The 49812-nt window shown below is 46.7% G+C and carries 38 protein-coding genes (1 of these 38 cut by a window edge); 29 read left to right on the plus strand and 9 right to left on the minus strand.

From position 1 onward, the window contains the following. Positions 1–1007, plus strand: partial view of a S41 family peptidase gene (locus tag BP97_RS0121910; protein WP_028551030.1) — the 3' portion only. It extends 445 nt beyond the left edge of the window; the window shows 1007 of its 1452 coding nt (coding positions 446–1452); its start codon lies beyond the left edge, outside the window; it ends in the stop codon at positions 1005–1007. Between the two features lie 153 nt (positions 1008–1160). After that, entirely contained in the window at positions 1161–2447 is a 1287-nt protein-coding gene (locus BP97_RS0121915; protein WP_028551031.1) for a PDZ domain-containing protein, read from the plus strand. 76 nt (positions 2448–2523) lie between these two features. Here BP97_RS0121915 and BP97_RS0121920 read toward each other — a convergent pair whose 3' ends face one another. Together BP97_RS0121920 and BP97_RS0121925 are read right to left on the minus strand one after the other, a co-directional pair. Then, entirely contained in the window at positions 2524–3291 is a 768-nt protein-coding gene (locus BP97_RS0121920; protein WP_028551032.1) for a flagellar motor protein MotB, read from the minus strand. Further along, entirely contained in the window at positions 3275–4066 is a 792-nt protein-coding gene (locus BP97_RS0121925) for a flagellar motor protein (RefSeq protein ID WP_028551033.1), read from the minus strand. Before BP97_RS0121925 ends, BP97_RS0121920 begins: the two co-directional genes overlap by 17 nt. Positions 4067–4329: 263 nt before the next feature. Between BP97_RS0121925 and uvrB the strand changes: the two genes are divergently transcribed. Then, complete coding sequence (gene uvrB, locus BP97_RS0121930; RefSeq protein WP_028551034.1) at positions 4330–6327, plus strand: excinuclease ABC subunit UvrB; 1998 nt, start codon at positions 4330–4332, stop codon at positions 6325–6327. Positions 6328–6488: 161 nt separating this feature from the next. Continuing rightward, entirely contained in the window at positions 6489–9371 is a 2883-nt protein-coding gene (gene uvrA / locus BP97_RS0121935; RefSeq protein WP_028551035.1) for an excinuclease ABC subunit UvrA, read from the plus strand. Positions 9372–9469: 98 nt separating this feature from the next. Here uvrA and BP97_RS0121940 read toward each other — a convergent pair whose 3' ends face one another. Next, positions 9470–11080, minus strand: a complete 1611-nt coding sequence (locus tag BP97_RS0121940) for a nitrite/sulfite reductase (RefSeq protein ID WP_028551036.1) — start codon at positions 11078–11080, stop codon at positions 9470–9472. Positions 11081–11383: 303 nt separating this feature from the next. Here BP97_RS0121940 and BP97_RS0121945 point away from each other — a divergent pair, with 303 nt between their 5' ends. Next, positions 11384–11599, plus strand: coding sequence for a hypothetical protein (locus BP97_RS0121945; RefSeq protein ID WP_028551037.1), 216 nt, complete (start codon positions 11384–11386; stop codon positions 11597–11599). Between the two features lie 166 nt (positions 11600–11765). On the opposite strand, the gene BP97_RS0121950 is transcribed toward BP97_RS0121945, so the two are convergent. Further along, entirely contained in the window at positions 11766–12734 is a 969-nt protein-coding gene (locus tag BP97_RS0121950; RefSeq protein ID WP_028551038.1) for a sugar phosphate isomerase/epimerase family protein, read from the minus strand. Between the two features lie 301 nt (positions 12735–13035). On the opposite strand from BP97_RS0121950, the gene BP97_RS37110 reads away from it, so the two are divergent. Together BP97_RS37110 and BP97_RS0121960 are read left to right on the plus strand one after the other, a co-directional pair. Then, entirely contained in the window at positions 13036–13374 is a 339-nt protein-coding gene (locus tag BP97_RS37110) for a hypothetical protein (protein ID WP_064745728.1), read from the plus strand. Further along, a complete protein-coding gene (locus tag BP97_RS0121960) occupies positions 13371–13589 on the plus strand; it encodes a hypothetical protein (protein ID WP_028551039.1) in 219 nt (72 codons plus the stop codon). The genes BP97_RS37110 and BP97_RS0121960 overlap by 4 nt, the downstream gene beginning before the upstream one ends. A gap of 78 nt (positions 13590–13667) precedes the next feature. Here BP97_RS0121960 and BP97_RS0121965 read toward each other — a convergent pair whose 3' ends face one another. The 5 genes from BP97_RS0121965 to BP97_RS0121990 all read right to left on the minus strand — a co-directional run bounded on the left by BP97_RS0121965 (position 13668) and on the right by BP97_RS0121990 (position 20840). Beyond that, complete coding sequence (locus BP97_RS0121965; protein WP_028551040.1) at positions 13668–14819, minus strand: MBOAT family O-acyltransferase; 1152 nt, start codon at positions 14817–14819, stop codon at positions 13668–13670. Between the two features lie 173 nt (positions 14820–14992). Beyond that, positions 14993–15961 (minus strand): hypothetical protein, encoded by a 969-nt coding sequence (locus tag BP97_RS0121975; RefSeq protein ID WP_028551041.1) that lies wholly within the window; start codon positions 15959–15961, stop codon positions 14993–14995. 21 nt (positions 15962–15982) lie between these two features. Then, complete coding sequence (locus tag BP97_RS0121980) at positions 15983–17179, minus strand: class-II aminoacyl-tRNA synthetase family protein (protein WP_028551042.1); 1197 nt, start codon at positions 17177–17179, stop codon at positions 15983–15985. Positions 17180–17185: 6 nt separating this feature from the next. Further along, entirely contained in the window at positions 17186–17437 is a 252-nt protein-coding gene (locus BP97_RS0121985; protein WP_028551043.1) for an acyl carrier protein, read from the minus strand. A 136-nt stretch (positions 17438–17573) separates the two neighbouring features. Next, on the minus strand, positions 17574–20840 hold the full coding sequence (locus BP97_RS0121990; RefSeq protein WP_028551044.1) for an FG-GAP repeat domain-containing protein: 3267 nt from the start codon (positions 20838–20840) through the stop codon (positions 17574–17576). A gap of 200 nt (positions 20841–21040) precedes the next feature. Here BP97_RS0121990 and BP97_RS0121995 point away from each other — a divergent pair, with 200 nt between their 5' ends. From BP97_RS0121995 to BP97_RS0122100, 22 genes are all read left to right on the plus strand, one after another. Then, positions 21041–21742 carry a hypothetical protein gene (locus BP97_RS0121995; RefSeq protein WP_231506363.1) on the plus strand — a complete coding sequence of 234 codons (702 nt, stop codon included), beginning with the start codon at positions 21041–21043 and terminating at the stop codon, positions 21740–21742. 186 nt (positions 21743–21928) lie between these two features. Further along, a complete protein-coding gene (locus tag BP97_RS0122000) occupies positions 21929–24424 on the plus strand; it encodes a U32 family peptidase (protein ID WP_028551046.1) in 2496 nt (831 codons plus the stop codon). 180 nt (positions 24425–24604) lie between these two features. Further along, a complete protein-coding gene (locus BP97_RS0122005; RefSeq protein ID WP_028551047.1) occupies positions 24605–24940 on the plus strand; it encodes a PadR family transcriptional regulator in 336 nt (111 codons plus the stop codon). Continuing rightward, entirely contained in the window at positions 24937–26256 is a 1320-nt protein-coding gene (locus tag BP97_RS0122010) for an FtsW/RodA/SpoVE family cell cycle protein (protein ID WP_028551048.1), read from the plus strand. Before BP97_RS0122005 ends, BP97_RS0122010 begins: the two co-directional genes overlap by 4 nt. Before the next feature lie 268 nt (positions 26257–26524). Beyond that, positions 26525–29485, plus strand: coding sequence for an S-layer homology domain-containing protein (locus tag BP97_RS0122015; RefSeq protein WP_028551049.1), 2961 nt, complete (start codon positions 26525–26527; stop codon positions 29483–29485). Positions 29486–29544: 59 nt separating this feature from the next. After that, positions 29545–30207, plus strand: coding sequence for a tetratricopeptide repeat protein (locus BP97_RS0122020; RefSeq protein ID WP_028551050.1), 663 nt, complete (start codon positions 29545–29547; stop codon positions 30205–30207). A 133-nt stretch (positions 30208–30340) separates the two neighbouring features. After that, the gene (locus BP97_RS0122025) at positions 30341–32092 is read left to right on the plus strand and encodes an AfsR/SARP family transcriptional regulator (protein WP_028551051.1); all 1752 of its coding nucleotides are present in this window, start codon (positions 30341–30343) and stop codon (positions 32090–32092) included. Between the two features lie 38 nt (positions 32093–32130). After that, the gene (locus tag BP97_RS0122030) at positions 32131–32490 is read left to right on the plus strand and encodes an STAS domain-containing protein (protein WP_051620862.1); all 360 of its coding nucleotides are present in this window, start codon (positions 32131–32133) and stop codon (positions 32488–32490) included. A gap of 292 nt (positions 32491–32782) precedes the next feature. Then, complete coding sequence (locus BP97_RS0122035) at positions 32783–33877, plus strand: ABC transporter ATP-binding protein (protein ID WP_036746332.1); 1095 nt, start codon at positions 32783–32785, stop codon at positions 33875–33877. Then, a complete protein-coding gene (locus BP97_RS0122040) occupies positions 33870–34583 on the plus strand; it encodes an ABC transporter permease subunit (protein ID WP_028551054.1) in 714 nt (237 codons plus the stop codon). The genes BP97_RS0122035 and BP97_RS0122040 overlap by 8 nt, the downstream gene beginning before the upstream one ends. 42 nt (positions 34584–34625) lie before the next feature. Then, complete coding sequence (locus BP97_RS0122045; protein ID WP_028551055.1) at positions 34626–36017, plus strand: GldG family protein; 1392 nt, start codon at positions 34626–34628, stop codon at positions 36015–36017. Further along, positions 36014–37000 (plus strand): DUF4340 domain-containing protein, encoded by a 987-nt coding sequence (locus tag BP97_RS0122050; protein ID WP_028551056.1) that lies wholly within the window; start codon positions 36014–36016, stop codon positions 36998–37000. Before BP97_RS0122045 ends, BP97_RS0122050 begins: the two co-directional genes overlap by 4 nt. A 147-nt stretch (positions 37001–37147) precedes the next feature. Further along, entirely contained in the window at positions 37148–37390 is a 243-nt protein-coding gene (locus BP97_RS0122055; protein ID WP_028551057.1) for a hypothetical protein, read from the plus strand. A 22-nt stretch (positions 37391–37412) separates the two neighbouring features. Next, complete coding sequence (locus tag BP97_RS0122060) at positions 37413–38417, plus strand: spore coat protein (RefSeq protein WP_028551058.1); 1005 nt, start codon at positions 37413–37415, stop codon at positions 38415–38417. A 164-nt stretch (positions 38418–38581) separates the two neighbouring features. Then, positions 38582–39289 carry a response regulator transcription factor gene (locus BP97_RS0122065; protein WP_028551059.1) on the plus strand — a complete coding sequence of 236 codons (708 nt, stop codon included), beginning with the start codon at positions 38582–38584 and terminating at the stop codon, positions 39287–39289. Next, positions 39286–40362, plus strand: coding sequence for a sensor histidine kinase (locus BP97_RS0122070; protein WP_028551060.1), 1077 nt, complete (start codon positions 39286–39288; stop codon positions 40360–40362). The genes BP97_RS0122065 and BP97_RS0122070 overlap by 4 nt, the downstream gene beginning before the upstream one ends. Positions 40363–40484: 122 nt before the next feature. Then, on the plus strand, positions 40485–41264 hold the full coding sequence (locus tag BP97_RS0122075; RefSeq protein ID WP_028551061.1) for an ABC transporter ATP-binding protein: 780 nt from the start codon (positions 40485–40487) through the stop codon (positions 41262–41264). Beyond that, positions 41239–43176 (plus strand): FtsX-like permease family protein, encoded by a 1938-nt coding sequence (locus BP97_RS0122080; protein WP_028551062.1) that lies wholly within the window; start codon positions 41239–41241, stop codon positions 43174–43176. The genes BP97_RS0122075 and BP97_RS0122080 overlap by 26 nt, the downstream gene beginning before the upstream one ends. 174 nt (positions 43177–43350) lie before the next feature. After that, positions 43351–44055 (plus strand): heptaprenylglyceryl phosphate synthase, encoded by a 705-nt coding sequence (locus BP97_RS0122085; RefSeq protein ID WP_028551063.1) that lies wholly within the window; start codon positions 43351–43353, stop codon positions 44053–44055. A gap of 23 nt (positions 44056–44078) precedes the next feature. Continuing rightward, positions 44079–46418: a DNA helicase PcrA gene (pcrA, locus tag BP97_RS0122090; protein WP_036746334.1), complete on the plus strand. Its 2340-nt coding sequence runs from the start codon at positions 44079–44081 to the stop codon at positions 46416–46418. A 39-nt stretch (positions 46419–46457) separates the two neighbouring features. Beyond that, positions 46458–48473 (plus strand): NAD-dependent DNA ligase LigA, encoded by a 2016-nt coding sequence (ligA, locus tag BP97_RS0122095; RefSeq protein ID WP_028551065.1) that lies wholly within the window; start codon positions 46458–46460, stop codon positions 48471–48473. 72 nt (positions 48474–48545) lie between these two features. Further along, the gene (locus BP97_RS0122100; RefSeq protein ID WP_028551066.1) at positions 48546–49544 is read left to right on the plus strand and encodes a DUF1835 domain-containing protein; all 999 of its coding nucleotides are present in this window, start codon (positions 48546–48548) and stop codon (positions 49542–49544) included. Positions 49545–49812 lie beyond the last annotated feature (268 nt).

Below are 49812 nucleotides of genomic sequence, written 5' to 3' on the forward strand. Positions count from 1 at the left end.
TTGTGTCGGTGAATGGCGAGAAGTTGGACGGGCTGACGCTGAATCAGGCTGTTATGAAAATCCGCGGTCCGAAAGGAACGCAGGCCAAGCTTGAAATTATGCGTCCGGGAACGCAAGAGCCAATCCAAATGATCGTAGTACGTGATGACATTGACGTCGAAACGGTCTATGCCGAGATGCTTCAAGGAAATATCGGGAAGATTGAAATTCGTCAATTTTCAACGAACACTGCTAAACGCTTTAAGGATGAGCTGCAGAACCTGGAATCCAAAGGGATGAAGGGATTAATTATCGACGTTCGCAACGATCCAGGCGGCTTGCTGCAGGCTGTTGTTGAGATTGTAGAGCCTTTTGTAGCTAAAGGAAAGCCGATCGTGAAGATCGAGGATCGTAAAGGCAAACAGGAGGATACTCCATCTCAAGGAACCGGCAAGAATTACCCTGTCTCCGTTCTTATGAACAAAGGTAGTGCAAGTGCTTCTGAAATATTGGCAGGCGCTCTTCACGATTCGGCGGGAAGCAAGCTGGTCGGAGAAACCTCTTTCGGTAAAGGCACAGTACAGGTTCCATTTGAGAAGGAAATGGGCGATGGAAGTAATATTAAAATGACCGTATACAAATGGTTGACTCCAAATGGTACGTGGATCCATAAAAAAGGAATCACGCCGGACATTCCGGTGGAACAACCAGCCTACTTTAAAGTGGCTCCTTTAACTAAAAAGGCTACTTTAAAGCCTGATACAACAGGTGAGGACGTTAAGAACCTGCAAGTTATGTTATCTGGAGTAGGAATGAGTCCGGATCGCACAGATGGTTATTTCAGCGAAAAAACGGCTGCAGCCGTAAAAGCGTTCCAGCGTCTTCATAACCTGCCGGTGACCGGAGAGGTGGACGTTGATACAGCCAATCAGCTGGAGAAAGCTATTCTGAATGAAATCAAAGACCCGAAAAACGATCTACAGCTTAAAGCTGCTGTTCAACAAATTCAATCGGCTATATCTAAATAAGGCTGGGTTGTAAAGAGTATAGAAGGAAAACCAGATATAAGCGTCGAATGGTTAAGAAGGTTGGATTCGTCCAGCTTTCTTTTCTTTTTTATGTGCGAGCCCTCCTGACGTTGGGCGGTAATGCCAAATCCTTGTTTACGAAGGAGAAGCCTAATGGACTTATTAGCGGATATAGCTTATCAGGGGCTACGAGCCCTGCTGCAATTGCTCATGCATCCGTTCTATTATGTAGGGATTCTATTTATAGTTCTTCAATATCGAAGGCAAATTCAGCTTGAACGCAAGCTGTTCCACACCAAGCTGCATTCACTGGTATCCGAAACCTGGCGAACTATGCTTTGGGGATGGATTGGTGGATTGGCAGCATCCGTTCTAATGGCTGTGGTGGGCGCAACGATTCAGCCAGAGGCGGTTGTGCTGCTGTGGATCCTATCGCTGCTTCTCATCTTATTCCGTGTACGCTTTCTTTGCTGGGCTTATGCTGTAGGTGTTATTGGCTTTGTGCAGGTGCTAATATCTTCAATAGATGCATTGGCGAACGCGATGCCGGCATGGCTGCTTAACCCTATACTGAGTCTCAATCTACCCGCGTTGCTTGCGCTTGTAGCTGTGCTTCATCTGGTAGAGGCATTACTGGTCCGAATGCAAGGCGCAAGAACAGCGACTCCAATGTTCTACGAAAGCAAACGCGGCAAAATTGTCGGTGGATATCATATGCAGGGTTTTTGGCCGGTCACCTTGTTCTTGCTTGTACCTCTTCAGGGCGGAAACGTGAATCCTCTGCCTTGGACACCGCTGCTGGGGGGAGATTTATGGAGCGGCGGATGGACCATTGTTGGTTTCCCTGTTATGATCGGCTTTGCTGAACTAACGATGTCCCGACTTCCTCAACAGAAGGCTCGTATGAGTGCACGGTTGTTGGCGATATATGCTTGTGTAGTTTTGTTGTTTGCGATAGCTGCGCATCAATGGCCTGCAATGACTTTGGTAGCCTCCATACTTTGTATTGCGCTGCATGAGGCCTTGCTGTTTTACAGTCGATGGGATGAGGCAAGGCGCAGTCCAATTTTCGTTCACGATCATCGTGGGTTGAAGGTTCTGGCTGTACTGCCAGGGAGTGCTGCGGCTGAGCTAGACATTGTGCCTGGGGAAATCATCCACAAGGTTAATGGAGTTGCTATAAGAACTAAAAGCGAGCTGCATCAAGCGATGCAGATGAACTCAGCCTTCTGCAAGCTGGAAGTGCTGAATTTAGCCGGAGAGAGTAAGTTCTTGAAGCGGGCTATGTTCTCAGGGGAGCATCATCAATTAGGCATTTTGTTAGCTCCCGATCAAGATGCAATGTATTATGCTACCGAGAAGCATACCCATATATTTGCTTATATGCGAAAAAAACTGGTCGGCCTGCTCAGCAAGCCTTCCGGTACTAAACCAATGTAGAGCTAATAATCAAAAAAATAAAAGCTGCCGGAGTGATCTCCGACAGCTTTTTTCTTAAACAATTTTGAGAGTGTGATTAGTTCTTTTCTCTGAGAACAACAATTTCAACCCGACGGTTTTTGGAGCGATTCTCCACAGTGTCGTTCTCAGCGACAGGACGTGTGTCCGCATATCCGGTAGAAATGAATTTTTTAGGATCCAATCCATCGTTGTATACAAAATAACGAAGTACGGATAAGGAACGTTCGTTGGAGAGTCCCCAGTTATCCTTGTACAGCGAACCGGTCGCCAATGGCAGGTTGTCCGTATGCCCCTCAATGCTGATCGTTGTATCCTGTAAAGTAGGGAACAAGCTGGCTAACTGATTCAGAATTGGATAAGCATCTTTCTTAAGCTCAGCCTTTCCAAGATCAAATAGGAACAAATCGTTCAAAGTAACTGCGACCCCTCTAGGAGTATTGGCAGCAAAGACCTGGGCTTGCAGGTTGTTTTGTTGAATATACTGCTGTATTTTTTCGAGCAGGTTCTCCAACTGTTTTTCGCGCTCTTCTCTTTCTTCGCGTTCCTTTTTATCTTTCTCGTTACTCTCGGTTTTCTCGCCTTCCTGTGCTTTAGCAGTACTTACGCGGCCAAGAACACCTTCGCCTTGCGGCATAACAGTATCGGACTTTTTGAATTCAAAGCTGAGCGCAGAGGCCAGCACGGAATACTTTTCATTGTCGATTTTACTCATGGCATACATGATGATAAAGAAAACTAAAAGAAGTGTGATCAAGTCAGAATAAGTAATGAGCCAGCGCTCATGATTCTCATGCGCTGCGTGTTTTTTATTTCTCCTCGCCACCAGTATCACCTTCGCCTTCCGGTTTCTTCTGCTCTTGGTGTAGGAACGATTTTAATTTTTTCTTGATCAATTGTGGATTTTCACCGGCTTGCAGCGCCAGAATTCCTTCCAGCATAAGTTCCATTTCGGAAATTTGCTCTTTACTGCGGACTTTGATTTTTTGGGCCAGCGGCATATAGATAACGTTTGCGGATGCTACACCATACAGGGTAGCCGCGAAAGCAACCGCGATAGCAGGTCCTAACGTGCTTGGCTCAGACAGGTTACCCAATACGTGGATTAGGCCCATTACCGTACCAATGATCCCCATGGTTGGCGCAAAACCGCCGGCGGATTCAAAAATTTTGGCCCAGCCTTCGTGATGATGTTCCAAAGCATCCATTTCGAGCTCTAAAATCTGTCTCGTTAATTCAGGATCGGTACCGTCAACGACCATCATCAGACCATCGCGCAAAAAGTCGTTGGAATGCTCTTGAGCACGTTGCTCTAAAGCGAGCACGCCTTCTCGTCTGGCAACGGTAGCCATATCGACAAGCTCGTCAATAATAGCGCCTGGATCACGCTTTGTTTCTTTAAAAGCCATTTTCAGCGCTTTTGGTGTTTCCTTTAACGTAGACATTGGAAAGCTTACTACAACCGCTCCAATGGTTCCGCCGAAAACGATCAGCATGGCACTGGGGACTATCAAAGCGGAAATGTGTCCGCCATCCCACATATATCCGCCGATTAGGGCACCCACGCCGAATACAATACCTATAATTGTTGTCAAATCCATTTTCGTACCACCCCTAGTTCGAGTAAATGAGAATACTTTTTGTTTTTAAAATCCGTTCCTCTGGCTGAGGCCGCAACGTATAAGTGGAAGACTTATGCGTTTGCAACATAAGCTGAAAAAAGGTATAATATATGGGAACAAATATTCCTATAGAGGAAAAAGTCGAACGGAGTCAACCTGCGTCGATGAGGCGCATAGTATTTATCGGAAACATCCGAGCAAAAGTTTATAGAAAATGATCTTTTTCAATGGGCGGTGACGAAATGAACGAAGTAATGATGAGTGATAAGCGTTTTGAGCTGGTGTCCGAATTTTCTCCCCAAGGGGATCAGCCGAAGGCTATAGAGAAGCTTTTAGAGAGCATCCGTGCAGGGAATAAGCATCAGACGCTGCTTGGTGCGACGGGTACAGGGAAGACATTTACCGCAGCTCAAGTGATCGCACAGTTGAATCGCCCTACACTTTTGATAGCTCATAATAAGACCTTGGCTGCGCAGCTTTGCAGTGAGTTGAAGGAGTTTTTTCCAAACAACGCGGTGGAATATTTCGTCAGTTATTACGACTATTATCAGCCAGAGGCCTACATTCCTTCGTCCGATACGTTTATTGAAAAAGATTCGAGCATAAATGATGAGATTGATAAGCTTCGTCACTCCGCTACCAGCTCGTTGTTTGAGCGTCGAGACGTCATTATCGTAGCGAGTGTGTCTTGTATTTATGGTTTGGGTTCTCCGATGGAGTACCGCAATCTGGTGATGTCGTTGAGAGTTGGAATGGAGCGCTCTCGCAATGAAATATTACATCGGCTGATTGATATCCAATACCAGCGCAACGATATGAACTTTGTACGGGGAACATTCCGCGTGCGGGGAGATGTCGTTGAAATATTCCCGGCTTCACATAGCGAACATGCAGTTCGTGTGGAGCTCTTCGGTGATGAAATCGAACGGATTACCGAGATTGATGTCTTAACGGGTGAAATTCTGGGCGAAAGGGATCATATAGCCATATTCCCAGCGTCTCACTTCGTAACCCATGAGGATACGATGAAAAGAGCTCTGGTGGACATTGAGCGTGAGCTTGAGGAACGGCTGGAGGAGCTTCGCGGAAAGGGCAAGCTTCTGGAGGCGCAACGTCTGGAGCAGCGGACTCGCTACGATATCGAAATGATGCAGGAGATGGGTTTCTGCTCCGGTATCGAGAACTACTCAGGGCCGTTGACATTCCGTGAGCGCGGGGCAACACCTTACACTTTGTTTGACTATTTCCCGGACGATATGCTGATTGTTGTGGATGAGTCGCATGTATCTCTTCCGCAAATCCGAGGAATGTATAACGGGGATAGAGCGCGTAAGGAAGTCCTTGTAGATCATGGGTTCCGTCTTCCTTCTGCGATGGATAACCGGCCGCTACGATTTGAGGAGTTTGAGAAGAAGGTGACACAGGCACTGTATATTTCAGCAACTCCAGGACCGTATGAATTGGAGCACTGCCCGGACATGGTGGAACAAATCATTCGTCCGACTGGCTTGATAGATCCTGAGATCGAGGTTCGTCCTACCAAAGGGCAAATCGACGACCTACTCGGAGAGATACAGGACCGGATTCGTAAGGATGAAAGGGTGCTCGTTACCACACTAACCAAGAAGATGGCCGAGGATTTAACGGATTACTTTAAGGAAATCGGCATCAAGGTGCGTTATTTGCACTCCGATATTAAGACGTTAGAGCGGATGCAAATACTGCGTGAGCTGCGACTCGGCGTATTCCATGTGCTCGTAGGCATCAACCTGCTGAGAGAAGGCCTTGACCTTCCCGAAGTATCGCTGGTAGCGATTCTTGATGCAGATAAGGAAGGCTTCCTCCGTGCGGAGCGTTCTTTGATTCAGACTATCGGACGGGCGGCAAGGAATTCCAACGGCCGAGTTATTATGTATGGCGATAAGATCACGGACTCTATGGACAAAGCGATACGCGAGACGGGTCGCCGGCGTGAAATCCAAATGGCATATAATGAAAAGCATGGGATTACCCCACAGACGATACAGAAGAAAATACGCGACGTTATTGAGGCAGTTAAGGTTGCGGAAACGAAGGCGGATTATTTAACCGACGTGAAGCAGGCGAAAATGTCGAAGAAAGATCGGATGTCGCTAATCGATCGTCTGGAGCAGGAAATGAAGGAAGCGGCCAAAAACTTGCAATTTGAACGTGCCGCTGAGCTTCGTGATGCCGTCATGGAGTTAAAGGCGGAGCTTTAATGGGTATAATGTTGAAATAGATAGCTATATTTTGCTACAAATACTTGAATATAAAGCAAATATATACCAGCAATTCGGATATGGCGGGATCTCCATCAAGTGAGTACGGAAATTACATTTGCTGTCAGCTCCGTTGAAATATGAAGGATGGTGGAACGTAAGTGGCCAGAGACAATATAGTAATCAAGGGTGCAAGAGCCCACAATTTGAAAAATATTGATGTAACGATTCCACGCGACCAGTTTGTCGTATTGACCGGGCTTAGCGGCTCCGGTAAGTCGTCATTGGCGTTCGATACGATTTATGCGGAGGGCCAGCGCAGATATGTAGAGTCCTTATCTGCATACGCGCGGCAGTTCCTCGGACAAATGGATAAGCCTGACGTTGATTCTATTGAAGGATTATCTCCGGCCATATCTATCGATCAAAAAACGACCAGCCGTAACCCTCGTTCAACCGTAGGGACGGTGACGGAAATATACGATTATCTGCGATTGTTATTCGCACGGATCGGTCGTCCCCATTGCCCGGATCATAAAATCGAGATTACATCGCAAACCGTAGAACAAATGGTAGACCGGATTATGGAATACCCGGAGAGAACCCGTCTGCAAATTCTGGCTCCGATTATTTCCGGACGTAAAGGAGAGCATACCAAGCTGCTGGCGGATATCCAGAAGCAGGGCTTTGTGCGCGTCCGTGTTAACGGAGAAGTCATGGACATATCGGATAAAATCGAGCTGGATAAAAACAAAAAGTCCAGCATTGAAGTCGTTGTGGACCGTATCGTTGTAAAAGCCGACGTTCAGGCCCGTTTGGCAGACTCATTGGAGACTGCGCTGAAGCTAGCTAACGGTCGGGTTATCGTAGATGTATTGGAGCAAGAAGAGCTCCTGTTCAGCCAAAATCTGGCTTGTCCCGAATGCGGCTTCAGTATGGAAGAGCTGGCTCCAAGGATGTTCTCCTTCAACAGTCCGTTCGGCGCATGCCCTGATTGTGACGGTTTAGGCAGTAAAATGATTGTAGACCCTGACCTATTAGTACCTAATCCTAAATTGACGATCGAGGAAGGCGCCTTCGAAGCTTGGGCGGGGAGCACCTCGAACTATTACCCTCAATTTCTAGCAGCAGTTTGCGATCATTACAACATTCCTAGGAATGTGCCTGTAGGTGATCTTACGGCGGAGCAAATGAAGAAACTGCTCCATGGTACAGGCGGAGAGAAGGTTCGCTTCCGCTTTGAAAACGATATGGGCCATAAGAAAGAGGCTATGGTCGCTTTTGAGGGGATTATTCCAAACCTGGAGCGCCGCTATCGTGATACGTTCTCGGAAGGAATACGGGAGCATATTGAGACTTATATGAGCTCCAAGCCATGCGGTAAATGTAAAGGTCAGAGATTAAAACCAGAGACATTGGCCGTTACGATTAACGGTAAAAATATTGCTCACGTTACTTCCTTATCCATAGGAGACTCGCAAGAGTGGTTCGAATCTTTGAACTTAAATGATAGAGAGCTTCAGATCGCTCATCTAATATTAAAAGAAATTAATGCGCGGCTGGGCTTCCTAGTCAATGTAGGGCTGGACTATTTGACCATGCACCGTGCGGCAGGAACACTTTCAGGCGGGGAAGCGCAGCGGATTCGGCTAGCTACACAAATTGGCTCTAGCTTGATGGGTGTACTATACATTCTTGACGAGCCTAGTATTGGCCTTCATCAGCGGGATAACGATCGGTTAATCAAGACGCTCGAGCATATGCGTGATCTGGGCAATACATTGATCGTCGTTGAGCATGACGAAGATACGATGATGGCCGCCGATTATATTATTGATATTGGACCGGGTGCGGGCATTCACGGAGGCAATGTAGTGTCCCAGGGAACGCCTAAGGAGATTATGGCCGATCCGGAATCGTTAACAGGCCAGTACTTAAGCGGAAAGAAATTTATTCCTGTCGGGGCAGAGCGGCGTAAACCTAATGGCAAATGGCTCGAAATCAAGGGAGCTAAGGAAAATAACTTGCGCAATGTCAGCGTAAAGATCCCTTTGGGTGTATTTACATGCGTCACTGGCGTATCCGGTTCTGGCAAGAGCACGCTCATTAATGAGCTGCTGTATAAAACATTAGCTAAGGAATTGAACGGGGCTAAGGTACGCCCTGGTGAGTATCGCGAGTTCGTTGGGTTAGAACATATCGATAAAGTGATCGACATTGACCAGTCTCCAATCGGTCGTACCCCGCGCTCCAATCCAGCCACATACACGGGTGTTTTTGATGATATCCGTGATGTGTATTCGGCGACGAATGAAGCAAAGGTGCGCGGCTATAAGAAAGGCCGGTTTAGCTTTAACGTCAAGGGCGGCCGCTGTGAGGCTTGTCGCGGTGACGGCATTATCAAGATTGAGATGCATTTCTTGCCTGATGTGTATGTGCCTTGTGAAGTATGTAAGGGAAAACGATATAACCGGGAGACGCTTGAGGTCCAGTACAAAGGGAAGAACATTTCGGAAGTGCTGGATATGACCTTAGAGGATGCGTGCGAATTTTTTAAAAACATTCCTCGTATTCATCGTAAGCTGCAAACGTTGTTGGATGTCGGCTTAGGCTATATGAATTTGGGCCAACCGGCGACTACACTATCCGGAGGCGAGGCGCAGCGTGTGAAGCTGGCAGCCGAGCTGTATCGTAGAAGCACGGGTAAGACGATTTATATATTGGATGAACCGACGACGGGGCTTCATATCCACGATATCGACCGGCTGTTGAAGGTGCTGCATCGCTTGGTAGAGAGCGGTGAAACTGTTCTTGTCATTGAGCATAACCTGGACGTCATTAAAACCGCTGACTACATGATTGATCTAGGTCCTGAGGGTGGAAGCAAAGGCGGTACAATCGTTGCGACAGGCACACCTGAGGATGTCGTAAAGGTGGATGGCTCTTACACCGGACGTTATTTGAAGCCCATCCTCGAGAGAGATAAGGCAAGGTCGGAGGATTACGCGCAGCGGGCGAAGCAGATAGAAGACGCAGTGGTATAAGTAGCAGATCGCTCAGACTTAATAGGTTTGGGCGATTTTTTTCAATATAAAAAGCTTGGTCCCCCAAAGAGGAGAACCAAGCTTTTATCGTATAACAATTAGGAAGCAAGAATCGAAGTCAGTTTGTCCTGGAAGGCTGGAATGCCTACACGGGTAACAAATTGATGGAAGGTTTCACCATCACTGCGATTTTCTTTGTAATACAATATCAATTGAGCCAGGACGGGTCCTACATTGTCGCCTTTGACGCGACCCTTCAACACTTGGTTGAATTGTGCGCCTGGACCAAGAATACCGCCTACAGCGATATCAAATGCGTCTACCATACCTTCAGGTGTCTTAACGAGCGCACCTTGAAGACCGATGTCAGCGATATGCTTTTGACCACATGCGTTCGGACAGCCGATAAAATGAATCCGAACTTCTTCGTCCAACTCAACGTGGGCATCCAAATATTCAGCAACGAGAACTGCTCTTTTTTTAGTCTCTACAACGGCCAGGTTGCAGAACTCGTTGCCGGTACAGGATACCGTACGGCTCAAGAAATGCTTTGGATTCGGTGTTAAGCGCTCGAAGATTTTCTCCGATAATGCAGCCTCGACTTTCTCTGTCGGGACACCGGAGAGAATGATATTTTGGGATACGGTAGTACGGATTGTTTTGTCGCCGTATTCATCGGCAATACGAGCCAGTTCCGTAAGCTCCACATCATCCAGACGACCTACCGGCACGCTCAGTCCGATATAGTTCAAGCCTTCTTGCTTTTGTGGATGAACGCCATCGAAATAAGCAGCTTTCCAGCCTACAACCTTATCTTCACCAAGAGAAGGCATATCGCCGATAAGTTTAATTAGCTCTTCTTTGAACTTCTCCGGACCCCAGTCAGCCACGAGGAATTTCAGACGGGCATGATGACGCTTTTCGCGGTAACCGTGATCACGATATATGGTGGTTACTCCAGTAGCAACTTTTAAAACGTCTTCGGGTTTTACAAAAAGATCCAGTCTTTTTGCCAAATGAGGTTTGGCTGATAAACCACCGCCAACCCATGCATGGAATCCGACTACTTCTTGACCGTCGATAACCTTGGTAGCAGGAGTAAACGCCAGGCATTGAATTTCTGCGTGACCAGAGTTATAAATATTAGAAGAAATGGACATTTTATATTTACGCGGTAAGTTAGAGAAATCGCGATTCATTAAGAAAAAGTCGTTGACTTCATTAACCAACTGCGTTGTATCCATAAGCTCGTCTTTGTCGATTCCAGCCAAAGGGTTTCCTACAACGGTACGCGGGCAATCCCCGCAAGCCTCGAAAGAATACAGGCCTACCGATTCCAGACGTTTGAAGATATCGGGCAAGTTTTCGACACGAAGCCAGTGGAATTGGATGGCTTGTCTAGTCGTAACGTCTACAAGGCCTCGTCCGTAATCTTTGGCGATGGATGCCATTGCACGGGCTTGATCGGAAGTCATGATGCCGGTATTAATACGGACACGCATCATGAAATAACCGTCTTTCGGTTTTTGCTCATAAACACCCGCCCATTTGAAGCGATTCATATCGTCTTCGGTGATGGCATTGTAGCCTTCGTGAGCGTATTTTTCAATAATGGTACGAATAACGTCGAGGCCGTCTTTTTCAAGCTTTTGCAGTTCAACCTTGCTAAGCTTGGATGGGTCTGCCACCCAGATTGCTTCATAAGCCATGTTGTAATTGCTCCTCCTTTAAAGCGTAAATCCGATTAAATTAGTATGAAAAAGAATACCATAATAGTAACATTTTTACGAAGATACGTAAATCGACAATGGATTGACGGTGCAGGCTTTGCTATATGTAGCCGTGTCTAAGTTAACTCAATGATGTTTTATCTGACTACGGGTAAGTCAAAGAGCTGTAAAATGAGGAAATGTTGACAAACTTGTTACACTTCCTATTTATGGCTTGCACTTCATGACGACTCAAGATAAGATAGAAAATAAGCATTTTTGTACATTGAAGGAGGTCTCTCGATGTTTTTGGCTGAAGAGGCAGCGCAAGCAGCGAGTAAATTTGACAGTTTTGACATATTCGTAATTTTGTTTACGATTGTTATTGCTATCGGCGTAGTACGTTTATTGGGTGCTGTTAAGAAAAATCCTTTTGCCATCGGCTTCGGCTCGATCAGCTTGATCGTGTTTTTGATAATGGACGTCGTTATGGTCATGAACTGGATGGACAAATTGTAATCATCGAACGGAATTGAGCAATAACTTTAACTGCTGCGGCTAATTAAGCGGCGGCTGTAATGCATGTGTAGTTTTATCACAAGCCTATAGGAACGCTCTATAAGGTAAGAAGCCCTGGATCTCATGGAGACCAGGGCTTTTCGTTTAAGATGACAGCGCAGACGGGTTATACCCACCACATTTCACCAAGCGGTTCTTTGATGAGGACTTGCTGCAGGTTTTGTACCGCTTTGGTGAATCCTTCTTCCACGGACATTAAACCATCCTCATGCTCAATGCTGACAACGTAATCGTAGCCAACCAAGCGAAGAGTACTAATGATATCCGCCCACGTTTTAAGATCATGTCCAAAGCCAACACTACGGAACTGCCAAGCGCGATCCAGCATCGCCGTATAAGGCTGCATATCGGTCACACCGTGCTTATTGACGTTGATTGGATCAATGGTCGTATCTTTGGCATGGAAGTGATGGATGGCGCCTGCACGGCCAAGGATTTGAATGGCTTGAACCGGATCGATCCCTTGCCACCACATATGACTCGGGTCCAGATTCGCGCCGATAACGTCTCCTGCCGCTTCACGAAGACGCAGTAGAGTTGCTGGCGTATGAACGGAGAAACCACCGTGCAATTCCAATCCGAATTTCACATTGCGGTCCGAAGCGAATTTACCGGTCTCGGTCCAATAAGGAATGACTTTATTAGTCCACTGCCAATCCAAAATTTCTTGATAATCAGGCGGCCAAGGAGCTACCGGCCAGTTAGGATATTTAGCATTCTCATGATCGCCAGGGCAGCCGGAGAAAGTATTGACGACTGGTACTTCCAGCTTCTCGGCCAACTCAACGGTTTTTAGTATCAATTGCTGATGTTCTTCAGAAATGGCTTTCTGGGGATGAAGCGGATTCGCATGACAGCTCAGAGCGCTGATAAACAAGCCGCGGGATTCAATCGCTTTTTTGAACGCTTTCAATTTGCTATCATCAGCAAGGAGCACATCCGGATCACAATGAGCATTGCCAGGATATCCCCCAGTCCCTAATTCAACCGCGTCCAGTCCTTTAGATGCAATAAAGTCGAGTGCTTCTTCGAAAGGCTTTTGGCCAAAAAGTACCGTAAAAACGCCTAATTTCATTTGACACCTCCGAAAAAATAGAAAATGTACGCGTGTACGCGATTAATTTTGATTATAGCATTGTTTAGCCTCCGCTCCTAGTGCAAGTTAAGGACAAGCCAAGATACGTGGAAATCACAGTAAAAAAATAAACTTCGACAGTTTGTCTCGACAGCGTTCCCATTTCTTTGCATGGCATATCCAGTACAATAATGAAGGCGCCAAAATCCGGAGGAAAAGAGGTGCATAGAGTAGCCGAGGCAGCGGCGGTGTCGGTCGATCGCGGGATGTCAAAACTTTTTGAAGAGAGGGCGGATCAAATATGTATAGCAAAGATACCCAAATCGTTGAAACGGTTTCTGGCCAATGGCTTCGTTTCCCTAATCACTTTAAAAAGTCCACATGCTTGGTCGAATTGTCCAATCAAATTTCGCTTAATATCGATATCAAGTCGGGCAATGTACACATTCATAAGAAGGACCATAACCAAGTGTACCAGCATATCGGCGATGTATTTATTTCGGCGTCAAGCAATAATCAAATTCATTGTCATGTTTCGCAAACACCAAGCAGTGAGAAAATGGAAACTGTATTCTCCGGTCTGCTGCAGACGGGAAATGCTCAAAATGCTGAAACGTTAGAAAAGGAGGAATCAGCTTGAGAATCCGGCTGCAAGATAAGGACATTCCGGTTACTTTCGTCTCAAGCGACCACAAAATGATTCCGCAGTTAATTTATGCATTGAAAGCAAAAGGGGATGAGAAGCAGGGCGGTTCCTTGGATGTAGATTCTTTGGAACGGATTGAGGTCGTCGGAACGGAAGCGTACTTATATTCCAAAGCGAATCCGGGCAAACGTTACTTGGCCCTGTACTAGAGTAAAACAAAAGAGTCTGACGTTCCTGTGAGTGAACGAAAGACTCTTTTTAAGTTCGGGGCGAACTGCAGCCTTCATTTAAAAAGGCCAGTGGAACAACCCGCGGTAGATTTTCATAACCGTTTCGACGTTGCCGCTGTATACGATAACGGAAAGTGTCACAATAGCTTGAGTAAGGGCACAACGGTACAGGAAGTATGCTCGGGATACCTTCTTCTTGTTTACGGTCGATTTGCCCAGCAGGGTCTCTATCGCAATGACGATGCCATGGTAAAGCCCATAGAAAAAGTAGATCCAGCCGAAGCCATGCCATAGCCCGATAAGCACCATGATGAGAATCGATAAGGCGGCACCCATCCACTTGGTTGGAGCTTTTCTCGTAAAGAACATAAAGATATGGTCACGGAACCAATCGCCGAGGGTTGCATGCCAGTTGCGCCAAAACTGCGTGAGTGTAGGTGATTGAAACGGTTTCTTGAAGTTTTCTGGTATCGTATAGCCCATAAGGCGGCCAAAACCGATAGCAATGTCGGAATAACCTGAAAAGTCGAAAAATAGCATAATATAGAACCAAATCATCAGAAAAACGGATTGATGCGTATAAAGCTCCTGTCCTTGCACATGATGGAACACATCCGTCATCCAAGTGACGACAACGAGCTTTTTGAACAAGCCGAGAATAATACGCTTAATCCCTTCCTCAACTTGGGTAGAGTTGACCTGATAAGGCTTTTTGGCATCGGCCATAAAGTCGCGGAATTTTAGAATCGGCCCTGATGTAAAGGTAGGGACGAACAAAATATAGTTCACATAATCGATGACGGATGCACGGGCATCCTTACCGAAAAAGTAAGCGAAATAATGAGCGTCGATGACCTTAAGCACATTGTAGATCAAGGTTAGAGCGATAACGGCATCAAATAGCGGATTTTCGGTCGGCTGCATGCCGAGAAGCCTTATCCCCGAAACAGCAAACACATTCAGAACAATAAGCAGAATGAACCAGAATAAACGCCACTTTTTCACATGGCATAGCCATAAGAAGCTCATATAGTTCAACAATGTATAGATGATATAAAAGAGAAAAAGCTTCTTGCTAAACAGCAGCAAGAAACATAGGTTGAACGCCAGCAGCAAGATTCGCTTGTTGTGTGGCCACCAACGGGTGAGGGCCAGGACGATGATCATTCCGATGAGCGCCATGACCGCGTTCATGTTCATAAAAAACATAGGTTTACTCCTTAGAGCTTTCCTCTCAGGAAAGCTAACTTCGTAAGCAATGGCTGAGCTTTCCTCTCAGGAAAGCTAACTTCATAAGCACTCCGTTTAAAATCCCTCGTAAATAAACAAACCTTTTCCGGTAAAATAAATCAGAACCATGATCAGCATCGCCGTATAAACGATCACTTCGATGATTTTACGAGCGAAAGGAGCCATGCGTCAACCTCCTTCGTAAATACCGGCGCGCCTTCTTGGCGGCTTAAGTGGACGAGATCGTGAAAGAGCGATTTGTCGTATTTTTGCAGCAGGTTCAATACTGGGACATTATAAGAAGCTAGTCGTTGATTGACTTCCTCCTGCAATCCAGGCATATACCTTGGCAGCTCGTAAGCCTTGTTCCATGGCATCCAGATCACACGAAGCTTGAGATTATGCTCCTTGGCATAAGCCAAAATCCAATCCAGTGCCTGCAGGTTGTCTTTATAATCGTTCCGGGACATCCAACCAAAGCGCTGGTCGTATTCGGCCCATTTCTTTTTCAGCTCTTCATCGGTTTTTTGTCCGAAATAAAGCTCTTTATCAATCCACCGAGGCTGGTAAGCCAACGGATGATCCTGACTCAGCTTCAGCGTTTCTGGAAAGGCTGCACAGCCTTTAAGACTTGCAGCATCTTGTCTTAGAAGGCCTTGATACATCGCGCAGGCGAATTCGGTCCCTGTATCGCGGAAATAATCCCGGTAGGCATACACATAGGGCTGGTACCACGGCTTAAACCATTGGTAGGTAGGGTCGGTGTCCAAGCTATCAATCATCGTATGGACGTCGATACCGATCACTAGCTCGTCATCCACATGGAAAAGCTGCCGCTCCAAAATTGCTTTCAGATCGGTCAGCTTACCATAGGAGAGTCCCATTTCTATTAGTTTGGCATTCGACTTTTCCTCGATATAAGCACCGGTAACCGCCGAGTTGCCAAAGAACGTGGGACCATGATCCAGCCACTGATGGTGATATAACGTTTTGGTAAAGTCGTTTTTATAAAATCGCCGTGAAGTCGCCATCGGATCCCACATGCTTATGAAAATATCCGATAGGACGAAAATGACGATCAGCAGCAGCACAAAGCTGTTTTTGCGAAAAAAAGCGCTCAGTTTCATAAGGAACCTACATCTTTACAACGATTTTTGCTGCCAAGCATGGTACTGCTCACGGAAAGTGGCAGGCCAGTTCGATTCTTCTAATCCATATTGGGCCAAAAATGCAAATGCCCAGCGTTCGATTCCAAAGCCGACACAACCGGTAACGGCATTGCGTTTGCCCATTTTAATATTAAAAGCTGTACCGAACGTATTACTATGGAAGTTTATGGAGCTGCATGCGATCGACTTGTTCACGTAAGGGACCGTCAAACGCAGCTCATATTTCATTTCCTGATTCCGCTGGAAGGAAGCTTTAGTTTGAAAATCATTGGTGAAGAACGGATCATTAGCGATTTCCATCATGCTATCTACATTCCATTCAACAGCAAGCTCTTTGATGTACTCGATAGAACGAAGACGGTTTTCTTTAACAAACTCCGGTTTACCTACGAAAATAATTTCGCGCATGCTGAAGTCGAGCAAACGACCGAAGTCACTATGGTTGCGTGATTCAAAACGGTGACATTTGGAGATAGCGGAAACGATAACGCCTTCGCCTTCCAAGGTTTCGTTTTGAAGTCCTTCGTAGCAGTGGTAGCATGTCGATGGATTCATCGTAAACTTCGGCTTCGGCATGGTTGCGTTCAGATCCAAAGGACCGTCCTGCTTCCAGCCTCCGGCATCGCGAATCGATTGGGAGAATGTCTCGATAATATCGAGGTCCTCACGTAGATGCGTAAGAAAATGAATATGCTCTGGAAACGAGGTAAAGTGGTTCGTTTTGTTCAAAGTGTCAGCGTGAATAACTGCTGGATAGGATTCTTCCTTCACTCCAGCAAACCGATTAGCCACTTTGGTTACGAAGGAATAGTCGAAAAAGCGCATCAGACTGGAAAACGGCTCGCGGAAAATGAACAAGCCCGGCTCCAGTACTTTGATGATTTTACGGTCTACAAGCTCGGAAATAATGTCGCCCTCATAGGGGGTATCGACTTTATGCTCGAATAAAATGTTTTCTTTAAAGCCAAAATCGCCTTGTGAGAAACGGGTAATCAATCGGCAAACGTGCGCTTCAATCGCTTCGTTACCTTTTTCCGATTCATGGGTGATATAGATGTTGTTATCGTCAATCCGAATGTCGCGGATTTGCTCGTCGATGAAGGCGGCGGCGTATTTCAATTGTCCGTGTTGGCTAGAAGCCAATCCCTCTAGGGATACGACGCATTCCATAGTTTATTACCTCGCAGTCTTGGTCTGAATGAAATCGGCGATTTCTCGCACTGTATTCATAGAATAAAGCATAAGGTCTTGGTTCGTCACCTGGATAGAGTACGTTTTCTCGATATGAGCTATCAGGGCCGTAGCTCCGATGGAATCGATATAGCCGTAATCGAACAAATGTACGTCAACGGTAAAATCATCATCATCCGCTTCAATTTCGTAGCGGTTGCGGATATGCTCTTCGAGCTGTTGGAGCAAATCTTGCATGAAAAATCCCCCTTTGAATTCACTTATTTTTGTTTTGTAAGAGCATCTAATTTGGGTTCGTAACGCGAGAAATTCCCGCTATAGCCGGAGCTTTGCGGGAATCTTTCGGTAACGAAGAAGAAGGCAGGTCATGCTTTTAGTAACGGATGGTAATCGTTGTCGGAGGGCCGAAATGGGTCACCGTATACGTGCCTTCGGTCTCCTTATGGTCGACTTGGAGCTGATCTCCTTCGATCGTGAGCGGCTTGGAGCTTTGCAGCTGAATTTGCTGCATACCATCCGATAGCCACTCGAGCTTCCATTGGCCATGCTGCTTATCCAGCTTATACGGCACATTGGAACGGAGCAGATGCAGTCGGTTATCTTCACTGCCGCCGAACCATATTTTGGTCGCCTGCGGCACGCCCAGGTATAGCTTATTGTTGAGCGAGTTAAACACGTCGGCATCGGTAGACACCGGACGGTCTTCATAAGCCAGGCCGCGTTCGATAACGACGCCGAGAGTACCTTTGTATTCGGCAGCTTGAGCAGGCACGTTATCGGTTGAAGGCTTGATGCGAATGGATGGCTCTGTGTGTACGCCGACCATTCGTTTCAAATGATCCAGTACCACCTCGATCCATGGACGGTATACTGTCGTTTGGGTCGTTAATGTGTTAAGGACGGTACGTGCCATTTGCGGTTCCTTCATAAAGTTGTAGCTGTATTGATTGCGGATCTGGTCCAAATATTTAACGAATTCCAGCAGTCCGCCTGGGCCGGCTACACCATTAGGCATCTTGTATTCGATATGCTCGAAATAATCGATAGGCAGGTCCATATTAATATACGATTGGAACAGATCTTCCGTTGAATACTGTCCGAGCCGAAGCACAGGTGCCGGTGTGCTAAGAAGCATTGGCGGATTCGACGGCTCGGACGAGCCTTGATCCGTCATCAGGAACGGGAAGCCCCAGTTGTACTGCACGCCAAGCCGGGGTTCGTTCGGTATATTAGATGGACGGAAACCGAAATTGTACCAAATCCCGGCGCCGCGCTCGTTGTTCAACGTTTGCGTACGGTCGGGGTTATTGATCCGCCATGTATGCTGGTTTGTTCCCGGCATGTTCCACGGGATGTCCAAGGTTTTGAACGATTTTTGCTGCAGAGCGATTTCTTCCTTCTCTTGCTCGTCGCTCGTATAATTATGGACAAACGTATGCGGGTACAAGTCCAGGTAATGATCTTTGTTGTATTGTATAAAGGCTTTCAGCTGCTCCGCATAAGGAAACTTAGGATCGTCGACGGTAATCGGCATACCGAATTCCAATTGACCGACGATCAGGTCATCTTTGCCGTCATGATTCAAGTCATACCAGAGCGGCACAGAGTTGTGTCCGCCAACGAGAGCATGATTGCCGAGCTGATTCACGGTCGCGCCTTCCACAATGCCGGAAGGCTTCCAGGTGCCGTCTGCCTGCTGTAAATAGATACGCAGGTCGCCTTCGATATTGCCGACCACGAGGTCGGCCCGACCATCGCCGTTCATGTCACGGATCGACGGCGCGGCGAATCGAGCGGGCAGCTTGAACAGCAAGCTGCCGGTGTCAAAGACGATGGGCTCCCCGGCTATGCCGGAGCCCGAGCCAGCGCCTGCGGCGCCGCCGCGGCCCGCTGTGCGGTGGCCGCGATAGAGCGTCACACCGCCATCCGCATCCCCGACCACCAGGTCGGGTACGCCGTCGGCGGTGATGTCGCCCAGAGCCGGAGCCACCGGCGCCGCGGCTCGGATGGGCTTGCCGCCCGCCAATAGCGGGGCGGGCTCTGTGAACGTGCCGCCGGCTTCGCCATAGGCGGCAGCAAGCGTGCCGTCGGCCAGCCCGATAATCAGGTCGGGCCGGCCGTCGCCGTTGATATCGTACGCCGCGACGCTGGCGTACGCATCGGTCTTGAGCGGCTGACCATTCTTCAGCCGCAGCGGCTCGCGCTTGCCGAAGGCATCGGGCGCGGTCATGCCGTCGGGCAGCATTTGCCCGGCGTAGGCATCAGGCTTCAGCCCGTTGCTCAGGTAAGCTGAGATGGTGCCGTCGGCTGAGCCAACGATCAGGTCCAGCTTGCCGTCGCCGTTCAAGTCCGCTAGGGCAGGATAAGCCCTAAAAGCTTTATCAATAGGATCACCAAGCGAGCGATAATCCGGGTACAGCGCGAGCTGAATCGGCATCCCCTCGCTTATAACTCGGGTGCCGCTCGAATAAAACGAGTTCGGCGTTTCCCCTACGAAGGAAGGCTTGTCATTCGTTCCTGTATTCAAATGGACGGCAAGCGATTCCTGCCAACGTCCCCAATGAAACGACGAACGTACGAGCGTAAAGGAAGGTACCTGATTGTACTTTTTCAGCAGCTCAGCCCATTGAATGCCTTCGCCGTCGCGAATCGCTTCGATAGCCTCGAAATGATTTTGATGCGACATGGCTGGCCGACCGTAAGGTCCGAGCACTTTTTTGATGCTGTAACCAAGCGTTTCTTTGGAAACGAAGGCTACGTATTCGCTCCGGAACAGCGCGCTCCCTGCACTGAAGGTGAAATGAAAGTAAGGCTCGAGCGGCAGCTGTCCGCGATCGTAATATAGCGCGCCCGCGGTCGGCTTCTTGGCTTGATTCGTTTCTTCAGCCAGCTTGGTGAAGCCAAGGCTCGGGTCCATGCCGCTGCTCATGTCATAGCCTGTAATGTAGAAGCGATTCGGCAGAAGAGCACTACTGAAAAACACAGTTCCTTTGCCATATCGATTCAAGGCGTACAGCGCCTTATCGTTCAACGATACCATCGGTTCTGCGGTCGAAGGGATCATTCCCTTCCCCCATGAGAACTTTTGCAGGTCGGATAATCCGTCATGATTGATATAGTTGTCCATGAACTGCCTGAACAACTGCTGCAACGACTGCAAATTCAGCTCGACATCAGGATAAGTGAATGTCTCTGTAGCAGGCGATGCCGTTTTTGCCGTACTGACGGCAAGGGCTTTGGGCGGCGAAAGCTCTACGAGCTCCTTCGCGCCGATAAAGGCCAACGGAAAATCCGCGGCCAATCCATTTTCAAGGAACAGATGCCCTCCCTGCGATACATAGCTTTGAAGCAGCTCGCGCTGCTTGTCTGTGATCGCTTCATGAAGGGAAGGATCCAAATAGACGGCTTCATAGCTTTTCAATTGCTTAAGAGAAAGCTTATCCAAACTGCGCCGTTCTAATTGCAAATTAGCGATTAATGATTGTTTAAACTGACCGTAGGCTGCCGAGTCGAAGCTGTCGCCGTTCGAAACATAGAGCATACGAACAGATAGCTCCTTGTCGGAGACGGCCAACCACGCTGCGAGGATAAGCAGAATGCCGATAACGGCGCCTGCGATCCGGGCTTTTGTTAACTTCATGAAATCCCTCAATTACATCTGGGTTGGACTACCTTGCAATTATAGCATGGATGGCGGTCTTTGTTAACTTTTGTCGGCAGGTCCGATATCCTGTCTTAAAGGTTGGTACACGAAGCTTTAAGAGCTTTTCAATTGACTTAGCGAGGTAAATATTATATTATCATTATCAATAATGATAATATTTTTAAGGAGAGATTGGAGTGAACGTTCAGATGAATGATCATCGACATCATCCCGATATTCGTACTATAAAAAAACGGTTTTTTGCGGCGCTTCCTTTTTATGTTGCGGTACCAGTCCTGCTAGCGTTAATTTTCATATGGGGCAGTGGATATGGTATCGAATGGAGCGGCTTTGGGTTAGGAGCGCTAGGCTGGTTGGTTGCTCTAATGCTAAGGGGGCCAGTAGCCGCACTCTCAATGAAACTACCTAAGTCAAAGGCACAAACCATTATAGTAGCATCATCCGGTGTGCTGGAGGAGAGCGTTCGTCTAGTGTTGCTATGGCTGGCCACCGCTTCGATGCCATGGGCATTATCCGCAGGACAGGGCTGGGCCGCAATTGAGGTTGTATATGCTATCGTCTCTGGCTTTGCTACACTTTCTTTGATGTCACGTACGGACGAGAAGGCGAAGCAGGCGCAAGCGCTATTGGCGGCGCAGGGAACAGGGAATGTTCATCCGCTGTGGGGAGCTGTTGAGCGATTATCTGCTAGCTTGTTTCATATTGGGGCGACGCTGCTATTAGCGCATCACCCACTACTGCTGATTGTTATGATTCCAGTACACAGCCTGTTCAATTTGTCCGCTGTTTGGTTGATGAAGCGCTCTGTAGTATGGACCGAGATATTTATTGCTGTTATAGGTATTCTGGTATTTACAGCCGGTTGGCTTTTAAAATAGTTGTTATTTTGGTAGACGAATTGTTTAGTTATGACATAATGGGAGACACTTGTTAAAAAATAGAATGTCGTTTTCCTCTGCCATTTGCTGGTTTTGTTAGCTTTATAGCCTCCGTTTCTGGTACACTATATAGTTGAATCGATAAAATGAAGACGCGGAAATAGCATTCGGAGGAATGAATATAATATGAGCTTGAAAAAATCAGATATTGAGCTGTTGGCGCCTGCTGGAGATTGGGATTGTTTACGTGCGGCTGTCGCTAATGGGGCGGACGCAGTGTTTTTTGGTGTAGAGAAATTTAATGCACGTGCAAGAGCAAATAATTTTGTTACGGATGAACTGCCGGATATTATGTCTTTTCTACATTTGTACGGGGTCAAAGGGTTTTTGACGTTTAATATTCTCGTATTCGAGGATGAGCTTGACGATGCTAGAAAGCTGATTGAAGCCTGTGTCGATGCAGGTGTTGATGCCGTTATTGTACAGGATTTGGGATTGGTGAAAATGATTCGTGATATTTCGCCGGATTTTCCGATTCATGGATCTACACAAATGACGATAACCTCGCCCGAGGCGGTTGAATTTACCAAACCATTCGACATTGAACGGGTCGTACTGGGCCGTGAAAACAATCTGAAACAGATTAAAAAAATCGGAGACCAAGCCAAGCTTCCTATGGAGGTTTTTGTCCATGGAGCACTCTGCGTGTCTTATTCCGGTCAATGCTTAACCTCAGAGATGTGGGGAGGCCGGTCGGCGAACCGCGGAGAATGCGCGCAAGCCTGTCGTTTGCCGTACGATTTGATGGTGGACGGAGAGCAAAAGCCGATGGGCGATATTGCGTATCTTCTATCACCTAAAGATCTGGCGGCACTCGAGCTCGTACCGGAATTGATTGAAGCGGGTGTGACCTCCTTCAAAATTGAAGGGCGATTAAAAAGCCCTGAATATGTAGCTAACGTAGTGAGCAAATACCGCAAGGCTATCGACCGTTATTTTGAAGATGGGAACGCCAAGCCGACCAAGGAAGAGCTGCGGGAGCTTGAGCAGAGCTTCTCGCGCGGTTTTACCTACGGCTTCCTGAAAGGAACGAACAACAAGAAGCTGGTTGAGGGAACTTATCCGAAGAGCCGCGGCGTATATTTGGGGCGCGTTAAACAGATTTTGCGCGATGGCGTTGTTTGCGAGCTGGAGGCACCTGTTAAACGCGGTGACGGTATTTGTTTCGATGCCGGAGATCCTACGAAAAAAGAAGAAGGCGGACGAGTCTATGATATCCGCCGTAAAGGTATAAAGGTAGAAGGCGAAGCGCCAGGCGGGTTGATTGAGATTATCCCAGGTCGTAACGATGTGAACCTGAACCGTCTGCATGTAGGGGATCGGATTTGGAAAACGAATGATCCGCATTTGGACAAGCGGCTTCGTCAGTCCTTCGAGACCGACAAGCCTTACCGTACTTTTCCGGTGTCTATCAAAGTAACAGGTACGCTTGGCGGATTATTGCAGAGCGAATGGACTGATGAGTTAACTGGCCATACCGTGTCTATTGAGTCCGAGCTGCCACTTGTACAGGCAGAGAAGCGCCCGATGGATGCAGCCCTGTTCGAAGATCAATTCGGCCGTCTGGGTGGAACGATCTTCGAGCTTGGCCAGCTCGATGTGCAGCTTAATGGCGCGTTGATCGTACCGATGCGCGAGCTGAACGGCATGCGCCGCCGCGCTGTGGAACAGCTGGAATCGCTTCGTCAGAACCCGCGTCAGTATATCAAGCGTCCAGTTGAAGTGTTGTCAGATGCTCCATCCAAGCAGGAGGCTCCAACGGCTCCGCGCCTGACTGCATTGTGCCGTAATCTTGACCAGGTACGTGCGGCGCTGCGGACCAATGTGGATATGGTATATGCCGACTTTGAATTTATTAAGCAATTTCCAGCTGCGGTAGAAGCGGCACGGGCAGCCGGGAAGCGCATTGCGCTAGCCACACCGCGGATTCATATGCCGGGAGAAACCGGCTATTTCAAAAACATCACCAATTTACAGCCTGACGCTGTTCTGGTGCGCAATACGGGTGCTGTCTACTATTATATGAAGCAGCGCATGGAGCATCCGAATGAGCGCCATCCGGAGCTAATCGGAGACTTTTCCTTAAATATTGCTAATCATAAGACGGCTGCATTGTTCTTGGATGCGGGTTTAAGCCGAGTGACGCCGTCATACGATTTGAACATTCAGCAAATGGTTGATTTGCTGCAGGTAGCCGACACATCCAAGATGGAGGTTGTTATCCATCAGCATATGCCAATGTTCCATACAGAGCACTGTGTTTACTGTACGTTCCTGAGTGAAGGAACCGACTATACAAACTGCGGTCGTCCTTGTGAGGATCACAGTGTATCGCTGCAGGACCGTGTGGGCATGTCCCATCCGGTTCGCGTGGACGAAGGCTGCCGGAATACGGTATACAATGCGATTGAGCAATCCGGTGCAGAATATGTGCGCAATTTCATGGATCTTGGTGTGTCCACCTTCCGAGTAGAGTTTTTGGAGGAAACACCAGAGAAAGTGCTCGAGGTTATAGATTTGTATCAACGTTCTCTGCAAGGTACCATCAGCGGAACGCAGGTTTGGAAGACGCTCAAAGCGACGAACCAGCTCGGCGTAACCCGTGGACAACTGGTGAAATAAACTTTTTGTTGTATAGGCAGTCGGTATTTAAGGTGAATTCCTTATATACCGGCTGTTTTTTGATTGAATTGAATATGCCAGCTGATTTTGTTATTATATACCTAGATTTACTATGCATAGATAAGCTAAGTATTAACTGACAAGCAAGATATGATGAAAACTGGAGGTGCCTTTCATACCATGAGTAGTGTCAACAAAGAATTGCTGAAGGGAAGTACGGGAACATTGATCCTCACCTTGCTGGAAAGACAGGATCGGTATGGTTATGAATTAATCAAGGAGCTAGAGCGCAGCTCAGACGGAACCTTTTTATTGAAGGAAGGGACATTGTATCCCATTCTTCATGGAATGGAGGCGGAGCAGTGGGTGGACGCCTATTGGCATGAAGCTGACGGACGCAAAAGAAAATATTACAAAATAACGGATAGCGGGAGGAAGCAGCTGAAAGAAAAGAAACAGGAATGGCGGTTGTTTCGCAATGCGGTGGATCGTGTATTGGGGGAGGGACAAGGATGATCAAAAAGGACAACCATCCGGTCATCGATGATTATTTGGCCTCGGTCGTTCGACAGGTCAGAGCGAGAGAGCTGCATAAAGACATACGGCAGGAAATAGCAGATCATCTGGAAGAGCTGGTTAGCTTAAAGCGTGGGGAAGGCAGTAACGAGGAGGAAGCGACCCGCTGGGCAGTGAGTCAGATGGGGGAGCCATCGACTGTGGGCGCGGAGTTGAATAAGGTACATAAACCTCGTATTCCTTGGGGACTTATCGGTTGGGTTGCGGTATTGCTTCTTATTTCATTCGTTGCTATGTATGCGGTTGAGCTGAGTTATGCGGAGGGGAAACGCGTCCAATCATCCATTCCTTTTCTATTATTAAAATTAATGTTCTCCGGTATCGGACTTGCCGTTATGCTTGCGCTGCAGTTCTTCGATTATCGTCGAATGCTGCGTTATTCATGGATGATATTCATAGGTACAGCAGTGATTTCGGTAGGTGTGGTTCTATTCGGTAGACAAATTAACGGAATGAAGGCTTACATTGTGTTCGGTCCCTATTTTTCATTGGATTGGATGACGACCAGTATTTACTTGTTTATTATTGCAGCGGCTGGCCTATTGTACAGTATGGATTCAAGACAACGTTCTAGATGGAAGCAGCATCTGCTGCTCCTGATCGTACCGTCATTTCTGTATATGCTGGGTCCATCGATATCTTCGCTTTTGTTATATGTCTGTTCTTATATGATTCTATTGTACTCTGCAACAAAGAGTTGGCGGGTTCTCCTACCTCCGGTAATGATGCTTTTGGCTGCTTTTTCATCGATTTTCAGTATATCGAGATATGCCCTGGATCGTCTGTCTGCTTTTTGGAATCCTTATGCAGACCCTAATGGGGCTGGGTATACATATGTACAAATCAATCAATCCATCCGTTCTGCAGGTTGGTGGGGACATGGCTTGGGTGTATCCAATGTGAGGCTCCCAGAAATCCATACGGACAATCTGTTTACTTATTTGGTGTACAGCTTAGGCTGGCTTACGGGTATGGGGATTGTAGTTTGTGCCGTATTGTTTGCAGTTCAAATGCTTCATGTTATTGCGAATGTGAGAGATCGCTACGGAAAAATGATCACCAGCGGTTTAGCAGCCATGCTTGCCTTGCAGTTTACGTGGAATCTTGGTATGTCACTTGGTTTACTTCCTATATTAGGGGGTATTTCTCTCCCGTTTCTTAGCTATGGAGGAAGCCATTTGCTTGCCGAGATGGCCGCGATGGGAATTATGTTCAGTGTGTATCGGCGTAAGGATATGATTCGATCACGTATATGAAGTCTGCAGTGTCTTTTAGAATGAATAGAGACCGTTATGTGCTATTGGTCTACTTTTCGTTCTTTTTTTCTATATTAATTGAAATAAGAACATAACCTGACAAAAAATAAGTGAATCCATGAGAAAAAAGAACTAAATCAGCGAATTTTGTAAGATATTTGTAAGGGTCGATATAGTACAATATTCCAGGTGCTATTACCATATTCTGTATAGGGATAGGTCGAATGGCACAAATTTGTTCATTGATAATTTTATAGGAGGAGAAACCATGTTTGACAAACAAGGACGCAGTAAGATGAGCGCTCTTCTTGTTTTTGCTATGTTGTTCAGCATGCTGATGCCTGCTATGGCTTTCGGCGCGACAACAGTGCAGTTCAAGGACGTAGCTGATTCTTACGCCCAAAAGGAAATTCAATCATTAGTCGATTCCGGAATCATCTCTGGTTATGAGGACGGAACGTTCCAACCTCGTAAAGCGATGACTCGCGCAGAATTGGCGAAAATTATCGTATTATCACTTGGACTTAAAGAAAACTCTGATAAAGCCGCAGCTTTCAAGGATGTGGACAAAAGCAGCTGGTACAGAGGTTTCGTCGGTGCTTTAGTTGAATCCGGTATTACGCAAGGAACATCAGACACTACTTTTGCTCCAGATGCGAAAGTGACACGCGAAGAGCTTGTCGTATTTTTCGTACGCGCAATGAAATTGGAGGAAACCGCTAAGAAGCTAACGGCTGATGCGAAGCTATCCGATCTGAAGGAAGTTTCCAGCTGGGCTCAAGCGCATGTTTCTCTGGCTTTCAATGTTGGATTCGTTAACGGCTTGGAGAACAAGGACGGTTCCTTGAAATTTGCTCCTAAGGACAATGCAGAGCGTCAAGCATTGGCACGTCTTGCTTATGAATTTAAAGCAAACAAAGACAAGTATGTAGCCAAAGCGAATGAGCTTGCTGCATCCAAAGGTGTAGAGGGTCCTATCAGTTCCGTTTCCGTTGTGAGCAATGTAACGGTTGAAGTTACGTTCAACGAAGAAGTTAGCGCTCCGAATAAAGCCGATTTCACATTTGATAACGGTTTGACGGTTTCCGCTGCAGAGCTTAAGAAAGATAGCAAGAAAATCGTTGTTCTAACGACTAGTGCTCAAACAGCAGGTACTGTATACAAGCTGAGCTACAAAGGCAAAGACACAGGTAAAACCATTACCGGTGCTAGCGCATCTGTTGGCGGCGGCGGTGGTGGTAGCAGCAGTGGCAGACACGACAATATTACTGTAGGCCAATTGCTGAACCAAGGCGGTACTTATGCTAACTTGACGTTAGGACAAACAGGAACATTTGGTCCTGCTGACGGTACAACGACGACTATTACAGGTACGTTAACGATCAACCCAGGTGAGAACGGTGAAGTAACGCTGAAAAATATTTCGGCTGCTAACATTGAAGTTCTTTCCGGTAGCGATCAATCGGTTAAGTTTTCTAAATCAAAAATTACATCTTTAAAAGTAAATGCACCAAACCAAAACAAAAAAGTAAGAATTGAAACTTTGGATGGTACTAGCGTTGTAACTACTAGTGTTTACTCTCAGGTTATTCTGGAAGCTACTGCAGGAACTCTTGGTAACGTAACCGTAGGTCCTGAAGCGGCTGGCAAAACCGTTGCATTGAAAGGCAATATCGGCAATGTGAAGGTAACGGCGCCAAATGCGGATATTCAGCTTCTGCCTACTTTGAGTGGCGGAGCTACTACAGTAGGTACTTTGGAAATTGGAGCTAATGCAAAAGTAACGACAGATGCAAAAGCGACATTAAATGCCATCACTATTACAGCTCCAAAAGCTTCTGTTGAATTGAATGGTGCAGGCGCGGTTAAATCCGTAACTGTTTCCGAAGCAGCGGCAGGCGCTACATTGACGGTTGGAGCAACTTCCAACATTCAAAGCATTGAGATTAATGCGAACATCACTTTGGCAGGCGATGCTGCTAAACTTAGCGGGATCGAACTCAAAGTGGCTGAAGGTGTAACAGTAAGTTTCTCCGATACGCTTAAAGATGGATTGAAGAAAGCGGCTATCGAGGCTATCGCAACCATCGGTCAATTCAATGAATATAGTGTTGAAACCGAGAACCTTATCCATACTGTAGCCATTGCTGTAAACAATGCTTTAAATGCAGGTGTTCTTAAAACAGATATCACTAACTACAGTGATTTTATGGCAGCAAGTAAGCTGATTCAAGATTTGAAAGCAGCTGTCAATAAGGCATTGGATTACGACAAGCAATACCTGGAGGTTTACTTCTATAACGGAGATTCTGCAGGTGCAGTAACATCTAACGTTTGGTTAAGTACACAATCCAGTGTAGGCAATACTATTACATGGACATCTTCCAATGGTGATGTAATTTCGATTGAAAAAGGCGATGCAAACGGATTGATGGGTAAAGTTACTCGCCCTGCAGAGGGACAACCGGATGCAGTAGTCACATTGACTGCAACTCTTGCACAAAATGGTCTGAGTGTAACTAAGACGTTCCAAGTTATTGTTAAAGCTCTTAGCGGCGAAGTGAAAGAGCAAGTAGCAGCTCCAACAGCTAGTCTTCCTTCCGGTGAAGTAGTTGTGGGTAAAGAGATTTATCTTAAATCTACAACTGTGGATGCAGCGGTATACTATACAGTTGATAGTACTACGCCTACTACAGCAAGCATTTTGTATACTGCTCCAATTACGATTACTTCAAATGTAACTATTAAAGCAATCGCAGTTAAAGCAGGAATGCTAGACAGTAACGTATCTACATTCAGCTACACTGTTTCTGCTCCGCCTGCATCTGTATCTTCGGTTGTCTATTCTGTTTATTCTACTAATTTAGTAAGTGTATCTAGCGGAATCGCGACAGTCACAGGAACAGTATATGGTCCATTTAATAGATTAGCGGAAAATTCGTTTAAGGCTCCAATTGACGCTAAAACTGACTATATTATTGTGAAGTTTAGTGATGTTGCTATTGGATATTCATTCTCTGGTGTTCTTAATGCTGAAAAAGTAAAAATTAACGGACAAAACGTTCAGGCATCTGTATACGAGAGCGTGTACCTTGTATTCCCGACTAAAGATCTAACCGTAACGAATAACGTTTATAGCATAACCGGGTTGGAGAAGACTTTAGATAATCAGGTTTATACTATCAAGCCAATTGATCTTATACTTACTCAATATTCGAGTCAACCTTAGGGTTGACTCTTTTTTCTTCTCCCGCCACAATACAGTTAAAACACAATGGGAGGGCACCAATGACTCAAAATAAACTAGCACTTATCTTACTTCCTATTCTTCTTATCGTTGCTGCCTGGTTTATTTACCCATCTATAATAAAACCGGCTAAGACTGCGGTTGCCAATGGACAAGAGTACATAGACGCTATGACCTTAATTCAACAGGGTAAGCTCGATGCTGCTAGAAAGAAGCTGGAAGCGGGACTGGCAAAGGAGCCAGGAGAAGGTAAGTACGATTTTGCAATGGGGAATATAGAACGGCTGCAGTCTAATCAAGACAATGCACTGGCCTATTATCTAAAGGCTGTTCAGAAGTCCCCTCACTTAAAAGAAGCTTATAACAACATAACGGGCATATACATGCTCCAGCAAAAATATGATGATGCCTTAACGGCTATTAACAATGGATTGGGGCAGGATCCCAAGTATAAGGAGCTGCTCTTCAAAAAGGGCCAATTGTTATATTTAAAGGGTGACAATGCTCAAGCCATTGAAGTACTACAGCCTTTGATTAACGATGCGGAGTATGTTGAAGCATATCGATTTATCGCCTTGGCTTATGTTAAACAAAATAACCGGCAGCAAGCAGCACAAGCACTAAAAACGTATTTGCAAAAGACTCCTCAAGAGAGTAAAGGTCGCGAAGAGCTTGAAAACCTGCTCGCAGATTTGGAGAAGTAGAGAGAGGACAACCTCTCTTTTTTATTTTCAATAATTTTACAAATTCAAATAAATTAAGAAGGAATAACTAATAACCTGTCGAATTGATATTACAAGTCCTAAGAACTATTTATTTTTTGAGAGAGTGATAAACATGGACCCGAGAACTATATTCGAATTAAGTCCTCAGGATTATAAACAGCTCATTTTCACAATGGAATGCAGAGTATTTAATGGAGAAGCATTGGATGCCGCTGTATTAGATCAGATTCCGAGGCGTATGCTGCAGGAGTCGTCCGTATTATTGGAATGGCAAGCTGAACGTTATTTACATGACGGGAAGTTAACAGAGGCGCGCTCTTTGTCAGAGTTAGCTGTAAGAGGCTTTGCCCAACAAACCTATACGCAAAAACTGAATTCGGCGCTCTCATTGTTAGCTATCATTAACTTAAGACTGGGTGAGCTCCGGGACGCGGAGACAGTACTTGTTTTTTTGAAGGAGCAATGGGCTCGTGATCCCGATGAGCTTGAAGGCAGATCATTAGTGGCTTTGGCACAAGGGGCTTATTTAGTTGGCGATTACGGAAAAGAGAAACATTACGTAATGGCAGCCAAGGATGCGTTTATTCGCCAAGGGCAGCTGCGAGAAGCTGTGCAAACGGGATTGGAGATTTTTTCGTCAGGAAACATGTCTTTGTCCGAGCAGGAAGCGGGTTCTCTTCTTTTGTTCATGGAGCAGCAAGTAAGACTGGACAAGCAGTGGGAGCCTTATTATCTTGCTATGCAGGGAATTGACTATATAAACCATGGAGATTGGGAAAGCGCCTGTCGGTTGCTTCGGCAAATTGATCAACAGGTATTGCCTTATGAGCATGGAACCCGATGCTTATTGAGCGAGCTTCAGGGTGCTCTTGCCAAAGGTACCTCTTTAACCGAACAAGAGCAAGGACAGCTACAGGACATTTTGAAGCAGTATGGCAGTGATATGTTCATTCGTTTCGAAACGTACTGCCTGTTGTATGCATCGGCGAGACTTGAAAGAAATCATCGTCATGCCAGCGAATATTGGAAAAGTATCCAAGCAGTTGCCGATATAACGAGACATCCTAGGCATCTGCTATTGTTACAACAAGAAGAACAGAAGCGCGAAACCTTGAGCGCGGGCTGTTGGACTATTCATTTATTTGGAAAAATGAAGTTTGTTCAAGGCTCGGTCGAAAAGCAGGACTTGAATTGGAAGAGAAAAAAAGCTTTCGAGCTACTGACTTATTTATTAATGCAGCATCAATTCTCCGCTACAAAAGAACAGGTAATGGAGGATTTATTTGGTTCTATGTACGCGGATAAAATGGCTAATCAGCTGTATGTCATTGTACATCAGTTAAAGCAGACGTTGAACAAAGAGTTGGGGTTTGAGCAAGCGGTTATTTTAAAAGAAGGCCTAGTTCGTCTTCAGGAGCAGTTTATCAAGGCGACGGATTTAGAGCAGTATGAAGCGTTGCTTCGAGAAGGAGACCTGGTGTGGGATAGCCACCGGACCAAGGCAATTGAGCTGTATAAACAGGCTATAGTCATGTACGGGGAACTTGTGCCTGAAATTCGTTATGCCGATTGGCTTGAGCTTCGCAGAAGCTCTCTACAGGACAAGCAGGAAGTGGCACTCAAGAGACTTGCGAGGCAAGCAAGCGACCAGTCCCAATTTGAACAATCCGAAGCCTATTATAAGGAATGGATTGCGTTATGCCCGGCCCAGGAGCAGGCGTATCAGGGGATAATTGAGCTGTATGTGTCAAATTCCCGCAAGCAGGATGCGTTAAATTATTATCGCAAGTGGGAAAGGATATGTATGGACGAATTCGGTGTAGACCCGAGTTTGGATATGGATACTTCGTCTTTTCTCCATTAATGTGCAGGTTTAGGGAATCAGGGGGTGTCTGGAGCAGGATGAGCTTAAGAATAAGAATGGATGGTCAAGCCCTTATTGTTGATTTTGCAGGAGCGGTAGATAAGCATGCGGAAGAACGGTATCTCCAAAGCCGTGTTTGGAGCCAAGGTTTGGGGGAGGGGAGACATACGCTTATTTTGAATTTCAGCGAGATGAGCTCCATCCACAGCTCCGGGATCACAATGTTAATCCGGTTGGCGCAGTGCGGCAAGGAGGGCGGCTATCAGACCTTTGCGTATGGCTTATCGGAGCAGTATGAGAGGCTTTTTCGTCTGATCGGAATTACACAGAACTTGATGATATATCCCGATGAATACACGTTGATGCGAAGACTGAAGTCTTTAGAAGAAATATCGTAAAGGTTGCTGTGCGATGCTGCGCGTGAAGCAATCATCCTATTTGTTAACGACAGCGGCGGTTGAACAATGGTTTAATTCATAAAAGAAACAAGCATGCAACATTACGGACGTATCCCTATGGATAGGTCTTTTTTTGTTCGTCACAATTTAGACACATATTTTTAAGCTAATTTTCAGATTGGTTTAAGCTGGTATTATTGTTTTATTTGTATATTGTTGGAGGTTAAGCAATTGTAATTATGGACATGGCTTAAGTAGGCGCATATTTCGTTTCGAATGGAGGGTTTCATGCGTGCTTGAGGTAAAGCAGGTTAGCAAACTGTACGAGAACCAAAGAGGGGTCCACAACATCGATTTTTCCATGAGCCGTGGCGAGATCGTCGGTTTTTTAGGACCGAACGGCGCAGGGAAAACAACCACGATGCGGATGATCACAGGGTATTTGAATCCTACAATGGGTTCAATTACGATCGATGGATTATCCATGGCCAATCATCCGAAGAAAGCAAGACAGAAGATCGGGTATTTACCGGAAACACCGCCGTTATATCCGGAAATGACAGTAGAAGCCTATCTGCAGTTCATTGCTGATTTGCGCGGGATACCGGGAAGAGAACAGAAGAAGCGCATTGGCGAAGTTATTGAGCGATTGGGGCTGCAAGGCCGCGAACGCCAAATTATTCGCGGACTGTCCAAAGGGTACAAGCAGCGGATGGGATTGGCGCAGGCTATTCTGCACAATCCGGACTTGCTTGTGCTGGACGAGCCGACTTCGGGTCTTGATCCGAAGCAAATCATTGAAATTCGCCAATTGATCCGAGAGCTTGGTGAAAATCACACGGTGCTGCTGAGCACGCACATTTTGCCGGAGATCAACACGCTGTGCAACCGCGTATTGATCATCAACCAAGGGCGCATCGTGATGGACGGCCATCCCGATCAGCTGGCCCAATCGATGGGCGAGCGATTCGAGGTATCGCTCGAAGTCAAAGGGCCGCGCCAGGCCGTACTGGCCGAGCTGCGCGGCATGCCTATCATCGCCAGCGTAAAACCGCTGGCGGAAGAAGCCGCTGCCGCTGTGCAGACAGCGGAAACCCCGGCTGCGCCCGAGCAAGACGCGGGCGCGGAGGCCTCGCAGGCTGAGCCTGCACCAACCGTCACGGTCGAGCCGACCGTGAAAGTGCTTGTGTCCGCGAAGGATAACGCGGACATTCGCGAAGAGCTCTTCTACCGCATGGCGGAGCTAAGGTATCCGATCCTCGCGATGAAGAAAGAAAGCTTGAGCCTTGAGGATATTTTCCTCAAGCTGACGACCAATGAAGCGATAGCTGCTTCGGATGATGAATCAGCGGCAGCTCAAGAGGAGGAGGAGACCCCGAATGCGTAGAACTTGGGCGATTTGCAGAAAAGAGCTGCAAATGTATTTTTACTCGCCGACCTCCTATGCGGCGTTTGCGTTCTTTTTCCTTATCGTAGGGTATATGTTCAGCTCTAACTTTTTATATTCCATGATGATCGACGTTCGTATGGTCACCAGCCCGGTCAGCTTCTTGTATCTGTTGGTGATTCCGTTCTTAACGATGCGCCTTGTATCCGACGAGCTTCGGCAGGGCACCGATGAGCTGTTACTAACTTCACCGGTCAGCATTACGGAAATTATTGTCGGCAAATATATGGCCGCATTAGTCGTTCAATTGCTTCTGGTCGGGGGGTGCTTGCTGTACCCGCTCATAATGAGCTCGTACGGTCAACTGGATCAGCCTGTACTGTGGCTATCTTTCCTAAGCATGTTCCTGCTGGGAGCGGCGATGATGGCGGTAGGACTTTTTGCTTCGGCGCTTTCTTCCCATCAGATGCTGTCCGGCTTGGCTGGTATTGGGATGCTGCTTGTACTTTGGACGATTGATTGGCTGGGAGACACCGTTGCTACCGGTCGGGCCAAAGAATATCTGAGCATTTTCTCTATCGTTGCGAGAGGGAATAATCTCCAAAAGGGCGTGTTGAATTTTGCTGACATTCTCTTTTATGTGACGCTAGCCATCGTATTTATCGTATTAAGCATACAGGTGCTCGAAAGAAAACGTTGGAGATAACCGGCTTTGCCTTAGGCGCAAGGCGAGAAGGGGGAAAGGCAATTGAATAAGTGGATTCGCGGAACGAATGCGGTCGTGCTATCGCTTGCAGTGATCGGCATTTTCATCGTCCTGACGATTTTTCTTAACTCTACGAAGACGCTGCAGGTCGATTTAACGCAAAATAAACAATATACGTTATCCGAGCAAACGATCAATACGTTAAAATCACTTGACAATGATGTTCATGTTATCGCGTTTACCAGCTCGCAGACTCAACCGCTCTTGAACCGTGAAGTCGTGGATATGGTACAGGAATATAAAAAGCGCAGCAGCAAAATAATATTTGATCAATTTAATATCGAGAACCATCCGGAGATTGCTAATCAGTACGAGGGAATTGACCCGTCTGGAGTGTTAGTCGTCGAGAGCGGCTCTCAGAAGAAGATGATTAACTATTATGATATGTTCCAGAGTAACGGCCAATCCCAAACCGACTATCAATTCAGCGGTGAACAGAAGCTGACGCAAGCATTGGTTAATCTGAACGTTAAGGATAAATCGGTCTTGTACTTCCTGTCTGGTCATAATGAAACGCCTCTCAACCAAATGACCTTGTTGCAGAGCTCATTGGAGAATGAGAACTATACCGTGAAGGACCTCAATTTATTACGTGAAGGCAAAATTCCGGATGATGCGCAAGCCTTGTTCATCATTGGAGCGCAAAACGATCTAAGTGATAAAGAGACCGAGGTCATTAAAGAATATTTAAAAGGCAACGGCAAGCTTTATATGTCGCTCGGTTTCAACGAGAATATGGCAACTGCATGGAAAAATCTGGATTCTGTTATGGCCCTATACGGCGTTACGGACCAGCATGCGATAGCTGTTGATCCGAAGCAAAGCCGACTGGTATCCCCTCTGACGATTATTCCGGAATATGGATATCACGAAATAACAAACAAGCTGCAGGATTATAACTTGCTCATGCAAATGGGGCTTGCAGCATCGTTAAATGTCGATCAACCGGCAGCAGACTATCAGGCAACCAGCATTTTGAAAACATCGGATTCTGCATTCGGTAAAACCGATTTGGCTGCACTTGTAAAAGGCAATACCAACAAAGGCGACAAAGATATTAAAGGTCCGCTTAATTTGGGTTATGTCGTACAGACCAAGGACAACAAGCCTAAAGCAGTCATTCTGGGCAGCTTTACATCCCTGAGGGATGATTTCTTTCAACAACAGGGGAATCGCGATTTTGCTTTGAACAGCGTTGGTTGGCTGCAGGAGCAAAAAGATCAAGTGACGATTCGTCCTCGTGAAAATCAATTTCAACCGGCAATGATTACCGGCGGTCAAGCGCAATCCATTTTCTATGGAACGGTATTGCTATTCCCGTTACTCTTCCTGATCGTCGGCGGTACGATTTGGTGGAGGAGGAGAAAAGGATGAAGCGGCTTATTCCGACGCTCATACTGGTTATCATTTGCTTAGGAGGCTTTTGGTACGCGTCAAGCCATGACTTTTTCAAAGAGAAGCAGGAAACAGCAGCTCCGCTCGTTAAAGTGAATCAGAAAGATGTAGCAAGCTATACAATTAAAACGAGTGACACTGAAATTGAAATGCAGCAAAAAGACGGCAAATGGACGATGACCAAGCCGACCGCTCTTCCGCTGAATGAGTATAGTGCCAATGGCTGGGTGGATTCTTTTAATGGGATAACCAAAGAATCTACGATTGATGCCGAAGGGAAGGATCTCGCCAAGTTCGGTTTGGATAAGCCGAAACAGCAGTTTACGGTCAAGCTGAACAACGATACCGTTCAAACGCTAAGTGTGGGTAATGCAATGCTCGTTCCAGGATTCGATTATGCTATGTTCAGCGGCTCGCCTGAGGTGTTTAAAATTAATGATTCTCAGGTCAAGTCGCTTGCCAAGACCCAGCTCGATCTCATGGAGAAAAGTCCGATTCGATTAGAGTATGAGCAGGTGCGTGGCATAAATGTTGAATGGAAAGGTCAGAAATCGACGTTGACGAAGACGGACACTGATAAAAAGTCCTATGAAGCGAATTGGAAGCTTGACGACAAAGATTTGAAGGGCTCCGACGCTAGTGCTTATCTGGATAAGGTGCAGTTCTTGGCAACAGAACAGCCTGCCAAACCGGCTGCTGAAGTAAAGATGGATTCTCCGGAGCTTAAGCTGGAGGTCAAATATACGGACTCCTCTAACAAGGAGACCACTGTGGTCTACCTAGGGAAGGTAGAACAGGATAACCTATGGCTGGCCCAACAAGGGGGCCAGTGGGCGTATTCCTTACCGATAACGTCCATCCAGGAGCTGGCGGATAAGTTCAAGCAGCTACCGCAGCCTCCTGAGCAGCAAGCTGCCCCAGAGACGCCGACGGCACCGGCAGAGCAGCTGCAAACGAAGTGATCTCAATTTAAGCAGCACCAATTCTCGCCCCGTCTTGCGATTTGCAAGACGCGGGCGATTTTTTTATGAAAATTGGAATTTCCATACACATAGTTTTCCACATCTTGGGCAACCTATATTTGTCAAAAACGAAAGGAGGACAACTCGATGTTTAATCAGCAAGGGCAGCAACAACAGCAAGGTATGAACACGGTCAGCTCCAAGGAATTGGCGTACATAACCGATAGCTTGAAGAACGAAGATTTGTTAGCCAAATTGGCCGTCCATGGATTGTCCGATTGTCAATCGCCGCAGTTAAAGCAGAAATTGGAGCAAATCGCTCAGGATCGTTTGCATCACTCCAATCAATTGCTTAGAACGCTGCAGCAGCAAACCCAGATGACACACTAACGGCACAGGAGGTGCGCATAAGATGTATCAACAGCAAAACTATATGAATCAACCTACACATCAGCATACGCCGCTTCAAGAGCAGGACTGGGGCAACCTGGTATTGTCAGAGCTGAAGCGTACGGCGCGTGAATATACGACAGCTGCTTTGGAAGCGACTCATCCAGCCATTCGCCAAACGTTCCAAAGCTTGTCCCAAAGAACGATGCAGGAGCAAGCGGAGCTATTCCAGGTTTTGTCACAACTGAATGGCTATGGATCAGTCAAAATGGCCAATCAGCAAGAGGTGCAGCAGGAGCTTCAACAGCAGTTCCAAAAGGTTGAGCAGCTGCAGTCTTTAGTCCAGCAGTCCATCCAGAGTACCAATGTGAATACGGCCGCCATGTATCAACAACAGCAGCAGCCGATGTACACGGCAAGCCCTCAATTCCAGCAGCACCAGCCGTCGTACAATACTTACGAGGCGGGAGGCTTCGGAAGCTCGACAGCAGGCTCTTATCAGCAGCCTTCTGCTCAGGGAGGTCAGGGTTACGGACAAAGCTTCCCTTCCAGTTTTAGCTCGTCCATTGACACCCCATCTCAGAATCAGAATCAAAGCTCAAGCTATTCAAGCACAGCTGGAAGCGGGATGTCCGGTATAAGCCAGAATCAAAATCCGACATCACAAAGCATAGCTAATCAATACACAGCTTCGGCATTCAAATCGTCGACAGGTTCAGGGGCGAGTCCTAGCGCACAGTCCTCTGGGATTTCGGCTAACCAATGGGCGGAAGATAACACATCGGCTAAATACGGCAGTAATCAGGATTCTTACTCCGCCGTTTCGGCATCCTCGTCCCGAGGCGCCAACAGCTACAACTGGACCGATGACAGCAATGGCGCCAGCACCAGCGCAATCCATTCAACAAGCAACAGGGGTGGCAATAGCTTTGACTGGCATGATTCTGATGATCAAGCCAATGCCGCCTCTTCCCTGTCTTCCTCGCAAGAAAGGCCAACTTCATTTGGCGGCGGGAAGTTCATGTAGTGCAGACCCAGTAGTCTGTGGTTTAAGGTTACCCCTGCAGTTATGCAGGGGTTTTTCCTTGTTAGTGGCTTGAAGTCCATAAAGAAGCGTTGGGGCTGCAATAGACCTATGGAAAGCATTATAATGAAAACGGTTGGAATTCCAAAATAACGGGGTGTGTTTCTTTGTACCGGATTCTTATTGTCGAAGACGACGATAAAATTGCTTCTATTCTGCAATCGCATATGGATAAGTTCGGTTACTCGGCATTAAGGGTTACCGATTTTCGAGACATTAAACAAGCGTATTTGTCCCATAAGCCGGACATGGTTTTGCTGGACATCAATCTGCCTCATTACGATGGCTTTTATTGGTGCCGGCAAATTAGGACGGTATCTAATGTGCCTATTATTTTTTTATCTGCGCGTGTCGGTGAGATGGATCAGGTCATGGCCATAGAAAATGGCGGGGACGATTATATTACTAAGCCGTTTCATCTGGATGTCGTCATTGCTAAGGTGAAGAGCGTGCTGCGCCGAACTTATGGAGAATACGCAGGAACAAGCCCGATGCCGCGGGACATACAAAATGTTGCAGGGCTAACCCTAGACGCATCCAAAAACATGATGGAGTGGAAAGGCTGCAAGATTGACTTGTCGCGCAATGAATTTTTATTGTTGGATTGCCTTGTCAGACAGGCGGATCAAATCGTTACTCGTGAGTCTCTGCTGGAGGCCTTATGGGATGATATTGATTTCGTAGATGACAACACGTTAACGGTCAATGTGACGCGTGTTCGCAAGAAGCTGGAGGACATAGGCATTGTCAAGGCTATAGAAACGATACGCGGGCAAGGCTACCGGCTCAATACGTCGTGGGGGGATGCGGAGTGAGGTGGATCGATTTTTTATCCGATCGGATCGGCTATGTAATCATTTATTTGGTGAATATCTTTCTTGTGCTTCTCGTGGTACAGCTGGATCTGCTGCAGCAAAAGGTTTCAGTTCAGTTAGATAATATTTTGTATATATTCATTCTATCGATTTCTGGAGTAGCACTTTATCTCATTATTGATTATGTTCGACAAAGGGACTATTTTCTCAAGCTGAAGGCTGTCAGAAATAACCCGGAGCCTATGGACCGTATTAGTAATCTACCCTATGGGTTGAAGAGGGAACAAACGATGATGATAGACCTGCTGCACCAGCTTCATAGCGGCTATGAAGATCGTTTGGTTCAGTACAGGAAGCAGCAAGAGCAGCACGACGTTTTTATTCGGCAGTGGGTCCATCAGATGAAAACGCCAGTATCCGTCATTGACTTGCTGACTCAGAAAACGGAGCCGGTCCAGGAACATGGGCTTCCTTCCGTGCTACTCAGCATACAAGAAGAGAATGACCGATTGGAGCATGGGCTCGATATGATGCTGCAGACCGCCCGCCTTGAGAAATTCGAGCTGGACGTTCATGTGAAAAAAGTAAATTTGGAGCAAGTCATACGCAGTGTCGTTAATGAACATAAGCGTGCCTGTATCCGGCGTGGAGTGTATCCGAGACTTACAGTTGAGGCAGATGCCCAGTTTGTTGAAACGGATGAAAAATGGATAGCGGTAGCAATCCGACAGATTATCACCAATGCTATTAAATATGCCAAAAGAACAGAAGACCCGTCATCCAAGCTCCTCGACATCACCGTTACTAAAAGGGAAGATAGAGTGTATGCGTTATTTCGTGATACGGGTATAGGTATTGCAGAGCAGGATCTGCCTCGTGTGTTCGACCCTTTTTTCACCGGAGAGAACGGGAGGAAGGTAGGAGAATCGACCGGGATGGGTCTTTATTTGGTTAAGGAGCTGTGCCGCAAGCTTGGACATCGTGTTGAAATCTCCTCTGTTGAAGGGCAAGGAACTACAGTTACTCTCCATTTTCCCCCAGCTTCGGTGCTGCACGATATTCTTAAACGATAGAAAGGTGACAGTATTGTAAGAAAGCCATCTGCTTTGTAAGGTGAATCGATAGCAGTCTAGGCCCTCCTCTTCTATACTAAGGGCATGTTATGTAATGAATCATAGTTAGGGAGGCAAAGCACATGGCAGTTTTAAAAACAGAAAATTTATGTAAAACCTACGGTACCAAGAACGGTAACGCTGTCTATAAGGCACTGGATCAGGTGCAGCTTGAGGTTCAGGAGGGGGAATTCGTCGGTGTCATGGGTCCTTCGGGCAGTGGGAAAACTACGCTTCTTAATCTGCTGGCAACGATAGATAAGCCTACTTCAGGACATATAGAGATCAATGGAACAAATCCCAATCAGCTGAACAATAAGCAGCTTGCCCTTTTTCGACGGAGGCAGCTCGGGTTTATTTTTCAGGATTTTAACCTGCTGGAGACTCTTAGTATGAAGGAAAACATCATACTGCCGCTTGTTTTGGAAAATAGAAAAGCGGCGGAAATCGAGCAAAAGGTGCAGGAAATAGCCGAGACGCTCAATATTACTCATCTTTTAGACAAAAGAACTTACGAGGTGTCCGGGGGACAGCAGCAGAGAGCTGCCATAGCACGGGCAATGATTCATGAGCCTGCTCTATTGCTGGCCGATGAGCTAACGGGCAACCTGGACTCGAAAGCAGCCAAAGATGTGATGGAATCGCTCAAGGAAATGAATGAGGAGCAGGGGGCTACCATCTTAATGGTAACTCATGATCCCTTTGCGGCGAGCTATTGCAAGCGAATTGTTTTTATTAAGGACGGCAAGCTGTTTAATGAAATTCGCAGAGGCTCCAACAGGCAGGCGTTCTTCCAGCAAATATTGGATGCCTTAAGCTATTTGGGAGGGAATTTCGATGACTTTTCGACAGCTCGCTCTTAAAAATATTCAGGGCAATTGGCACCGGTACATCGCTTTTTTTCTGAGCAGTACGTTTTCCGTCATGATCTTTTATATTTATGCTTCATTTATATTCCACCCGGATGTAGTGAACGGAACGATTCAAGCCGCAGCCAAGGTAAGGCAGGGCATGGTCGCCTGCGAGTTTCTGATCGTCATCTTTTCGTTTTTCTTTGTCCTCTATGCGAGCTTCGCTTTTTTAAAGACGCGCAAAAAGGAAATCGGTCTGTTGACCTTGTTCGGTATGACCCGGTCGCAAATCAATAAGCTTGTACTTTATGAGAACGCCGCAATTGCGGTTCTGTCCATCGTAGTTGGTTGCAGTTTAGGGACACTTTTCTCGAAGCTATTTTTTATGGCTTTAGCCGAGCTGCTTCAAGTCGATAACCCGATACGGTTTCTTATTGTGCCGCAGGCGCTGCTATACACGGGAGTGGGCTTTCTCGTCCTCTTTCTGGCTATCACGCTTATTACTCTTGTGGGCATGGGCAGGAATCAGGTCATTGAACTGTTGAAGGCTTCCAAGAAGCCCAAGACCATGCCGGCTTCTTCGAGATGGCTTGTTCTCTTGGCGGCAGCTTGTCTCATCACGGGGTATAGCATTGCTTATACTGCATCTCCAAACAACCTCATCATCGTGATGCTGCCCGTTATATTCCTAACGGTGGTGGGGACTTACTTTCTGTTCACCCAAGCAAGTGTAGCGATATTAAAAAGGCTGCAACGGATGCCCCAAATTTATTATCGCAACACTCAGTTCATTACTATCTCGCAGCTTGTATTTAAAATGAAAGACAATGCAAGAATCTTGTTTACGGTTTCTATCTTAAGTGCGGTCATTTTATCGGCGTCAGGGTCTGTTTATATGTTTTATCAAGGAGCAAGGGGACAAATCATGGAGCATTTTCCTCAAAGTATTAGCTTTGTGGCCAAAGGCTCTACCGTACCACCCTTGTTACAGCCGGATCAGGTGAAGAGCGTGATGACTCGTCATGGAATAGAGATTACAGATCAAATTCAGACTGTAGGGATTCAGAGCTCTATCCAAATAAAAGCATATAATAATAAAAAGACAGATGTGCTCCTACTGCCTGTCAGCGTATATAACGGTTTAGCAAGTCAGGGCCAAAGCCGTAGCGGCAAGAAGCCACCATTAGCCATTGAACCAGGCCATGCCGTCATCATAAATCCTTATAGCGAGTCAGAAGTAACCCTTTTTGGCAAAGGGGATCTGATGACGACAACCGTAGGATCTGAATTAACATTACGAATGGACGGTCAGTTGGATGGGGCTATCCTTAATCCAATATATGAGGCGACGTACATTGTTCTTTTGAATGACGATCAGTTTAAACCCCTTTTAGGGATAATGCCAGAGGAGCAAAAAGCCGCTTATATCGGTTACGAACTCAAGGACTGGGAAAAGGCGGATGGAGCCATTAAGCAGTTGGAAGCTGATCTGCCGTCTGACCAGAAGACTCGTTTCTCTAATCGTACGGAATCTTTTTTGTCCATGAAGCAGTTCAGTTCGTTAACACTTTTCATTGGGATGTTCGTCAGTATCCTTTTCTTTATGGCATCCGGGAGTATGTTGTACTTTAAACTGTTTACGGAGCTGCAGGAGGACCAGGCCCAATACAAAGCGCTAACGAGAATTGGAGTCTCGATGCAGGAAATACGAAAAATTACGAATACCCAGATCGGGCTCATCTTCTTTATCCCTGTCCTGATCGGAAGCGTACATGCAGGATTCGCTTACAAGGCACTCAGTAATCTTGTCAGCATTTCCGTTTGGAAATATGGAGTAACCATCATGCTCATTTATGCAGTGATGCAGCTATTTTATTTTTTGCTGACGCGGTCGGCTTATATGAAGCAAATGAAACATTTATAGAGAAAAGGTCTGGGAACACGCGTTCTCAGGTCTTTTCTCTTTTTCCAGACGAAATTGTTGGGGGAAACTGGATGAAAACGGATTTGACACGGTTTGCACTGTAGCATAGACTAGCTTTAGAGAAGGTAGAAAGAGCACGTTTGGAAGCGCCAAATCAAGAACGGAGGCAGTGCATTGCATTCGGATTTTAAACATTGGAATCACATTTTTAAGCTGGACCCGGATCGAGATATTTCGGATGATTGGCTGGAAAAGGTTTGTCTTTCAGGCACCGACGCCATTATGGTTGGGGGTTCCTCCGGGATTACATTCGATAATACGGTAGATCTTTTATCGCGTATCAGGAGATATGAGGTACCTTGTGTGCTGGAGGTTTCTAGCCAGGACGCTATTGTGCCTGGGTTCGATATGTTCTTCATTCCTATGGTATTGAATGCGAGTGATCCGCAATGGATTGTGGGGCATCACCAGAAGGCACTGCGTGAGTACGGGGCGATATTAGATTGGAGCCAAGTATTTGCAGAAGGCTACATCATTTTGAACGAACAGTCTACGGCAGCACAATTAACAGAAGCGAACACGGATCTCGATGTTAGGGATGTAGAGGCTTATGCCAGAATGGCGGACCGTCTACTGCATTGCCCGATTTTTTATATGGAATACAGCGGTGTTTTTGGGGACATGGATCTAGTGGCTCGTACGAAAGGGCTGCTTAAGGATGCCCGATTGTTTTATGGAGGCGGTATTGATAGCCCAGAGAAAGCCTATCAGGCAGCGGAAGCGGCGCATACCGTTATTGTTGGCAATGCCGTATACGATCAACCGGAGCAGGCTCTGGCTACCGTACAGGCGGTAAGAGAGGCGAAGGCCCGTCAATAAGCATGGAAAGGAACTGAATTATAATGAACGATACGTTTGACATATTTGCATCTATACAGACCTTGAACCCGGAACAAAAAAAGGCTGTTGAAGCGGTGGATGGGCCATTATTAATTATGGCAGGAGCGGGGAGTGGTAAGACCCGCGTGCTGACGCACCGAATCGCCTATTTGATCGCAACGAGAAAAGCGGCTCCTTGGAGCATTCTGGCCATCACATTTACGAACAAAGCGGCCAGGGAAATGCAGGAGCGTGTAGGTAAGCTGGTAGGCCCAGGCGGTCAAGATATTTGGGTATCCACGTTTCACTCGATGTGTGTACGAATTCTGCGCAAGGATATTTCTCGAATCGGCTATTCCTCGAGCTTTACGATATTGGATTCCGGTGACCAGCTGTCCGTTGTTAAGAACTGTATGAAAGAGCTGAATATCGATGCTAAGAAGTTCGAGCCTAAAGCAGTTCAGGCAGCGATCAGTACGGCCAAGAACGAACTGAAATCACCTGACATGGTAGAGAGCCTTATAGGGGATTATTTCGACGGTATTGTGGCCAAGGTGTACAAGCTGTACCAGAAGAAGCTGAAGATGAACAACTCCCTGGACTTTGATGACCTGATTATGACTACGATCAATCTGTTTAAAGAGGTTCCTGAAGTACTGGAATTTTACCAGAATAAATTTCAATACATCCATGTGGATGAGTATCAGGATACGAACCGTGCGCAGTATATGCTCTGTCTTATGCTTGCAGACAAGCACAAGCGTATTTGCGTTGTAGGGGATAGCGACCAGTCGATTTATCGCTGGCGCGGAGCGGATATTAGCAATATCCTGAACTTTGAGAAAGATTATCCTAAAGCGACGACTATTTTGTTGGAGCAGAATTACCGCTCTACTTCTAATATATTGAATGCGGCCAACAAGGTTATCGCCAATAATGCCGGACGTAAAGCCAAGAATCTTTGGACCAGTAAAGGCGATGGGAATAAAATTCGTTTGTATCAAGCCGACTCTGAGCATGAAGAAGGGTACTTTATTACGAACGAAATTAATAAAAATGTGAAAAGCGGCAAGCGATTCGACCATCATGCAATTCTATATAGAACGAATGCGCAATCCCGGGTTATAGAGGAAATACTGATCAAATCGGATATTCCTTATCAAATCGTAGGCGGCATCAAGTTCTATGACCGCAAAGAGATTAAAGACATTCTCGCTTATTTGCGTCTTATCTCTAACCCAGATGACGATGTAAGCTTCATGAGGATCGTTAACGTGCCTAAGCGCGGGATTGGTGACACAACTGTAGATCGTTTAATGGAAGCGGCGGGTCGACGGGGCATCTCTATGTTTGCCCTTCTCGAAGAGATTGATGGCTTGGAGATTGGGGCCAAAGCGAAGAATGCGCTGACTGATTTCCGGGAAATGATCGACAATCTGTACCGGATGGTCGAGTATTTATCTGTCACCGAGTTGACTGAAAAAATGCTCGAGCTGACTGAATACCGGTTAGAGCTGCAGCGTGAGAAGACGATTGAATCGACTGCTAGGCTCGAGAATATCGATGAGTTTCTGTCTGTTACGATGGAATTTGAAAAACGTAATGACGATAAGTCGCTTGTATCCTTCTTAACTGATTTGGCGCTTATCGCGGATATCGACTCGATGAATGACGCGGCGGAGGATGCAGCGGACGCCAATAACTCCGTAGTGCTAATGACCATGCACAGCGCCAAAGGTTTGGAGTTTCCCGTTGTCTTTATCATCGGGATGGAGGAAGGTGTCTTCCCTCACAGCCGTGCTTCTAACGATAATGAAGAGCTGGAAGAAGAACGCCGTCTTGCTTACGTAGGTATAACCCGTGCTGAGCAGGAGTTGTTCTTGACCTGCGCTAGAATGCGGACGCTCTTCGGACGTACGAACATGAATGCTCCGTCGCGCTTCTTGAAGGAGATTCCCGAGGAGCTGCTGGAGATGGCTGTGCCTGGCGGCACGATTGGCGGCCGTTCGGGTGGCAGCTCATGGGGCGGGCGTGAGAGCCGCTACGGCAGCGGCGGCAGCTTTGGCTCAACTGGGACTGCAAGCAGCTCTGCTGCTGCGCCGGGCAAGGCAGCAAGCTTCCGCCCTACCATGGGCGGGGCAGCTTCTACAGCTCGTCCTGCAACCGCGGCTGCAGGCAATTCAGCGAAGCCGGTGCTTGACTACAAGATGGGCGATAAAGTCGCCCACGGCAAATGGGGCACTGGCGTCGTTGTCGCCATCAAGGGAGCCGGCGACGATACGGAGCTGCAGATTGCATTTCCGGCGCCGGTTGGTATCAAACGTCTGCTTGCCAAGTTTGCGCCTATTACCAAGGAAAGCTAATAGAACGGATTTTAAATTTGAGAGGATGGTTTTCTTTATATGACGGATGCTCTGCAGGCCATGAAAGCCCTCATCGAAGAGATTAACAATCATAATTATATGTATTACACGAAAGATGAACCGAGTATAAGCGATGCGGAGTACGATATTTTGTACGACCGTCTTGTGGCGATGGAGCGGGAGACAGGTATAACTTTGCCTGATTCTCCTACCCAACGCGTCGGCGACCAACTGTTGAAAGGCTTCGATGAGCACAAGCACAGATCAAGGCTGTGGAGCTTGGATAAGGCGCAAAATCAGGATGATTTAATGGCTTGGCACACCCGTGCCTCAAAGCTTGTCAATGACTATAACAGCCGTAACCCGGAGAATCCGCTGCCTCCGCTTTCTTTTGTCGTGGAATTAAAGTTTGACGGTTTGACCCTCAATCTGACCTATGAGAACGGGACTTTAGTGCAAGCGGCTACCCGTGGGAACGGAGTTGTCGGCGAAGGCATATTGGCCCAAGTCAAGACGATACGCTCGATTCCGCTCACTATTCCATACAGCGGCGGTGTTATCGAAATTCAGGGCGAAGGAATCATGAACCTGTCCGTACTTGAGGAATACAATAAAACCGCTGCAGAACCGCTTAAAAACGCTCGTAATGCTGCTGCTGGGGCTCTGCGTAACCTCAACCCTAAAGTAACGGCAGAACGCAAACTGAACGCCTATTTTTACAATGTCGGCTATACTGACGGCCTGGCTTTCCAGGACCATCAAGAAATGGTTTCTTTCCTGCAGGATAATCGGTTTAGAGTGAGCCCGTTCGTCAAGTTTTTCGATTCAATCGAAGCTGTTGCACAAGAATTGGAGAGCATCGTTTCGATGCGCAATACGTTGGATTTTCTGATCGACGGACTTGTCGTGAAAATTAACGATATGCGCACTCGGGAAGTGCTTGGTTACACCGACAAATTTCCGCGCTGGGCGGTTGCTTTTAAATTCGAGGCGGAAGAAGCCATCACAACTCTACTGTCCGTATCTTGGGAAGTGGGTCGGACGGGTAAAATCACGCCTGTGGCTAAGGTTGAACCTGTCGACATTGCGGGGGTTACGGTACAAAATTGCACCTTGAACAACATCGGGGACATCGAACGGAAAAACCTCAAGCATGCTCTAGGGAGCCATGTTCTAATTCGCCGTTCCAATGACGTCATCCCAGAAATTCTAGGCAAGGCGACGGAGGAGGCGGACGGCGAAGAGATTGTATATCCTAAGCATTGTCCTTCGTGCGGATCTGTACTTGAGCTGAAGGGTGCCCATTTGTTCTGCTTGAATCGTTTGGAGTGCAGACCTCAGCTGATCGGTCGAATCACCCACTTTGCATCCCGGGATGCGATGGATATCGAGACGTTCAGCATCATGACAGCAGAGCAGTTGTACCAAGAGTCTGGTGTACGAGACCCGGCAGACTTATATGATTTGACGTTTGATGATCTGATCAAGCTGGAGCGGTTCGGAGAGAAGAAAGCGAATAAATTGTTGGCTGCCTTTGAGAAAAGCAAGCAGTGCGATTTGGCATCATTCTTGTTTGCGCTAGGCATTCCTAATACGGGCAAGACGACGACCAAAGTGCTCGCCGACCATTACCGCAGTCTTCCAAAGCTTATGGAGGCTACAACTGAAGAGTTGGTTACACTTCAGGATATTGGAGATATAGTTGCAGAGAGCATTGTGGGATTTTTTCGTGATCCAGTCATGAAGCGGAGTATAGAGCGCCTTCTTCAAGCCGGAGTCAATCCGGAGAGTGAGGAAGCACCGGCGGTAGTTAATACAGATAATCCGTTCTTTGGCAAAACTGTCGTTTTAACCGGAACCTTAACCTCCATGAGTCGCGATGAGGCGGCCAAGAAGCTAGAGGCTATGGGAGCTAAAATTACTGGAAGTGTATCCAAAAAGACGGATATAGTTGTAGCAGGAGAAAGTGCCGGAAGCAAGCTGACCAAAGCTCAGGAGCTCGGAATCCGAATTATTGACGATGAGCAGGAGCTGCTTCAGCTATTGGCGAATTAATTGACCATAATGGAGGGGGCGAACCTCCTCCTTTTTTTATTTTCGGTATATCATGGCGAGGAGCGATGAGTAATGCTTCATATTGTGAATGGAGACAGCTTTGGCTCTACATTGAGGAAGAGCGGAATAGAAGGCGATATTCTAGTATGGCGCGAATCTTTGTACGAAGGGCCTCTGTCTGCACTTTTTACCGATGAAGAGACAAGAAAAGCAAGATTAGAGTATTTCTCGGCAAGGGGAGTTCCTTCAGAAAGCTTCCAATCCCAGACGGATTTCCAGGAAGCCGCCCTCAGGCAAAGTTCTCGTTATAAGGAAATTGTTCTTTGGTTCGAATATGATTTGTTTGACCAGACCATGCTGATCTATTTGCTTCAATGGTTTTACAAGCATGGATATGTAATGAATGAAACCAACCTTCAACTTGTCTGTATAGATTCGTTCCAGGGGGTGCATCCTTTTAAAGGGCTGGGGCAGCTGACGCCAAAGCAAACGCTGGAGTTGAAGGGAACCTGGAAGCCGGTATCCAATGAGCAATTAATGCTTGCAAATACTGCATGGTGTGCCTACGCTTCAACGAATCCACAGGCCATTTTAGATCTTCTGGAACAAGATACTTCCGCACTGCCTTTTTTAAATAGGTCTATGAAGTGTCATCTCGAGCGGTTTCCTTCTTTAACCAACGGACTTAGCTACATAGAGCAGTTAACTTTGGAAGGACTTAGAGAGGGCTTGAATCGGCTGCCGTTACTATTTCACCACATTTCTGAAGCTGTACCTGATTACGGAATAGGAGATTCACAGTACTGGGGCTGCTTAAAAGATCTTTATTCCGTTCCTGATCCATTAATAGCGGTTACGGGGCCGGAATTGCCTGGGTACACAAGTGAGGGTCCTGTAGACTTTAACCAGTGGCTTGTTGAGCTGACCCCATTTGGGGAAAGGGTATTGTCGGGTAGTGCTGATTGTGTGGCTCGGAACGGAGTCAACCGTTGGGTTGGGGGTTGTCATCTAGGTGGAAAACTTGCCGTTTGGCGGTGGGATAGAAGCTCTCAACAGCTCGTACAAAAATAATTTAAAAAAACAGTTGCAATTCATAGCTCGTTTGTGGTACATTACTTTTTGTCGCCGCTGAGCCGCAAGGTTGAAAGAGACGACGAAACAAAAAGAATTAAAAAAAGATGTTGCAAAAGGCTGTCGAATCTGATAAGATAAATTCTTGTCACGACAAAAAAGAGTGACATTAAATAAGCAACGAAAGCTCTTTGAAAACTGAACAAATGATGTATGAATGCCAGTGCAATATTTATCATTTTGAGCTTAAGACAAGCTCTGTTATACG

It is taken from the genome of Paenibacillus sp. UNC451MF, assembly GCF_000686845.1.
Classification (GTDB): Bacteria; Bacillota; Bacilli; order Paenibacillales; family NBRC-103111; genus Paenibacillus_S.

Excerpts from the sequence above, each read along its gene's own strand:
- pcrA (WP_036746334.1), top strand. The coding sequence starts at position 44,079 with ATGAACGATACGTTTGACATATTTGCATCTATACAGACCTTGAACCCG.
- BP97_RS0122080 (WP_028551062.1), top strand. The coding sequence starts at position 41,239 with ATGACTTTTCGACAGCTCGCTCTTAAAAATATTCAGGGCAATTGGCAC.
- BP97_RS0122010 (WP_028551048.1), top strand. The coding sequence starts at position 24,937 with ATGATCAAAAAGGACAACCATCCGGTCATCGATGATTATTTGGCCTCG.
- BP97_RS0122025 (WP_028551051.1), top strand. The coding sequence starts at position 30,341 with ATGGACCCGAGAACTATATTCGAATTAAGTCCTCAGGATTATAAACAG.
- BP97_RS0121985 (WP_028551043.1), bottom strand. The coding sequence starts at position 17,437 with ATGCAAGATTTGCTCCAACAGCTCGAAGAGCATATCCGCAACCGCTAC.
- BP97_RS0121940 (WP_028551036.1), bottom strand. The coding sequence starts at position 11,080 with ATGGCTTATGAAGCAATCTGGGTGGCAGACCCATCCAAGCTTAGCAAG.
- BP97_RS0122040 (WP_028551054.1), top strand. The coding sequence starts at position 33,870 with ATGCGTAGAACTTGGGCGATTTGCAGAAAAGAGCTGCAAATGTATTTT.
- BP97_RS0121945 (WP_028551037.1), top strand. The coding sequence starts at position 11,384 with ATGTTTTTGGCTGAAGAGGCAGCGCAAGCAGCGAGTAAATTTGACAGT.
- BP97_RS0122030 (WP_051620862.1), top strand. The coding sequence starts at position 32,131 with ATGAGCTTAAGAATAAGAATGGATGGTCAAGCCCTTATTGTTGATTTT.
- BP97_RS0122020 (WP_028551050.1), top strand. The coding sequence starts at position 29,545 with ATGACTCAAAATAAACTAGCACTTATCTTACTTCCTATTCTTCTTATC.
- BP97_RS0122050 (WP_028551056.1), top strand. The coding sequence starts at position 36,014 with ATGAAGCGGCTTATTCCGACGCTCATACTGGTTATCATTTGCTTAGGA.
- BP97_RS0121990 (WP_028551044.1), bottom strand. The coding sequence starts at position 20,840 with ATGAAGTTAACAAAAGCCCGGATCGCAGGCGCCGTTATCGGCATTCTG.
- BP97_RS0122060 (WP_028551058.1), top strand. The coding sequence starts at position 37,413 with ATGTATCAACAGCAAAACTATATGAATCAACCTACACATCAGCATACG.
- BP97_RS37110 (WP_064745728.1), top strand. The coding sequence starts at position 13,036 with ATGTATAGCAAAGATACCCAAATCGTTGAAACGGTTTCTGGCCAATGG.
- BP97_RS0122075 (WP_028551061.1), top strand. The coding sequence starts at position 40,485 with ATGGCAGTTTTAAAAACAGAAAATTTATGTAAAACCTACGGTACCAAG.
- BP97_RS0121925 (WP_028551033.1), bottom strand. The coding sequence starts at position 4,066 with ATGGATTTGACAACAATTATAGGTATTGTATTCGGCGTGGGTGCCCTA.
- BP97_RS0121915 (WP_028551031.1), top strand. The coding sequence starts at position 1,161 with ATGGACTTATTAGCGGATATAGCTTATCAGGGGCTACGAGCCCTGCTG.
- BP97_RS0121965 (WP_028551040.1), bottom strand. The coding sequence starts at position 14,819 with ATGTTTTTTATGAACATGAACGCGGTCATGGCGCTCATCGGAATGATC.
- BP97_RS0122000 (WP_028551046.1), top strand. The coding sequence starts at position 21,929 with ATGAGCTTGAAAAAATCAGATATTGAGCTGTTGGCGCCTGCTGGAGAT.
- BP97_RS0122005 (WP_028551047.1), top strand. The coding sequence starts at position 24,605 with ATGAGTAGTGTCAACAAAGAATTGCTGAAGGGAAGTACGGGAACATTG.
- BP97_RS0122055 (WP_028551057.1), top strand. The coding sequence starts at position 37,148 with ATGTTTAATCAGCAAGGGCAGCAACAACAGCAAGGTATGAACACGGTC.
- BP97_RS0121950 (WP_028551038.1), bottom strand. The coding sequence starts at position 12,734 with ATGAAATTAGGCGTTTTTACGGTACTTTTTGGCCAAAAGCCTTTCGAA.
- BP97_RS0121980 (WP_028551042.1), bottom strand. The coding sequence starts at position 17,179 with ATGGAATGCGTCGTATCCCTAGAGGGATTGGCTTCTAGCCAACACGGA.
- uvrB (WP_028551034.1), top strand. The coding sequence starts at position 4,330 with ATGAACGAAGTAATGATGAGTGATAAGCGTTTTGAGCTGGTGTCCGAA.
- ligA (WP_028551065.1), top strand. The coding sequence starts at position 46,458 with ATGACGGATGCTCTGCAGGCCATGAAAGCCCTCATCGAAGAGATTAAC.
- BP97_RS0122015 (WP_028551049.1), top strand. The coding sequence starts at position 26,525 with ATGTTTGACAAACAAGGACGCAGTAAGATGAGCGCTCTTCTTGTTTTT.
- BP97_RS0122100 (WP_028551066.1), top strand. The coding sequence starts at position 48,546 with ATGCTTCATATTGTGAATGGAGACAGCTTTGGCTCTACATTGAGGAAG.